Annotated in this window: 49 protein-coding genes and 1 riboswitch (1 of these 50 only partly in view); of the genes, 14 read left to right on the top strand and 35 right to left on the bottom strand. The window is 56.7% G+C overall.

The features are described 5' to 3' along the window. Positions 1-335: 335 nt before the first annotated feature. The 5 genes from ACR0ID_RS15425 to ACR0ID_RS15405 all read right to left on the bottom strand — a co-directional run bounded on the left by ACR0ID_RS15425 (position 336) and on the right by ACR0ID_RS15405 (position 9931). Positions 336-1277 carry a GIY-YIG nuclease family protein gene (locus ACR0ID_RS15425; RefSeq protein WP_480606746.1) on the bottom strand — a complete coding sequence of 314 codons (942 nt, stop codon included), beginning with the start codon at positions 1275-1277 and terminating at the stop codon, positions 336-338. A 92-nt stretch (positions 1278-1369) separates the two neighbouring features. Continuing rightward, positions 1370-3448 (bottom strand): 3'-5' exonuclease, encoded by a 2079-nt coding sequence (locus ACR0ID_RS15420; protein WP_480606743.1) that lies wholly within the window; start codon positions 3446-3448, stop codon positions 1370-1372. Beyond that, positions 3445-3843: a hypothetical protein gene (locus tag ACR0ID_RS15415; protein WP_480606740.1), complete on the bottom strand. Its 399-nt coding sequence runs from the start codon at positions 3841-3843 to the stop codon at positions 3445-3447. Before ACR0ID_RS15415 ends, ACR0ID_RS15420 begins: the two co-directional genes overlap by 4 nt. 44 nt (positions 3844-3887) lie before the next feature. Continuing rightward, complete coding sequence (locus ACR0ID_RS15410; protein WP_480606738.1) at positions 3888-6941, bottom strand: site-specific DNA-methyltransferase; 3054 nt, start codon at positions 6939-6941, stop codon at positions 3888-3890. Next, positions 6938-9931, bottom strand: a complete 2994-nt coding sequence (locus ACR0ID_RS15405; RefSeq protein ID WP_480606736.1) for a BPTD_3080 family restriction endonuclease — start codon at positions 9929-9931, stop codon at positions 6938-6940. Before ACR0ID_RS15405 ends, ACR0ID_RS15410 begins: the two co-directional genes overlap by 4 nt. Positions 9932-10142: 211 nt before the next feature. Here ACR0ID_RS15405 and ACR0ID_RS15400 point away from each other — a divergent pair, with 211 nt between their 5' ends. Continuing rightward, positions 10143-11651 carry a TniQ family protein gene (locus tag ACR0ID_RS15400; protein WP_480606733.1) on the top strand — a complete coding sequence of 503 codons (1509 nt, stop codon included), beginning with the start codon at positions 10143-10145 and terminating at the stop codon, positions 11649-11651. 253 nt (positions 11652-11904) lie between these two features. Further along, positions 11905-12486: a hypothetical protein gene (locus ACR0ID_RS15395; RefSeq protein ID WP_480606730.1), complete on the top strand. Its 582-nt coding sequence runs from the start codon at positions 11905-11907 to the stop codon at positions 12484-12486. A 148-nt stretch (positions 12487-12634) separates the two neighbouring features. On the opposite strand, the gene ACR0ID_RS15390 is transcribed toward ACR0ID_RS15395, so the two are convergent. Together ACR0ID_RS15390 and ACR0ID_RS15385 are read right to left on the bottom strand one after the other, a co-directional pair. Continuing rightward, positions 12635-13105, bottom strand: coding sequence for an SRPBCC family protein (locus ACR0ID_RS15390; protein ID WP_480606728.1), 471 nt, complete (start codon positions 13103-13105; stop codon positions 12635-12637). A gap of 97 nt (positions 13106-13202) precedes the next feature. Next, positions 13203-13853, bottom strand: a complete 651-nt coding sequence (locus ACR0ID_RS15385) for a carbonic anhydrase (RefSeq protein WP_480474329.1) — start codon at positions 13851-13853, stop codon at positions 13203-13205. A 144-nt stretch (positions 13854-13997) separates the two neighbouring features. Here ACR0ID_RS15385 and ACR0ID_RS15380 point away from each other — a divergent pair, with 144 nt between their 5' ends. From ACR0ID_RS15380 to ACR0ID_RS15370, 3 genes are all read left to right on the top strand, one after another. Beyond that, positions 13998-14387 carry a hypothetical protein gene (locus tag ACR0ID_RS15380; protein ID WP_480606727.1) on the top strand — a complete coding sequence of 130 codons (390 nt, stop codon included), beginning with the start codon at positions 13998-14000 and terminating at the stop codon, positions 14385-14387. 63 nt (positions 14388-14450) lie between these two features. Next, a complete protein-coding gene (locus ACR0ID_RS15375) occupies positions 14451-15833 on the top strand; it encodes a leucyl aminopeptidase family protein (RefSeq protein WP_480518152.1) in 1383 nt (460 codons plus the stop codon). Further along, positions 15830-16567: a C40 family peptidase gene (locus tag ACR0ID_RS15370; RefSeq protein WP_480606723.1), complete on the top strand. Its 738-nt coding sequence runs from the start codon at positions 15830-15832 to the stop codon at positions 16565-16567. The genes ACR0ID_RS15375 and ACR0ID_RS15370 overlap by 4 nt, the downstream gene beginning before the upstream one ends. Here the strand turns inward: ACR0ID_RS15370 and ACR0ID_RS15365 are convergent. The 14 genes from ACR0ID_RS15365 to ACR0ID_RS15300 form a co-directional block, all read right to left on the bottom strand. Continuing rightward, positions 16564-16914, bottom strand: coding sequence for a DUF2794 domain-containing protein (locus ACR0ID_RS15365; protein ID WP_480474332.1), 351 nt, complete (start codon positions 16912-16914; stop codon positions 16564-16566). The genes ACR0ID_RS15370 and ACR0ID_RS15365 overlap by 4 nt on opposite strands. A 73-nt stretch (positions 16915-16987) precedes the next feature. Then, on the bottom strand, positions 16988-18652 hold the full coding sequence (locus tag ACR0ID_RS15360) for an ABC transporter permease (protein WP_480606720.1): 1665 nt from the start codon (positions 18650-18652) through the stop codon (positions 16988-16990). A 122-nt stretch (positions 18653-18774) separates the two neighbouring features. Beyond that, on the bottom strand, positions 18775-19992 hold the full coding sequence (locus ACR0ID_RS15355; RefSeq protein ID WP_480606718.1) for a phenylacetate--CoA ligase family protein: 1218 nt from the start codon (positions 19990-19992) through the stop codon (positions 18775-18777). A gap of 19 nt (positions 19993-20011) precedes the next feature. Further along, the gene (locus ACR0ID_RS15350; RefSeq protein WP_480474334.1) at positions 20012-20845 is read right to left on the bottom strand and encodes an ABC transporter ATP-binding protein; all 834 of its coding nucleotides are present in this window, start codon (positions 20843-20845) and stop codon (positions 20012-20014) included. A gap of 111 nt (positions 20846-20956) precedes the next feature. Next, positions 20957-22240 carry an ABC transporter substrate-binding protein gene (locus ACR0ID_RS15345; RefSeq protein WP_480474335.1) on the bottom strand — a complete coding sequence of 428 codons (1284 nt, stop codon included), beginning with the start codon at positions 22238-22240 and terminating at the stop codon, positions 20957-20959. 74 nt (positions 22241-22314) lie between these two features. Next, positions 22315-23391, bottom strand: a complete 1077-nt coding sequence (locus ACR0ID_RS15340) for a branched-chain amino acid ABC transporter permease (RefSeq protein ID WP_480482437.1) — start codon at positions 23389-23391, stop codon at positions 22315-22317. A 3-nt stretch (positions 23392-23394) separates the two neighbouring features. Beyond that, positions 23395-23652, bottom strand: a complete 258-nt coding sequence (locus tag ACR0ID_RS15335) for a hypothetical protein (RefSeq protein ID WP_209506939.1) — start codon at positions 23650-23652, stop codon at positions 23395-23397. Positions 23653-23655: 3 nt separating this feature from the next. Next, a complete protein-coding gene (locus ACR0ID_RS15330; protein WP_480474339.1) occupies positions 23656-24642 on the bottom strand; it encodes a branched-chain amino acid ABC transporter permease in 987 nt (328 codons plus the stop codon). A gap of 29 nt (positions 24643-24671) precedes the next feature. Beyond that, positions 24672-25490 carry an ABC transporter ATP-binding protein gene (locus ACR0ID_RS15325; protein ID WP_480474340.1) on the bottom strand — a complete coding sequence of 273 codons (819 nt, stop codon included), beginning with the start codon at positions 25488-25490 and terminating at the stop codon, positions 24672-24674. A gap of 79 nt (positions 25491-25569) precedes the next feature. Beyond that, positions 25570-27561: an AMP-binding protein gene (locus ACR0ID_RS15320; RefSeq protein WP_480606714.1), complete on the bottom strand. Its 1992-nt coding sequence runs from the start codon at positions 27559-27561 to the stop codon at positions 25570-25572. 288 nt (positions 27562-27849) lie between these two features. Then, positions 27850-28440 (bottom strand): hypothetical protein, encoded by a 591-nt coding sequence (locus ACR0ID_RS15315; RefSeq protein WP_480493996.1) that lies wholly within the window; start codon positions 28438-28440, stop codon positions 27850-27852. Between the two features lie 110 nt (positions 28441-28550). Beyond that, the gene (gene mutT / locus ACR0ID_RS15310) at positions 28551-28949 is read right to left on the bottom strand and encodes an 8-oxo-dGTP diphosphatase MutT (RefSeq protein ID WP_480606710.1); all 399 of its coding nucleotides are present in this window, start codon (positions 28947-28949) and stop codon (positions 28551-28553) included. Beyond that, on the bottom strand, positions 28946-30172 hold the full coding sequence (argJ, locus tag ACR0ID_RS15305; protein WP_480606708.1) for a bifunctional glutamate N-acetyltransferase/amino-acid acetyltransferase ArgJ: 1227 nt from the start codon (positions 30170-30172) through the stop codon (positions 28946-28948). Before argJ ends, mutT begins: the two co-directional genes overlap by 4 nt. Before the next feature lie 5 nt (positions 30173-30177). Further along, complete coding sequence (locus ACR0ID_RS15300; protein WP_480606707.1) at positions 30178-31026, bottom strand: peptidylprolyl isomerase; 849 nt, start codon at positions 31024-31026, stop codon at positions 30178-30180. Positions 31027-31203: 177 nt separating this feature from the next. Between ACR0ID_RS15300 and secA the strand changes: the two genes are divergently transcribed. The 3 genes from secA (at position 31204) to ACR0ID_RS15285 (ending at position 36520) form a co-directional block, all read left to right on the top strand. Beyond that, a complete protein-coding gene (gene secA, locus ACR0ID_RS15295; RefSeq protein WP_480554334.1) occupies positions 31204-33921 on the top strand; it encodes a preprotein translocase subunit SecA in 2718 nt (905 codons plus the stop codon). 100 nt (positions 33922-34021) lie between these two features. After that, positions 34022-34939 (top strand): hypothetical protein, encoded by a 918-nt coding sequence (locus ACR0ID_RS15290; RefSeq protein WP_480606704.1) that lies wholly within the window; start codon positions 34022-34024, stop codon positions 34937-34939. Between the two features lie 24 nt (positions 34940-34963). After that, entirely contained in the window at positions 34964-36520 is a 1557-nt protein-coding gene (locus ACR0ID_RS15285; protein WP_480554332.1) for a phosphate ABC transporter substrate-binding/OmpA family protein, read from the top strand. Positions 36521-36523: 3 nt separating this feature from the next. Here ACR0ID_RS15285 and radC read toward each other — a convergent pair whose 3' ends face one another. From radC to dnaK, 13 genes are all read right to left on the bottom strand, one after another. Continuing rightward, on the bottom strand, positions 36524-37279 hold the full coding sequence (radC, locus tag ACR0ID_RS15280) for a RadC family protein (protein WP_480606701.1): 756 nt from the start codon (positions 37277-37279) through the stop codon (positions 36524-36526). A 35-nt stretch (positions 37280-37314) separates the two neighbouring features. Beyond that, positions 37315-38049 carry an ABC transporter permease gene (locus tag ACR0ID_RS15275; RefSeq protein ID WP_480606700.1) on the bottom strand — a complete coding sequence of 245 codons (735 nt, stop codon included), beginning with the start codon at positions 38047-38049 and terminating at the stop codon, positions 37315-37317. Further along, on the bottom strand, positions 38046-38774 hold the full coding sequence (locus ACR0ID_RS15270; RefSeq protein WP_480606697.1) for an ABC transporter ATP-binding protein: 729 nt from the start codon (positions 38772-38774) through the stop codon (positions 38046-38048). Before ACR0ID_RS15270 ends, ACR0ID_RS15275 begins: the two co-directional genes overlap by 4 nt. Continuing rightward, positions 38771-39445, bottom strand: coding sequence for a thiaminase II (tenA, locus tag ACR0ID_RS15265; protein ID WP_480606696.1), 675 nt, complete (start codon positions 39443-39445; stop codon positions 38771-38773). Before tenA ends, ACR0ID_RS15270 begins: the two co-directional genes overlap by 4 nt. Beyond that, a complete protein-coding gene (locus ACR0ID_RS15260; protein WP_480474352.1) occupies positions 39442-40377 on the bottom strand; it encodes an ABC transporter substrate-binding protein in 936 nt (311 codons plus the stop codon). Before ACR0ID_RS15260 ends, tenA begins: the two co-directional genes overlap by 4 nt. An 18-nt stretch (positions 40378-40395) precedes the next feature. Continuing rightward, positions 40396-41361: a ThiF family adenylyltransferase gene (locus ACR0ID_RS15255; RefSeq protein WP_480606694.1), complete on the bottom strand. Its 966-nt coding sequence runs from the start codon at positions 41359-41361 to the stop codon at positions 40396-40398. Next, complete coding sequence (locus ACR0ID_RS15250) at positions 41358-41954, bottom strand: thiamine phosphate synthase (protein ID WP_480606692.1); 597 nt, start codon at positions 41952-41954, stop codon at positions 41358-41360. The genes ACR0ID_RS15255 and ACR0ID_RS15250 overlap by 4 nt, the downstream gene beginning before the upstream one ends. Beyond that, entirely contained in the window at positions 41951-42715 is a 765-nt protein-coding gene (locus ACR0ID_RS15245) for a thiazole synthase (RefSeq protein ID WP_480606690.1), read from the bottom strand. The genes ACR0ID_RS15250 and ACR0ID_RS15245 overlap by 4 nt, the downstream gene beginning before the upstream one ends. A gap of 2 nt (positions 42716-42717) precedes the next feature. Next, positions 42718-42912 carry a sulfur carrier protein ThiS gene (thiS, locus tag ACR0ID_RS15240; RefSeq protein ID WP_480474356.1) on the bottom strand — a complete coding sequence of 65 codons (195 nt, stop codon included), beginning with the start codon at positions 42910-42912 and terminating at the stop codon, positions 42718-42720. Next, the gene (thiO, locus tag ACR0ID_RS15235; RefSeq protein WP_480518180.1) at positions 42896-43873 is read right to left on the bottom strand and encodes a glycine oxidase ThiO; all 978 of its coding nucleotides are present in this window, start codon (positions 43871-43873) and stop codon (positions 42896-42898) included. The genes thiS and thiO overlap by 17 nt, the downstream gene beginning before the upstream one ends. Beyond that, positions 43870-44673, bottom strand: a complete 804-nt coding sequence (thiD, locus tag ACR0ID_RS15230) for a bifunctional hydroxymethylpyrimidine kinase/phosphomethylpyrimidine kinase (protein ID WP_480606688.1) — start codon at positions 44671-44673, stop codon at positions 43870-43872. The genes thiO and thiD overlap by 4 nt, the downstream gene beginning before the upstream one ends. 44 nt (positions 44674-44717) lie before the next feature. Further along, a riboswitch (TPP riboswitch) is annotated at positions 44718-44822 on the bottom strand. A gap of 241 nt (positions 44823-45063) precedes the next feature. Further along, positions 45064-46209 carry a molecular chaperone DnaJ gene (gene dnaJ / locus ACR0ID_RS15225; RefSeq protein WP_480606685.1) on the bottom strand — a complete coding sequence of 382 codons (1146 nt, stop codon included), beginning with the start codon at positions 46207-46209 and terminating at the stop codon, positions 45064-45066. Between the two features lie 74 nt (positions 46210-46283). Next, a complete protein-coding gene (dnaK, locus tag ACR0ID_RS15220) occupies positions 46284-48191 on the bottom strand; it encodes a molecular chaperone DnaK (RefSeq protein ID WP_480518184.1) in 1908 nt (635 codons plus the stop codon). Positions 48192-48403: 212 nt separating this feature from the next. On the opposite strand from dnaK, the gene ACR0ID_RS15215 reads away from it, so the two are divergent. After that, positions 48404-49006, top strand: coding sequence for an alpha-ketoglutarate-dependent dioxygenase AlkB family protein (locus tag ACR0ID_RS15215; protein ID WP_480606683.1), 603 nt, complete (start codon positions 48404-48406; stop codon positions 49004-49006). Here ACR0ID_RS15215 and ACR0ID_RS15210 read toward each other — a convergent pair. After that, complete coding sequence (locus ACR0ID_RS15210; protein WP_480606680.1) at positions 49003-49827, bottom strand: ABC transporter permease; 825 nt, start codon at positions 49825-49827, stop codon at positions 49003-49005. The genes ACR0ID_RS15215 and ACR0ID_RS15210 overlap by 4 nt on opposite strands. A gap of 122 nt (positions 49828-49949) precedes the next feature. On the opposite strand from ACR0ID_RS15210, the gene cysQ reads away from it, so the two are divergent. The 5 genes from cysQ to ACR0ID_RS15185 form a co-directional block, all read left to right on the top strand. Beyond that, positions 49950-50747 carry a 3'(2'),5'-bisphosphate nucleotidase CysQ gene (gene cysQ, locus ACR0ID_RS15205; RefSeq protein WP_480486959.1) on the top strand — a complete coding sequence of 266 codons (798 nt, stop codon included), beginning with the start codon at positions 49950-49952 and terminating at the stop codon, positions 50745-50747. Further along, a complete protein-coding gene (locus ACR0ID_RS15200; protein ID WP_267364430.1) occupies positions 50747-51547 on the top strand; it encodes a 3-deoxy-manno-octulosonate cytidylyltransferase family protein in 801 nt (266 codons plus the stop codon). Before cysQ ends, ACR0ID_RS15200 begins: the two co-directional genes overlap by 1 nt. Before the next feature lie 71 nt (positions 51548-51618). Beyond that, the gene (galE, locus tag ACR0ID_RS15195; RefSeq protein ID WP_480518192.1) at positions 51619-52602 is read left to right on the top strand and encodes a UDP-glucose 4-epimerase GalE; all 984 of its coding nucleotides are present in this window, start codon (positions 51619-51621) and stop codon (positions 52600-52602) included. A 7-nt stretch (positions 52603-52609) separates the two neighbouring features. Beyond that, entirely contained in the window at positions 52610-53653 is a 1044-nt protein-coding gene (locus ACR0ID_RS15190; protein WP_480606677.1) for a glycosyltransferase family 2 protein, read from the top strand. Positions 53654-53837: 184 nt separating this feature from the next. Continuing rightward, positions 53838-54035: the start of a glycosyltransferase family 2 protein gene (locus ACR0ID_RS15185; RefSeq protein WP_480482893.1), read on the top strand. 789 nt of this gene lie beyond the right edge of the window; only the first 198 of its 987 coding nucleotides appear in the window; it begins with the start codon at positions 53838-53840; the stop codon falls past the right edge of the window.

The raw sequence follows: 54035 nt of genomic DNA, 5'->3' as shown, positions 1-54035 counted from the left end.
CATTGACCACAACATAAACGCTGAGACATAAACAAAGGTGGGTCAAATCTCGGTGAAAATACCGGGTCACTTCTCAGCGGAAATCAACAGTCGATCTTTCAGTCGAGCATTCGCGAGTTGGATGAGCGCATCGCCAAAGAAGAGAATGACAATGACGAGAACAATTGAGCCAATCTTCAGCGGGACTAAGTACGCACGGTTACTGAAGCTACCGCACTATGTTCACAACACGAAAACAACATCGTGTTAGCGTTGGAAATCAAATCCTGTGTATCGATAGGTGCTCGGAGAGAGACGCACCACGTCGAATGGCCAGCCGGAGGCTTTCCGGCTGCTTAAAACCGAGACATACCGGGGAGTGACCAACAGAGCATTTCTGCCTCTTCCTGAAGACCCCAGAAGAACTCCCCGCCTAAGCTTTCTAACTTTCCAATGGACCGATCCTTGAACATAGCTTCCATCTCTTCAGCTGCTTTCTTGTTTGGAAATGCTTGAGAGGTAGCTTTGATCTCCCATTTTCCTGGAGCTGCTGGAGGAAATCCGGAATTTAGCTCCTCTCGCCGCCGTTTTGGTGAATTGGAGACACCAACCTTCATGGCCACTGACTTGTCTCCAAATGCCTTTTTACGACCTAACAGACTATGCCCATCGCCTTCAAAGACGGCGAGATACAAGTAGGTGTCGCCGTCTTCGTAATTCGAAACACGCTCTCCTAGGCTGCCGGGAAACGCTCGCGTGGGTTTAAAAACCTCGGCAAACGGCTCAATCTTGCTATCCTCTTCTTGGATCGGTTGTTCGCCAAAAACGCTTACTTCACGAACTCTAATTTTCAGAGCCTGAGCGATTTCTTCTGAATCCAAGTCTGTACCATAAACGGCCAGAGCTTGGCCTGCTTCTGGTCTGTAGGAATTGAAAGCAATAGTCCGGATCATAACCTTTTCTTCAGCACGCCAGGCGCGTCGAACTGGGATGCCATAGGTCCATTTTTCCTCCCAACCACGTTCCCTTTTCCAGGCCAATCCTTGGTCGGAGGATTTATTAAAATCTCGGATGGGCCTCGCATCGATCTGAACGAATCCAAGTACATATGAGCGGAGCGACTTCTCTGTCTCCGTGCTACTTGCACCATAAATTAGCAGGAGATCGCCATCGTTGAGCCTTTCCAAGAATCTGTCTCGTACGCTTTCCTGCGTCCAGCCAACGTATCCATCATCTTCAGGGCCGAAGCCGAAAAAGGCTCTGATCCAAATCTGCTTTCCCTGAGGCAGGCCATTCATGCCAATTTTTCCAGTCTCTGATTACCAATTCTTCGAAATTGAACTGTGCGAAAGTTCTGATCTCGGCGAGTGTCGCGTTCTGAAGTGCAGCCCTATTGTTCCGCCAAATCTTCCAAAAACTCTGAGTATGGCTCTACACCTGAAACCATGATCGCTTCGCGAGCGCGGGTGCAAGCAACGTACAGGAGATGCCTCTCGGTTTCATAAACCTCCTTGAGTTCAGCTTCCGTCGCGGCTGCTTCCAAACGCGCCGACAGAGGGACCACATCCTCGTCACAGGCCAGGACACCAACAGCTCTAAACTCCAAGCCTTTCGCTATGTGCATTGTGCAAATGTTCACGTGGGATTTTGCAGGCTCTGAGCTGGATGTCAGCAACTGGTGCTTCAGTGCGAGATGCTTGGCTACGGCTTCTGCTCGCCAAAGCTGCTCCCGAGTGCGCACAACTAAACCTACTTCTTCAGGTTCTACACCGTCATCCAACACCTCGGTCAGCCAATCGCTCAAACCTTCTATCTCGTCCTCGGCGCTTTGGAACTCCCGGACTATGGGCGCAACGCCAGAAAATACGGAAACAACGCCGTTTCGGCTTTCTTCGTTGCCGTCGACGTCGGAAATCTTGCTCGGTAGAAGTCTGTCCGCTGCGGCGCGGATCTGGTGTGAAGTTCGGTAGTTTACCTTGAGTACCTTGGAGCGACCCCGAATATCGACCCCTAAGGACTTCCAAGAGAAAGGTTGGCGAAAAATCCGTTGGCCTATGTCCCCGGCGAAAAACAGGCCATCATCCTTTTCGGCTATGGATGCCAAGAATTTCAATTCAGCCACACTCAGGTCTTGAGCTTCATCTACAACTATGTGGTCATACAACCCTTTCACCTCGCCGCTGCGCGCAAGATCATGGAAAGCAGCACTCCACGTTGTGATGTTTTCATTTACCAAAGCATCTCGAGCTGCCTGCATAACATCCCAAAGAACTTCCCTTTGCTTACCGCCGACACGCGTTTTTCGACCTAAGCGCGGCACTTCAAGATATGCTTGCCGATCTGTCACGTTCCACGCATCGACAACGTTCGTCCATTCATCGAGAAGAAACTCATCGGAGAACTTCGCATCATAGTCCGATTTGGCTGCCGCCAGTTTTGAGGCGATGCGAGCTTCTGGAGCTATCTCCAAATTCTCATTGCGTGCAGCAAACAGCTCTTCCGCTACTCCTGTCATGTGCCTTACGGAAATGCGTGACAATACCTCGGGCTCATGCCCAATCAACCTTTTGAGCTTAAACTGGAGAGCGGTCGCCAGTGCTTCCGTAAAGGTCGTAAGTAAGACATGAGAGCTAGGTGATCTTCGAGCTAGGTACACGGCGCGATGCAATGCGACTACAGTTTTACCGGTGCCAGCTGAACCAGTAACTCTAGCCGGACCCGCAAAGGTTTTCTCTACGAACTCGCGCTGCGAAGGATGAAGGAAAACTGTCCACTTCTCCCAAGGCGCATCCATAGCTGCGGCCAGTTCTTCATGGCTTTCTAGAAGGTGGAACCGGCGTTGAGCATCCGGGTGGTGGAATGCGACAGCAAGATCGGTATGGGCATCTTCGACCGGCAGGCTTGGCATTTGCAATGCAGTTGGCTGGATACCAACAGCGAGGTTCAAGACCGCTTCAGCAGCTTCACCTGGAAGGTATTCAGCGATGTCGAGTATTGTGTCTTCGGTCGCTGTCTTTACGTCTTCCAACCAGTCGCTAGGCACCCCGACTGACAGAAGTGTATCCTCATCTACATCGGATAGGACCGCTGGTTTTCGCGCGGTCTCTTCAATGAACCTTTTTACGACAATGTCTTCAATGCGTTCGCGGATCTCAACAAGCTGAGCCGCGCCAGTTCTCGGATGAACCTCCAGCCTGCGTCGTTCGGCCCAAGAATAAGCGTCGTCGTGATGACCTACGTATGCAAGGAGCATATTTGCGCCCTGCTTATGAACGACCATTCGGATATCTCTGTTCACCCGCACGGTCCAAAAATTCTTGTCGCGCGCTCGGTCAACCCTGTGAAAAGAGTGCCCAGGGTTGGACGGATTCATTTGGAGATCAAATGCAGTTTGCTTGACCGCTGACTGCTCTTGGTTTGTCAGCTTCGCAAGGCTAGTGGAAAAGGTATCAGCAATCCGAAAGTTCATGCCTTGCCTTCCTGCTTCGGTCTTTTGCCTGCCTTTGATTTAATTTCGACTTTCACGCCTTGCATCGCACGGTTAGCAGCCTTTTGAACCCGCTCAACTTTTTCCGTGTAGTCAGGATCGTTCTCGTGCTTCGCAAGTCGTTTTTTGAGCACCCGTTCCCGGCGTTCCAGCAAGTCCTCTTTTTTCTTCTTGTTTTTTGCTTTTTTGGTTTTCTTCTTTTTAATCTTGGCTTCTTCAGCCTTAACCACAAACGATCTACCTTCGAATTGGCTCGGATCTTTTGGAACTTGTTCGTGCCAAATGCCTACATATCGTTTCTTGGATTTTCCTCCTTGTAGGTGGCGATTGGTGCGTATGATTGTGCTGCCACCGGCATAGTGACCCTTCCTACTCATTTCGGCACCCACAACTTAAAGAACCTGGAGGATAATCGAGACATCTAAACCTCGAACACTTTCATCACTTCGTCACCTAGGTGATTGATCGCCTTCACTGCGATCTTACCACTCTCAGGACGCTTGAATGAGCGGGATACATCCGAGTTCAGACTTGCCCACGCCTCTTCATCGATTTCGTCTTTTAACGTCGTTTTGAGCGATTTGTATGGATCATTTGCTCCAAGGAAATAGGCCTGCCTGACGAAGAAACTTTCACCAGAGTAGTCTGTGTCCACAAACCAACAAGCAATGCCTTCTGGGCCCGTGCTTTCGACTTCGCCAGTCTGCGGTTTAAACACGTCTACTCCGTTGATCTTCACCTTCAATCGATCTCCGGGCGCATCTAGCAACTCTATGTCCGGTTCACCGAAAACTACAAAAAGGTTACCTCCGCCTTCTTTTAGTTCGCCCGCCATATGAAGGTCTGGGTTCATCCTAGCGCGAAGGATCGGTAGAGGGCCAAGACGATCAACATCTGAGTGGGTGTCAAAGTTGAAAGCGCAGATGATCAGAATGTCGAAACCCGCTTCTGTGGCTTCCCTCCCTGCGGCGATCAAGTCGGCTCTACGAACCGAGCCGTACTCTGGGCCGATCACAATCGCAGCTCTGCGCTCGGCTTCCGTGCCTTCTTCCTCACTTCCCTCGATATATCGACCTTCAGCACCGATATAGTGGCCTGCCCAGGGTTCTATGGAGGTAAAACTGATCCGGTCGCCTTTGTCCTGCTGGTGAACACCCGACGCCTTCAAGTTCTCAATCATGGCCTTGTAGTAGGCTTCTGACTCACCTTCTGGTGCATCTCGGTCGCCCCGAGACGCGTCCAGTAGATCTATAAGTTCGTCGTTGGGGCCGACGATAGGTGTACGGTGTGGCGATAGGCTCTCGACAGTGAAAGGCCCCGCGACTCGGACACGTTTTGGGTCGTCATAAGGCTTATCGTAGAGAAACTCGCTCTCAGCTTTTACTGCGATGGAAGAATCAATCTCATTTTGACGTGAAATCCGTACTCTCCAAAACGCCTCGAGCGCCTCCGCGGCTTCCGCTGGCCAAGATGTAGCACCAGTTTTTGGAAGCGTTTCGTAGGTCCAATTCGAGTTTCGGATGAGGTTCAGTTCGTTCAATGCGCGTTTCGCAGCCGCCGTCGGATTGCCTGACTTAGATAGCTTTTTAGCTTTGTCTAAGAGCTTTAACTCATCCTGTGGCCAAGGTGTGTTTGGCTCCCTAGGCACTTCCCATTCCATGAAACCATTCTTTGGAGCTAGCTCCCCAGATTCCATGGCGAATGTTTCTCCCTCCTTTGCGGCGAAATCAATAAACTGTCCAGAACGCCCGCCATGCTTGATTTCAAACGGTGTTTTCTGCCCCAAAAGAGATCTATTGAGATCAGATAGAGTGTTTTTTGCATCTTCAGAGTATCGAGCAAAAATCACCTCTATTTCAGCATTTTTTGCTATTGATTTCAGCGTGATATGTGGAGCTCGGTCATAAACAAAGCCCCGACGAATATCGTATTGGGGTCGGTCAAGGGATTCTGGTAATTGCGTGAGCTCCGCTTCCTTTAGTTGCCCTTCTTCGCTATCTGAAAGTATGAAATACGGGAATTTTGCTCCCATCAATCGTGACTTAGCCAATGCTAGCGCTACGCGCGACGTGTCAATCGCCACCCAGCGTCGCCCCCATTGCTCAGCGACAAATGCGGTTGTTCCTGCGCCACAGGTCGGATCTAACACCAAGTCCCCCGGGTCAGTCGTCATCAACAAGCAACGTTCAATCACACTCGTTGATGTTTGCACCACGTAGATTTTTGGATCCGACCGTGACTTGATCCCACCGCTTATATCGTCCCAGATATTGTCACGAGACGTGTAGGGAAAATCACCAAATCGACGGCGATAAGTTAACCGACGCCCTTCAATAGTAATCCGATTGGCCATTTGGACTCGTTCAAGTCCGCTCACATTTGACCGCCATCCACCAACAGTCGGCACATACTTTTGTCCATTATGGAGTACTTCAAACTGAATCGTTTCGCTTCCAGTTCGAGATGTCAGACCTTGTTTGAAGTAGGGGTCGTACTGGCTCGTCCGGAAGTAGTCCGCCGCTTCTTGCGGAGTGCAACGTCTCTCTACACCGTCGACCTCGTCCACTATGAGATATCGAAGCGCACCAGGCTCACCTATCTTTAACTCCTTGAAGGCAGGGCGATATTTTAACTTCTCACGATCTTTTGCATACCAAAGAATGAAAGTACCAACATTGTCGAGATACTTTTCCCCCATACCAACGGAGCTTTTGTACGTGATCTGCGAAACAAAGTTTTCCGCACCAAAAACCTCATCAAGCAATGATCGAATTCGGTGAACATTTTCGTCCCCAATTTGCACAAAAAGGGATCCAGATTCCGACAACAACTCCCTCGAAAGAAGTAACCGATCTCTCAAGTAGCTGAGATAAGAGTGTATCCCTTGTCTCCAAGTATCTCGAAAAGCCTTAACTTGCTCCGGCTCACGCGTTAGGTGATCTAACTTACCATCTTGGACCGATGTTTCGGATGTAGACCACTGAAAGTTGGAATTGAATTTGATACCATATGGCGGGTCAATGTAGATGCACTGAACCTGCCCACGAAGACCTTCCCGCTCACCCAATGAAGACATTACTTGGAGACTGTCGCCCAAGATCATCCGGTTCGACCATTTCTTGGAGTGTTGATAGAATTCGAGCTCTTTCTCCAAGTCCTCTTCTTCAACACCAAAGTGACTGAATAGGTCGCCGAAGAGTTCGTTGTCCTGCACCCGGCCAGACCGCAAGTCTTCGATCAGCGCTTTTGGATGTACTTGCTCTTGAAGGTACAAAGGCGGCGCCGGCACTGTGAAGGTATTGTCGGTTATGCTTTTCCCCCGCCAAATCAATTGCGGGTCAAGATCTTTATTCCGTCGGTCGAACTCGACCAGGATTGGTTTGCGATGCTCTTCGTCCATAAAGAGTTCAAGCTCTGGCGTCGGGATGTTGGTGCGTTCGTCCTGATGCGTATGGGTTTCTATCGGTTTGCTCATTTCGAAAACTCCGTCAGGGCGTCGGCGATTGCCTCGTCCAATTTGTTCTTTAATCCGTGTATCTCGCGCAGCTCGGAGAATGCCCAACGACCAAACCGGCCGAGCCGATTTACGCCTGGGATCCATTGTTGATGCATCGTCGTCGCCTTCAGCATCGCGTCGTGTCCGCGATATCCTTTGATCTCAACTATCAAGTTGAAGGTGTCACCTTCACCATCATCACACGTGATGATGAAATCCGGTCGATACTCCTTCGTCTGTCCGTTCATCGTGTAGGGAACGTTGAATCCGAGGCCATGGTTTTTTACATAGGAGACTACGTTTGGGTGCACGTCGAGCAGCTTTGCGAAATCATGCTCCCAAGGACTGTCCCACACGACATAGTTGATGTGTGAGCGGTCTTCTTTCGACTCATGCAAGTTCTCACTGACCGAGTTCATCCCAACATCCATCGTTGATCCAACGGGTTGGTACGGGGATAGGAGGGCGCGAATTGGCTGCTCCTCTGCATGTGCCAAGTTAATGACACCCAACAAGAGCTCGCTCACCTCTTCTGCCAATTGCAAGTGCATCAGTTGGGCTGGAACGGTCCCCCCTTTGCAGATAAGATACTCATCCAGAAACTTGCGAACGATAGGCTTCACTTGCGTGATCAAGTGGATCTTGGGTTCTCCGTCCTCATCTCTGAGCTTATGCATAATCATGTGAGATGACAGTTTGAGGATGATCTCGTTTTTCCTGACGCCCCTTAGATATTCGAGGTTGAGAACCTCCGGTGCCCCGACGATTCCGCGCATTTCTACTTCGCACGCACCGGTAATTTCTTGCGTCAAAACATAAGGTTCCAGCTTGGACCAATCTGCGCGAATTTTGGTTGGCGGTAGTTCAATCCTGTAGCCTTCAACCCTTGGAAAGATGATTTCCAAATGATCTCGGTCTGGGCTGACGGCCTCAATTCTTGTTGTCTTCCTGGGCTTCCTTGGTTTTGTGTCGACAGCATCTTGAGGAGCCAGATTAAGACCATCGATGCCCATGATGTCTGCATATTCGACTTCGAATAGGCCATCATCATTGAGTACATATGACATCCTTCGTAGGGCGCGGCCCATGACCTGCTCGCAAAGCAACCGGGACCCAAACGCTCTCAGACCGAGAACATGGGTTACGTTGTTTGCGTCCCAGCCTTCTGTGAGCATTCCTACAGATACAACACAGCGTATCTGTTCTCCTAGTCGCCCTTTCTGGCCGACAGTATTCATAACCTCACGTAGTATGTCACCTTCTGACAAAACTCGTGCTGCCTCGGCTCCCTGCCGGGCTGCTACTTCACGTTTGAAGATCTCGAGCTCAGGTCCTGCCGCAGCCAGAAAGTCTTTGCTGATAGCTTCGCCGCTGTCGACCTGACGACTATCGATCAAGAGCGTTCGAGGTTTGTTTAATCTATCGCCATGTTGCGAAAAATTTCTTAGGAGTTCGAACTTTCCTGCAAAATAGTCAGTTTGTTCATTTTCGTCCGTCCGCTCGTAGCCAGAAATGTACTCCGCGACCAACTCGGACGCGACGGTATTCGCACAAACCACAATAAAGACGGGTGGAACACCCATCTGGTTTTGTTCCCATAATTCGAACGTTCGCTCGTAATGGCCATAAAGCGCATCCAAAGCGGTCTTCACTTCTATAGGGAGGCTTTGGGGATCTAGGCGATTGGTTGTTCTAGTGCCGGTTGGCATCCCTTTTCGAATTGCTGGCCACAGGTTGCGATATAGTGGTGCTTCGCCGGTCGGTAAGTTGTCAGACACAGGGACCCGCGGCAGTTTAACAATGCCGCATTCAATAGCATCAACCAAAGAGAAGTCGCTCACCACCCAAGGGAAAAGAGAGCCAGCTGGGTAGCCAGAGCCATGCAGAAAAAACGGAGTTGCGGATAGGTCATATACCGTTCGAACTCCAAGAATTCTGTTTACTGCTTCAAGACCTGATATCCAGAGTTTGGCATTCTCTGCGTTTTCCTTCGCTTCCTTTTTTTCGTCCTTGTCCAGATCTTCATCTTCGGCATCCGGTCGGACGCGATAACAATGGTGCGCCTCATCGTTGATGACGACGATGTTTTTTAGAGCCATCAAGTCGCCAAGTACCCGCTGAACCATCTGCCCCTCAGTTTCGAGAGTCTTCAGTTCTTCACCATGCCCGGTCAGAGCACTTCGACCACCTTTCGACAGTTCAATTTTCTCTCGTAGTTTGAAAGCATGATAATTCGTAATGACAACTTTTGCCTGACCAAGATCCGGCAGCATATCAGTGGGCACCAAACCACGATGTCGATAATAATTTTCAGGATCATTGGGCATTAGAACCCGCAGGCGGTCACGAATTGTGATACCCGGTGCGACAAGCAGAAAGCCCTTTGAGTAATTCTTACTGTTTGGGCGACGCGCGGCGTTGATAGCCTGCCATGCAATGAGCATCGCCATCACAGTGGTTTTGCCCGCACCAGTGGCAAGCTTTAATGCAATACGAAATAGATCTGGGTTCGCCGTCTCGCTCTCGTCTCTCAAACGCTGAAGGAAGCGTTTCGATTTAGCCGTTTTTGGCGCTACTTCGGAGAGGTAGATTGCGACTTCCGCGGCTTCCACTTGGCAAAAAAACGGCCTGAGGCCTTCAAATTCCGGATTCCGCCAATGCAAAAGTAGCCGTTGGGTTTCAGGCGTAACTTTCCAGTCGTTTGGGTTTGGAATTTGGCGCCAACGGTCCACTTCCGTGCGCAGCTCGTTGATCGCTGTTTGAAGATCTAGCCCTTCAGCTTCCCGTTCATCTCTGAACAAGTCATCAGAGTTGCCAGCCGAATCGCCCGGTAAAGCCATGAGAAATTCCGCACGGCGTCTGCGATTGACGATTTCGTTTGTTGGGTTGCCTTCGTGATCCAACTCCCAGTGTTTCGAGGGTACTTCGTAAGGGGAATTGAGTATTGGTTCTTCGAAAAAATTAGTCACGCTTTAGTCCTGCAATCGGCCTCCATAAGTTGATAGCAAGAGACTTCGTCTATCAAAAGGAGATTAAACGATTGCTACCTCAAACTTTGCTGTAGCCTGCGAGATTTTGAAGTGGTCCTCGAGTCATCTGGGCTTCCAGCAATGGACTGAACCGAACGCATCAATCATATTAACGCAGTCATTGTACGCCCTTGAACACAAGCGAAGTCTTATGCTGACCCGTCTCCCTCTTGCTCCTGCACCAACAAAAAAAGAAACAGTGCCTTCCTTCCTGTCGAGGATGGCGGCGATGAATGGGGTTTCCGCTACCGATCTTGCATTGGACATGGGCTTTTCACTTAAGAGAGCGGTACACCTCGATGAGTCTGCTTTGCAAAGGATTGCGGCCTGCGGTGGGCTAACTCCTTCACAGCTCGATGAATTGGTTTCTTGGACTGGTAGAGCGATTGGAGAAGTGCGAATGGTCTTTCGCGATGAGGTATTTGTCTCTCGCTCACTCAGAAACCCAGTTATTCGAGGTTGCCCAGTGTGTCTGCGCAAGGATTTTGAGGTGGCGCCTGACCGACCGCTTACTCAAATGGCGCTACGCGGTGACTGGCAACTGAAAGACGTAAGTCTTTGCATAGAGCATCAACACCCACTGGTCCGGCTTTGGGATGTTGGCCGCCCTGTCGACAGGTACGATCTGACCTCGCGTTTCACAGAAATCATGGACGACATTGCAGAAGGTAAGCTGGAGCAACAGCGCTTGGAACCTTCACCTTATGATAGTTGGCTCAACACTCGTCTATCAAACGGAACTGACGATACATGGCTAAAGGACCACTCTCTTTATGCCTCGACAACTTTCTGCACACTACTTGGAACCGAGTTGCTTCGGTTACAAAGTTCAGCGAATGCAGATGCGATACCGAGACGCCGACTTGCTCAATCCTTAGGCTTCAATGTGGCACGATCCGGAGATATCGCGATCCGAGGGGCGCTAGATAAACTCGCAAACTTGGCAGACGGTTGCAACGATGAGCCGCTAAAGGCATTTGGGCAACTCTACTCGGATCTGGCAAGAGCTCATTTAACTAAGAAAGACTTCGCAATCTTTCGCAAAATATTGTCGGAGTGTATTGTCGAAACTTGGCCGATTGCGGAAGGAGAAAGCGTTCTCGGGTTCATTCAATCCAAAAGACGGCTTCACTCGGTCAATTCTGCTGCACAAGAAGCAAATATCGGACCCGCAGCAATGGAAAAGATTCTGATACACGTAGGAGCGATTTCCGCTCAAGATAAACGGCAGAATTCTCGCAAAACCTTCAACGCTGCACCGTACGCAGATATTCTAACAGAAATACCAAAACTTGTTGGACCAACAGAAATGCGGATGGCTATGGATGCCACCCGCAGACAATTCTCTTCGCTTGCAGAAGATGGTGTTTTGCGTCCTAGGTTCAGCATTCCTTCGATGAAATCCCCTTGGCGAATTTCAGATGGGCTTGCACTTGTTGAAGAGCTTAAAAAGCTGGCTAAGCCACTAGATGGCCCTGACGATGGGTGGGAACAGATTCAACAAGCCAAAAAGCGTTCGGGAATAAAGGTCGGATCAATTCTGTCTGCAATCCGCTTGGGCAAACTGAAGCTGGCTCGAAAATTGGATCAAGAAGGGTACAAGTCATTCTTGGTGCTGAAATCAGAAATCGACACAATGAGGGTTCGCGAAAAAAGCTGATCTGCCGACGACGCTAAAATGAAGCGCGTCTGCCTGATCTGACCTCAGTTTCTTTCACTCTCAAGTTCCAAAAAACTGTAGAAAATACGGGTGTATAAGGATTCTCTCCAAACCGGACTGTAGGCTGGTTCTCCGGCACAACACGCTCTCCGATATATTGCCAAGTGTTGGGTCAATGGGCATCCTTACCAATAGGCTTGTACATTCTGAGATAGCCACTTGGAACCGAACAAACTTTGGCGAAGGAAGGTCGATGGGTAAAAAAAACTATTCTGGTGGCGGCACTGTGTTGAATAGCGAGATTGGCTTCACAACTCACGACCCGGCTGAAAAACAAAAACGCATATACTTGCGCTCAGAGCCTGTATACACGCCAGTTCGGCCATCAAATACATATAGTTTGCAAGTCCAAGAACAGCTGAGAATCCTGTTGAGAAGGATTGCAAACGGCAAGAAGAAGCCACACATCCCATTGATGTTTAGAGAAGAAGTCAGTGAATATGGGTCACTACTTAAGTGGGCGCAGTCAAAGCCAGAGTTCGAACAACTACTAAGTGAGCGGCACAGAGCTTCCGAAACAGGAACATCTGTTGAGGGAAAGCGGTTAGACAAAACTAAGCAGCCAAAGAAAAGGGCTAAAAAAGCCAAAAAAAACAAGGCTGGAAAACACGTCAGCGATCCTTCGGTCTCCCTCCGTGATGCGAAAGATGAACTATTGCGGCCAGGTCAGTCAAAGAAAGTTTCCAAGCAAGCAGCCGCCGCGAAGAGACTCGGTGTATCCGAAGCGGAATTGATTAAGCGCATAAACGCATTGCGAGCTGCATCCAAAGCCTAGCTGCGTAGGCACGATGGCGCACATGGTCAGTTCGGCCTTCTTCGAGTTGACCCATTGGCGAAGATACATGCGTAACTGGTTGTGTAGAGCAGACAGTTGCAAAAACTCATTGACACACATTTGCATTAAATCTGCCGGATTTGCATGCTTATGCCCAATTGGCACCCATCCAGCGGGACATGGGATTGAGCCCCAGATCGGATTCGAACCCCCAAGTCACGATGGTTGCGTCACCATCGGGTTTCAGTGTGAACGAAGCCGAGGCCGTGCCCATCTGCCCAAAGTCCAGATCTGTTTTGACCAGTTGATTTTCCACGCTTTCGACGATTTCCTGCGTACCGCTGCCAACCTGTGCGTGATCCGAGCTCCAGTTCAACTTGTTGCCGACACCTTCATCGGGGCCACTGTAGCTTAGTTTCGTCTCCGGATCGCGTGACAGCCAGGGGGACCATTTCTCGGTCGCTTGCATGGAATTCACAAACGGAAAGATCACTGCGGCCGGGGCGTCGATGGTGATGCTGCGGGACACTTCCGCCTTGCCGGGCAATACGTAAGAGACTGCGACGAACAGTACAACAAGAAGGCACAACCCTGCGAGAATTCGTTTAAGCATCTTCATAGCAAGCTCCAAATTCAAACGTCATGAGTGGAGAATACGAAATAACGGCTCTGAATCAGAGCCGTATTCCGCATCATTTATTCACTTTGAACTGTCGTCAGACCGGAACGAATTTCTTCTGTATGGGATCGTAACTCTCTAACCCGCCAGCGCCGATATCGGTCCACAACCCGTGCAGGCTCAGGGTGCCCTGTTCGACCGCTGACGAGATAAACGGGAACGTCATCAGGTTTTCAAGCGACGCGACAACCGATTGACGTTCCAGCTGTCGGGCTTGTTCGAGGCTGTCTTCGATATCAGCGACAAGTTCGAATTTTGGTTTCAGAATGTCCATCCAGCGACCGACAAAGCTTTCTTTTGCATCCAGTTGCGGCGCCTGACCCTTGCACATGTCGATACAGCCCTGAACGCCACCGCATTGCGAATGGCCAAGAACCATCAGATGCGCAACCTTGAGAGAAGTGACGGCATACTCGATTGCTGCGCTGGTACCGTGATGATCGCCGTCCGGCGCATAGGGAGGCACCAGATTGGCGATATTGCGGTGGATAAAGAAATCGCCCTGATCCGCACCGAACATCGAAGTCACATGGACCCGGCTGTCGCAGCAGGAGATCACCATCGCCCGGGGCCGCTGCCCTTCATCTGCCAGCCGCTTGAACCAGACCTGGTTTTCCGAATACGTGGTCGCTTTCCAGCCGTGATACCGCGTGACCAGATAGCTCGGCAAAGGTTTGGCAAATTCCATTACGGTGTCCCCGTTCTTGTCGCTGATCGATCCTCTAAACCGAATTCTAGGAAAATTCGAGCAATTATCCGGTTTCTCTGCAAGGTTTTGCAAAGGAATTTGCCACCAGTATCAAACCTGCGCCGTGGGGGCGTCAGAATTAGGGTGAATGTGGTGGAAAAAATAATCACGCTTGAACACAAGGAATCCGTCCGTCTGGATTCGGATCAATTAAGTGGCCTTTACCGTCAACTGGGCGACAAGAACGCGCTGGATGTGCTGTGCCGCACCATCGAAGAACTGGCAGTGCGCCTGTCGAACTGCGAACGCTTTTGGCGTCAGCGCGAGTGGGCCGACCTGCGCAAATGCGCAAGGTCGCTGGTCGCGATTTCCGAACAGGTCGGGATGACGGTTCTGGCCAGGGTTGCAGGGGACGTGACGCAGGCTGTCGATGCCGGTGACGCGGTAGCAGCGGGCGCGACCCTGGGACGTCTGATCCGCGTTGGTGAGCGGTCGTTGACAGCCGTCTGGGACCAACAGGACCTTTCCGTCTGACAGGGGTTGCGGGCAGATTATGCGCGGCTAGTCTGTGCACAGAAACAATCTGCCGAGGCGCCCATGACTCTGTCCTTCGCCCCATCCTCTGACCCTTCCGTACCGCTTCATGTGATCGCGCAGCCGGATTTGGACGGCTGGCTTCTGGATCAGCCTGAGCGCGTGCAGTCCTGGGTCGCAGCAAACGGGTTTTCCGGCGCTCTGGGGCAGGCCCTGCTTGTGCCGGCAACGAACGGCTCAATTGAATTCGCGCTGGCTGGTTACGGAACCGAAGAAAAACGTGCGCGCAAACGGTTCCCCCTTGCCGCAGCGGCCATGGCGCTGCCGGAAGGCACCTACGGCATTGCTTCGGGCATTCCTGCGGATCTTTTGGAGATGGAGTGTCTTGGCTGGCTGATGACTGGCTATGTCTTCGATCGATACGCGTCCCAGACCGGAGGGTCAGCGGCATTGATTGCACCTGATGGCATCAACGCCGCCCGTATCGAGGCCATGGCAAATGCCGAAGCTCTGACGCGCGATCTGGTCAACACGCCCACTTCGGACATGGGACCGGATCAGTTGCAGCAAGCGGTCGAGGTTCTGGCGAATGAGTTCGGCGCGTCTTGCAAGGTGATCACTGGCCATGCGCTGCTGGATCAGAATTTTCCCATGATTCACACGGTGGGACGGGCCGCGGCGCAGGCCCCCCGGCTGATCGAGCTGACCTGGGGCACCAGTGGCCCCAGACTGACACTAGTGGGCAAAGGTGTTTGTTTCGATACCGGCGGGCTGAATTTGAAACCGGGCGCTTCCATGGGCCTGATGAAAAAAGACATGGGCGGCGCGGCCAATGTGCTGGGACTGGCCCGGATGATCATGGCGCTGGACCTTCCCCTGCAATTGCGGGTTCTGATCCCGGCCGTTGAAAACGCAGTATCAGGCAATGCCTTCCGCCCCGGTGATATCCTGACCTCACGCAAGGGCCTGACCGTTGAAATCAACAACACCGACGCGGAAGGGCGTCTGGTTCTGGCTGATGTGCTGACTTTGGCGGATGAGGGGAATCCCGATCTGGTGATCTCGATGGCGACGCTGACCGGTGCGGCGCGCGTGGCCGTGGGCCCTGATCTGGCACCGTTTTACACCGACGACGAAAGCTGCGCGATGGCCTTGGCACAAGCGGCCAAAACGTCTGCCGATCCGGTCTGGAGAATGCCGTTTCACACACCCTACGAGGCGATGATCGAACCCGGCATTGCCGATCTGGACAATGCCCCTTCGGGCGGGTTTGCCGGGTCTATCACCGCCGCGCTGTTTTTGCGCCGGTTCGTAGGGTCCAGCCGCTATATCCATTTTGACATCTACGCATGGCAACCCAGCAATGAACCCGGCCGCACAAAAGGCGGTCTGGGTCAGGGATCACGCGCTGTGCTGGCGGCATTACCGGAGGTATTGGGATTATGACCAAGCGCCGCGTATCCAAACCGGTCGTCGACCTGTTGCGTGCTCCTGACGGGCCGCGTGATCGTCAATTGCTGCTGGGAGACACAGTTCACGTCAAAGAAAACCACGGCGGGTGGAGCAGGATCGTCGCAGAAAAAGACGGATATGCTGGTTGGCTGGAAACAGACCACCTGTCCGAGGATATACCTGCAACGCATTGGATCAATGCGCCCGCAACACATGCATACTTGACCCCTGATATCAAAAGCTGCGATCTCGTGTCTCTGAGTTTCGGAAGTAAAATCCACGCGACTGCCGAAACGGATCGGTTTGTGCAGACCGAATTGGGTTTTGTCCCAAAGGTTCACATGGCCCCTATTGCAGAAAAACCGCACGATCCGGTTGCCGTGGCCGAGTTGTTCCTGGGTACGCCCTATCTGTGGGGCGGCAACAGCCGGTTCGGCATCGATTGTTCAGGGCTTGTTCAGGCCGCGTTGTTGGCCTGCGGTATTCCCTGCCCCGGCGACAGCGGCGATCAGGAACAAGCCTTGGGCGCTGCCCTGTCTGCTGGAACACCTGCGCAGCGCGGGGATTTGCTGTTCTGGAAAGGGCACGTGGCCTGGGTTTTGGGCGACAACATGATTTTGCATGCGAACGCCAGCCATATGGCGGTTGTGTACGAGCCGATGGACCGGGCGATTCAACGCATTCAGGATCAGGGCGACGGGCCTGTTACAGCGCAAAAAAGGCTCTAATCCGGGTTTACGGCCCGGATGAGTTTGCGCTCCAGCACCCGCAGGACGGCTCGCAGATCGTGGCCGCGTTTCAGGATGCGGCCATCCATACCGATGACAGAGTACATCCCCTGCCGGGATTTCAGGCGCGGGTGCTTTTCGACGCGGTAGATCGGGTGCTCAGCAGTGCGCCGGAAGATCGAGAACACCGCCATGTCGCGCAGGTTTGAGATACCATAGTCCCGCCACTCTCCGGCGGCGACCATCCGTCCATAAACGGACAGGATTTGCGACATCTCGTGCCGGTCAAAGGCCACGGGCATCTGCGCTGCGCTTGCCGAAAACCGGTTGGGAGGCTGCATGTTCATACCGCCAGCCTTGCCGGAAATTATGTTTGAATCAAGCCTGATGCGCGGTTGTCCGGCATTTACAACACAAGTGTTACCGCCGACCAACCTGACGGCAGATCAGGATTACCGGCAGCAGGCCGACTGCCAGAATGACCAGTGAGGGCACGGCGGCACCCTCAAGCCTCTCATCCGAGGCAAGCCTGTATGCCTGTACGGCCAGTGTGTCGAAGTTGAACGGGCGCATGATCAGGGTGGCAGGCAATTCCTTCATTACGTCCACAAAGACGATCAACAGCGCAGTCAGCAGCGACGGTGTCAGAATGGGCAGGTGAACGCGCCGCAATGTTCCCAGCGGTGTTTGCCCCAACGACCGGGCCGCGGCATCCATATTGGCATGAACCGTGCTTTGCCCCCCTTCATATGCGCTGAGCGCGGCAGCAAGGAATCGCACCATGTAAGCGGCAACCAGCAACCAAATCGAGCCTGTAACCAACAACCCAGTCGATACATCGAAGGTCTGCCGCATCCAGGCATCCAGCGCGTTGTCAAAGCTGGCGAAAGGTACAATCAAGCCGACTGCGATGACGCCACCGGGCACGGCATATCCCAGCCGCGCCATGTAGGCCGTCGCAGACGACGCGCGCCCGGGTCTCAGACGTTGAAAGAACCCGACACAGATCGCCGCAAAGACAGTGACGACCGCGGCCGTGCCGGCAAGGGTCAGCGAGTTCTGGATGAAACCGATATAGCGCCGCGACAGCAGGTTCTGTTCCGATTCCAAACCCATCTCGACCAGTATGATAACGGGCAGCAGAAACCCGAAGATAACGGGTATCGTACATAACAAGAATGCCGCGACGGCGCGAAGACCGGTCAGATCTTCCGCCGGTTGGGCAGCATGTTTCTTTCCTGCCTGATAGTATTTTGCCTTACCGCGTTGGGTGCGCTCGGCCACAGCCATGATCAGTGCAAAGACAAGCAGGCACCACGCCAGCTGCGCCGCCGCCGCTCGGTCGGCCATGGAAAACCAGCTGGTGTAGATCCCGGTCGCAAAGGTCTGCACACCGAAATACGACACGGTTCCGAAATCGGCGATGGTTTCCATGATGGCCAGAAGCACGCCACCGGCGATTGCCGGGCGCGCCATCGGCAGCGAGACGCGCCGAAACGCCAGCCATGGGTTGTTGCCCAGCGCCCGCGCCGCCAGAAACGCCGTAGCACTTTGTTGCAGGAACGCAGCCCGTGCCAGCAGGTAGACATAGGGGTAAAGCACCAGAATCAGCATCACCGCCGCGCCCCCGGTCGAGCGGATTTCAGGGAACCAGTAGTCGCGCGGCCCCCAGCCCGTTACATCTCGCAAGGTGCTTTGAACGATACCCGGATGATCCAGAATAAAAGTGTACGCATAGGCAAGCACATACGCCGGAAAGGCCAAGGGCAAGACCAGCGCGATCTCAAGGATCCTGACGCCGGGAAAGCGGGTCATCGTCACCAACCAGGCAGCGCCCGTGCCGATACTGAACGTACCTGCCGCAACCAGCACCACAAGGATCAGGGTCGTCACGGTATAGCCGGGCAACACCGTGTCCATCAGGTGCGAGATCGTATCTGTCCCGCCGGTCACCGCTGCCAGGACCACAGCCACCATGGGCAACAGGCACGCCGCAGCCACAAGATAGGCGACAGCGGCCAACAGCCGTGTGCCGCGTACACCGCGATTGCGTGATCCGTTTTCTGAATAGTCGATCTGGGCCATCATCCCGGCTTTTGATTGGCAAAGGCTTAGGGTCTGCCTTTAATCGACCAAAATGCTCGGAAACACCAGTGCGTCGGTCAACAAATCTGCGACACAAACTGCCGCAGACCTGATTTTCACTGCTATTCGTAGACGCGCTGATCCTCAATCACCAGCCCGTCTTTGGGCAGCGAGCCGGGAGCGACGACTTCGATTGCGCCTTTCAGTTTCAGCACTTCGGCCACCGATCTAGCATATGCCGTATCATCCCCGCCTGTGCTTTCGATCTGGACAGTCATCGAATCCATCTCGCCCTGACGGGTGGCAATGACTCGAGCCTTGACGATCTCTTCATGCTTGTCGACCAAAGCGGCAACCTGTTCCGGACGCACGAACATACCTTTGATCTTGGTTGTCTGATCTGCACGCCCCATCCAACCCTTGATCCGGGTGTTCGTGCGACCGCAAGGAGAAATTCCCGGCATCACGGCGGACAGGTCGCCCGTCGCAAAGCGGATCAGCGGGTAATCGGGGTTGAGTGAGGTTACCACGACCTCACCCACCTCACCCGGCGCCACCGGAGTTCCGGTTCCCGGTGTAACAATCTCGACAATCACGTGCTCGTCGATGATCATCCCGTCGATCGCGGCGCTTTCATAAGCAATATTGCCCAGATCCGCTGTCGCGTAACATTGCAGGCACGAGATACCCCGATCGGCATATTCCTGTCGCAAAGACGGGAACAAAGCGCCTCCGCCAACGGCGGCTTTCGAGAAATGCAGTGAAACGCCCATCTCGTCGGCTTTGTCCAGAATGACTTTCAGGTAATCCGGCGTGCCTGCATAGGCCGTACAGCCAACGTCGCGGGCGGCAGTCACCTGCAACTCGGTTTGTCCGGTTCCTGCGGGCAGAACAGCCGCGCCAACAGCGCGTGCGCCGTTTTCAAAAATCATACCGGCCGGGGTCAGGTGATACCCAAAACAGTTCTGGACGATGTCCCCTGCGCCAACACCCGCAGCATTCAGGAAACGGCCCATGCGCCACCAGTCGTGATCAGTGCTGCCCGGCTCATAGATCGGTCCGGGTGACTGGAACACATGATGGAAATGCCGCGCCGGTTTTACCGTAAATCCGCCAAACGGGGGGCGTTTGGCTTGTGCTCGGGTCAGATCCGATTTCCGCAGAACGGGCAATGTTGGCAAATCATCTGCTGACATTACATTATTAGTGTCTGATTCTGACAAATGCGACGCAAATCCAGGGGCTGACATCGCGCGTTTAATCTGCTCCACTAGTGCCCTGGCCTGATCCGAGGCGCGTTCGTCTGTCGAGCGTGTTTCGAGTGCGTCGAAATAGGTCATCGCCATATCCTCCATCCGCTCACAGCCACCTTTTGCGACGACGATAGGACCGCACATCGCGAAAGCTTTTGCGGCCCTCATCGGACATACCCAGGTAGAACTCTTTCACATCCGGGTTTTCGCGCAGGTCGGCTGCCGGGCCATCCATCACGACACGCCCGGATTCAAGAATGTAACCATAATGTGCAAAGCGCAGGGCGACGTTGGTGTTCTGCTCTGCCAGCAGAAAGGACACGCCCTCTTTTTCGTTGAGGTCCTTCACGATACTGAAAATCTCTTCGACCAGCTGCGGAGCAAGCCCCATTGAGGGTTCGTCCAGCAAAATCGTCTCGGGCCGCGACATCAACGCCCGCCCCATGGCAACCATCTGCTGTTCCCCACCCGATGTATAGCCTGCCTGCGACCGGCGGCGTTCCTTGAGCCGGGGAAAATATGCGTAAACCATCTCAAGATCCCGCTGGACCGCAGCAGCCCCGTCTTTTCGAGTATATGCGCCGGTCAGCAAGTTTTCCTCGACGGTCAAGTGCTCGAAACAGTGGCGGCCTTCCATCACCTGAATGACACCCTTTTCAACCAGATCGGCCGGATCGCTTTCATGCACGTTCTGGCCGCGATACTTGATCGAACCTTTGGTGACTTCTCCGCGTTCGGAATGCAGCAGGTTCGAAACGGCCTTGAGCGTGGTTGTCTTGCCCGCGCCATTGCCGCCCAGCAGTGCTGTGATGCCGCCCTTTGGAACGTTCAGGCTGACGCCTTTCAACACGAGGATCACGTGGTTGTAGATCACCTCGATATTATTGACCTCAAGCAGGGTTTCCGCCTGCACGTCAGTGGTTTGTGCCGCATCCAGCATCAGCGCGTTTCCTCATGCCTGCCCGTTCCGGGGCTGTTCGTGAGGAGCGGCAGGCGACCCGCCGCTCCGGTTGTCTGAACGCCCCGGATCACATCCGTGGCGCAACATGCCTTACTCGCAACGTGGCGAGATGCTGTTTTCGGTTGCGTAGGCACCGGAATCTTCATCGATCAACGCGCCGATAACTTCGGCATCTGTCGGTTTGAAGTCCTGTACCGGGTTCCAGGCACCAGTCGCCGCATCCCACTGAACAACACCGACAAGGCCGGGGCCGCCGTGGTTTTCGCAGGAAACCGAGAATTCAGGGCCGAACCCGGACATGCCAAGCGCTTCCATCTTGGCGTTGGTCATTTCCAGTGCTTCCATGCCGTCGCGCATCATCGACGCGTCGATATCAGCGGTTCCGTGCATTGCCTGCGCCGTTTTCACAGCCTCGGCTGCCAGCATGGCGGCATAAAGACCACGGTTGTACTGAACTGTACCCAGCTGATCGCCGGCACCTGCAGCCTTGCCCGAGTCAACGACGTACTTTTTCAGGTCGTCATAGACAGGATAGTCCATGCCAAGGCCAGTAAAGGTCAGCGCCTTGTAACCGGTCGCTTTTTCCCCAGCAGGCTGAACGTCGAATTCCGCGCCAGACCACCAGACACCGATGAAGTTTTCCATCGGGAAACGGATGTTGGCCGCTTCCTGAACCGCAACCTGGTTCATGACGCCCCAGCCCCACATGATGACATAGTCAGGCTTTTCGCGGCGAATTTGCAGCCATTGCGACTTCTGCTCCTGGCCCGGGTGATCAACCGGCAGCAAGGACAGCTCATACCCATGCTTTTCAGCCAGAGTTTCCAGCGTCCGGATCGGTTCCTTGCCATAGGCCGAGTTGTGATAGACCAGCGCAATCTTCTTGCCGCTCAGGTCACCGCCATTTTCATCCAGCAGATAGTTGATCGCACCGGACGCACCGTTCCAGTAGTTGGCCGGATAGTTGAACACATGGCTGAACACTTTGCCGTTCGCAGCCGAGGTCCGGCCATACCCCATCGTGTGCAGAGGAATGCCGTCGGCGGTCACTTTGGGGATCAGCTGATAGGTGATACCGGTCGACAGCGGCTGATACACCAGCGCGCCTTCACCTTTGGTGGATTCATAGCATTCCACGCCTTTTTCGGTGTTATACCCGGTTTCGCATTCGATCACGTTTGCTGGTACACCGCCAATGCCACCGTCCCGCTCGTTCAGAAGCGTGAAATAGTCGGCGTAACCGTCCGCGAATGGAATACCACCAGCCGCATAGGGCCCGGTTCGATAGCTGAGCGACGGGAACACAAGATCCGCCATCGCAGGTCCTGCCGCCATCAGGGCGCTCAGCGCCACAGTTGCCAGTTTCTTGTTCATCGGGTGTCTCCTCCCTTGATTGATCCGATATTGAGTTCGGGCTTGATCACCCGTCTTTATGATTGGGCCAGCCCTCAGTGCGGGAACGGCCAGAGTCTGAGTTTCTCTTTCGCCACGCGCCACAACTGTGCAAGACCGTGGGGTTCCAGGATAAGGAACATGATGATCAGCGCGCCCACGATCACCAGCTGAAGATGGGCAACGATATCGGTCGGCCAACCCAGAAGATCGACGCCAACCAGTTTGAGCAGAACCGGCAGCAGCACCAGGAAGGCCGCCCCGGCAAAAGACCCGAAAATCGAGCCTAATCCGCCGATAATCACCATGAACAGCACCAGGAATGACTTCTGAATGCCGAATGCTTCGCCCACCTCGACCGCGCCGAGATAAACGGCAAAGAACAAGGCGCCTGCGATGCCCACAAAGAACGAGCTGACAGCGAAAGCGCTGATCTTGGCTTTCAGCGGGTTCACCCCGATGATTTCGGCGGCGATATCCATGTCGCGGATCGCCATCCATGTCCGCCCGGTCGTGCCACGGGTCAGGTTGCGCGCAATGATGGCGCTGAAGGTCAGGAAGATCAGGCAGAACAGGTATGTCGCCCAGGCCGGGGCGTTCGGACCCGAGATGATAATGCCGAACACATCACGTTCCGGCGCGTTGATCTGGCCCGAGGCCGAGTAGTTGTAGAACCACGGCACCCGGTTGAAGAGCCAGACCAGAAAGAACTGTGCCGCAAGCGTGGCCACCGCCAGATAGAACCCCTTGATCCGCAGGGAAGGCAGGCCAAACAAAACGCCTACAATCGCGGTAATGCCACCAGCCAGCAGGACATGAATGAACATGCTGACGTCTGGAAATGCGGTCATCAACTTGTAGCAGGCATAAGCACCCACCGCCATGAAACCGCCTGTACCAAGGCTGACCTGCCCGCAATAGCCCACGAGTATGTTCAACCCAATCGCCGCGATGGCATAGATCAGAAAGGGCAGCAGCAGGGCGTTTGCCCAATAGTCGTTGATGATGAACGGAATGATCCCGAATGCCACCGCCAGAACGACATAGTACCGGTACCGGTCGAACTTGATCGGGAAAGTCTGGCTGTCATCCACGTAGGAGGTTTTGAAATCTCCGGCCTCACGATAGAACATCTGTTACTTTCCCCATTCTTCCTGCGCCCGGTTCCGGGTCGCGGCGTCCAGCTGGCTGGACCCTTTGGCATATCCGCTCGCCTCAGAGGCGCGCACCAGTTTCAGGTAGGCCAGAACACCCATGATCAGACCGGCAAAGGCCAGGATCGCGGCAATCGTCAGCTGACTGTCTGTCAGGTCATTCGAGGTCAGCGCGATATATCCAAAGGCCCAGAACCCCGCCCATGCGATCACGTTGATGATGGCGATGAGTTTGGTCATGCGTTACACCCTCTCGATGATCTTCTCGCCGAACAGACCCTGTGGTCTAAACACCAGAAAGATCAGCGCCAGCACATAGGCGAACCAGTTCTCGGTCGCGCCGCCGACCAGCGGGCCAATCGAGAATTCGAACAGCTTCTCGCCCACACCGATGATCAGACCGCCGACGATCGCACCGGGGATCGAGGTGAACCCGCCCAGCATCAACACAGGCAGCGCCTTGAGCGCGATCAGCGACAGCGAGAACTGCACGCCCGATTTGGTGCCCCACATGATCCCCGCGACCAGCGCCACGAACCCGGCCACCGACCAAACCATGACCCAGATAAAGTTGAGCGAGATCCCGACCGAAAGTGCCGCCTGATGGTCATCCGCCACAGCGCGCATGGCCCGCCCCTGCTTTGTGTACTGGCTGAAGGCCACCAGCGCCGCCACCAGAAGCGCCGCGATCACGGTTGCCACGATGTCGAGGTTGTCGATGAAGAAACCATAGCCGAAGATGTTAAAGGTGACCTCGTCAATCCACAGGTTGATGCCCTGCGGCAGACCCACATCCAGCGTCTTGATCTCAGAGCCCCACATCAGGTCGGCCACGCCTTCTAGGAAATAGGCCAGACCGATCGTGGCCATGAACAGAATGATCGGCTCCTGCCCAACCAGATGCCGCATGACAAAGCGCTGCACACACCAAGCCAGCAGAACCATCACGCCCATTGTCAGGATGATTGCCAGCAGGGCGGGGATGGTCCAGCCGAAGTTATAGACATGTGTGCCGAAGGTCGCGTTGATCAAATGCGCGAAAGGCACTTGCCCGTTCATGATCCCGACCAGTGTCATCGCCGCAAACAGGGCCATAACCCCTTGCGCGTAATTGAAAATTCCGGATGCCTTGTAGATCAGCACAAAGCCCAGCGCGACCAGCGCATAAAGCACCCCGGCCATCAGACCGTTAAGGATGACCTCCGTGGCAAAGATTAACTGCTCAGGCATATGTGCCTCCCCGGATATCTGCTTTGGTCTCAGTCATGGCTGACTCCCAGATAGGCGTCGATGACTTCCTGATTGTTGCGCACCTCGTCGGGCGTGCCGTCACCAATCTTCTTGCCGTAATCCATCACGACCACGCGGTCGCTCAGGTCCATCACCACGCCCATATCGTGTTCGATCAGGGCGATGGTGGTGCCGAATTCGTCATTCACGTCGAGGATAAAGCGGCTCATGTCCTCTTTCTCTTCAACGTTCATGCCCGCCATCGGTTCATCCAGTAGCAAGAGCTTTGGTTCTGCCGCCAGAGCACGCGCAAGTTCCACCCGCTTTTTCAACCCGTATGGAAGGCGCGACACGGGCGTTTTTCGGATGTGCTGGATTTCAAGGAAATCGATGATCTTCTCGACCGCCTCACGGTTTTCAACCTCTTCCGCCTCGGCCTTTCCCTTCCACCAGGCCTGCTGGAGGATGTTGGTCTGCATGAAATTCAAACGCCCTGTCATGACGTTGTCCAAAACGCTCATCCCCTCGAACAGGGCGATGTTCTGGAACGTCCGCGCGATCCCCTGCTGCGCCACCTCAAAGGGCCGCATCGCTGGGCGTTTTGATCCGTGGAACCAGACCTCTCCCTCCTGCGGGACATAGAACCCCGAGATGACGTTCAGCATCGATGATTTTCCGGCCCCGTTCGGCCCGATGATGGCGCGAATCTCACCCTCGCGAATATCGAACGAGATATCCTTGATCGCCACGACGCCGCCAAAGCGCAGAGTGATGTTCTTCATCTCCATCACCACGCCGCCGATCTTGCGACCGTCTTCGGTGACATATCCTTCGGCGTTATCCAGCATCAGTCACTCCCTGACTTGCGCAAAAAACGGGATGGCGGACAGGGCGATGGCCGCAGGTCGCGCGGTGCTGTGGCGGCCCTCATTCCGCTGCCACCTTGTGCTGCGCAACCGGTACAACCGGCGCGTCCACGATTTTCAGCGTCGCGCTAATCGATCCCTTGCGCCCATCCTCATAGGTCACTTCGGTCGTGGTCGAGACGCTTTCGGACCCGTCGTAAAGCGCCGCAATGATGTCGTGGAACTTCTCTTCGACAAACCCGCGCCGAACTTTCCGGGTGCGGGTCATCTCACCATCATCAGCATCCAGTTCCTTGTGCAGCACCACAAAGCGATGCACCTGGCAACCGGACAGCATTTCATCAGCCGCTACCGATTTGTTGACCTCTTCCACATGCGCCTTGATCGTCTCTAACACACGCGGATGGCCCGCCAGTTCCTGATAGGACGCATAGGCCACGTTGTTGCGTTCCGCCCAGTTGCCGACCGCTGTCAGGTCAATATTGATGAAGGCCACACAGCGATCCTTGCCGTTTCCGAACAGAACGACCTCGAGAATATCGGGGTAGAACTTCAGCTTGTTCTCGACATATTTCGGCGCGAACATGGACCCGTCGGCCATTTTGCCCACGTCCTTGGCCCGGTCGATGATCCGCAGATGGCCCGAGCTTTCCTCGATGAACCCGGCATCACCCGTTGCCACCCAGCCTTCGGCATCTTTGGTTGATGCCGTGGAATCCGGGTTGTTGTAATATTCGACAAACACGCCGGGCGAGCGGTAGTGGATCTCGCCCTTGTCGTCGATCTTGATCTCAACATCCGGCGCGGGCACGCCAACCGTATCGGCCCGAACCTCACCATCCGGCTGTACGGTGATGAACACGGTTGCTTCGGTCTGACCGTAAAGTTGTTTCAGGTTAATGCCCAAAGATCGATAGAAATCAAAGATTTCCGGTCCGATCGCTTCACCCGCTGTATAGCCAACCCGGAACCGGCCATAGCCCAGCGTATCCTTGAGCGGCCCATAGACCAACAGGTTACCCAGCGCGTATTTCATCCGGTCGCCAAAGCCGACGGGTTTGCCATCCAGCAACTTGCCGCCCACCTTTTTGGCATGCGCCATGAAGTGATGGAACATGCGCTGTTTCAGCTTGCTCGCATCCTCCATCCGGATCATTACATTGGTCAGCTGGCTTTCAAACACGCGCGGCGGGGCGAAGAAATAGGTCGGCCCGATTTCGCGCAGATCGGTCATCATCGTGTCGGCGCTTTCCGGGCAGTTCACGCAGAACCCGCACCAATAGGCCTGACCGATGGAAAAGATGAAATCCCCAACCCATGCCATTGGTAGGTAGGAGAGGATATCTTCATCGCGGGTCAGATGGTCGAAGATCGCTGAATTCTTGGCGCTTTCGATCACGTTGCGGTTCGACAGAACCACCCCCTTGGGCTTGCCCGTTGTGCCCGAGGTATAAAGCATGACGCAGGTGTCGTTATAGGTGATCTCAGAGATGCGCTTGTCCAGCTCTGCATCAAACCGCTGATGTCCTGCCTGACCTTCGGCCATGAGGTCTTCCAGCGCGTTCATCTGGCTGTGGTCGTATTTCCGCATCCCTCGCTTGTCGGTATAGAGGATGTGCTTGATCTGGTGCACTTTTTCCTGAATTTCGATGACCTTGTCGACCTGTTCCTGATCACCGCAGACGACGTATTTCGCGCCGCAATGCTCCATCACATAGGTCATCTCTTCGGCGACTGCGTCCTGATACAGAGGCACCGGAATTGCACCGACCATCTGTGCCGCGACCATGGTCCAGTAATGCGCTGGCCGGTTGCGTCCGACCACGGCAATGTGGTCACCGCGCTCAACGCCAATTTCAAGAAATCCAAGAGCGAGCGCGCGAATTTCCTTGGCCGCTTCAGCCCAGGTCCAGCATTGCCAGATCCCAAATTCTTTTTCCCGATAGGCCGGGGCATCCCCGAACTGGGTCGCGTTGCGGTGTAGAAGCGCCGGAAGGGAGTGCAACCCTTCGGCGCCCGACTGCGTCTGAGCCAATCTTTTTCTCCTCCCCATCCGGCCTCCTCTAAGCCGGAAATGGCGGATCCGGGAAAGCCCCCGGATGCCAGTGCCCCGATTTGGGACACCCGCACGATCAGCGTCAAGTTTTGCCTGATGTTTTCTCAATTCTTACGAATTGTAACAGGTGCAGAAGGGTGATGTTACGTTTTGTACAATATGTACAAATGCAGACTGTTACGAGGAACCCGTTCGTCCCACGCAATTACCGTACCAAACAGGTCCTGTGTGCAGCAGGGACGCCGGACCGGCAAACAGAATTCGACCTTCGGCAGGTTGGCGCGGTTACTGATACTTAGCTTTTAATGCTGCTTTTTTAAAACGACCAACAGATGTTGAGCGCAACGTGTACAGCAACCCCAAAAGTTTCGTGTTCAAGGGCATTGTCTTATCGCGGTAAACGAGACTTGCCTCATAGGGCTTGTTGGCGTCGCAAAGTTCAATGATTTCACCTGCGGCCAAAACCATCTCTTCCATCAGGGTTTCTGCGGCTACTGCCTTGCTTGCCTCATCCTCGGAAATTGTTTTGTCTCTTTGGGACTTTCGCCGGAAATCCACAATGGCAGCGGGCACGTATTCAGTGACCCGATTTCTGAATCGCGTCATGTCAGAGCCATTGGCCTGAGTGCCGTCCGATTTGGTGTAGGAGTTGTAATCACCGTATAGGGCCAGGATCGTGCTCGTCTGGTGAAACAAAAGATCTTGCCGTGCAAAATCGAGTTCGACATAGCGATCAATTCGGGCCTGCTCTTCGATCATGACCGATACTGCAGTCTTCGCATCATCTGCTTTGGCACTATGAACCGCCAAAACAAATAAGGCCAAAATCAAAACAATCCTGGACACCCAAAGCTTTCCAACTCGACTTGCAATCATAACGAGGTACTCCTTCACCATTGAGAAAGCACTCGAACACTACCACAAATCGGCAAATAAATCCGCCAAGCCGAAATTCGGGCCGTTAGCGCCTGACGCCTTTTGAGCCCCTACAACCAATCCCGCAGGATCGGGATCAGGGGCACATCCGCGGCCGGCATGGGGTAATTGCGCAGGTCATTTGCGCGGACCCATTTCAGCGCCTGCCCCTCTTTCGACTGTGGGATGCCCTGCCATTTGCGGCAGGCGAACAGAGGCATCAGCAGGTGGAAATCATCATAGCTGTAGCTGGCGAAGGTCAGGGGGGCAAGGCACGAGGCCCAGGTGTCGATGCCCAGTTCCTCGTGCAATTCGCGGATCAGGGCGGCCTCGGGGGTTTCGCCGGGCTCGATCTTGCCGCCGGGAAACTCCCAAAGACCGGCCATGGATTTGCCCTCGGGGCGTTGGGCCAACAGCACCCGGCCCTCGATGTCGATCAAGGCGACAGCAGAGACCAACACGGTTTTCACGAGCGGTAATCCGCGTTGATCTCGATATATCCGTGCGTCAGATCGCAGGTCCAGACGGTGGAATTGCCTTCGCCCAGGCCCAGATCAACGGCGATGACCAGATCCTGACCTTTCATATAAGCGGCAGCTGCGTCTTCGCTGTAATCGGGGCTGACCCAGCCTTTTTCGGCCACAAGGATGTCGCCGAAGGAAATGCTCAGCAGGTCGCGGTCCGCCGCGGCACCGGATTTACCGATGGCCATGACGATACGACCCCAGTTCGGGTCTTCGCCCGCGATGGCGGTTTTGACCAGCGGAGAGTTGGCGATGGCAAGGCCGTGGATCTTGGCGTCAGCGTCTGTTGCGGCCCCTTTTACGCGGATTTCGACGAATTTCGTGGCACCTTCGCCATCGCGCACCACTTGCTGGGCCAGATCCAGCATCACGGCTTCCAACGCCTCGGCGAAAGCCGCGTTGCCGGTGGCGTCCACACCCGAAGCGCCGGTGGCGCACAGCAGCAGGCTGTCCGAGGTGGATGTATCGCTGTCCACGGTGATGCAGTTGAACGTCCGGTCTGTCTGCGCGCTCAGCATCGCCTGCAACGCTGATTGTTCGACCTGCGCGTCGGTGAAGATATAGACCAGCATCGTCGCCATATCTGGCGCAATCATGCCCGAACCCTTTGCAATCCCCGCAATAGAGACTGTTTTGCCATCAATTTCGACCTGCGCCACGGCCCCTTTCGGGAAGGTGTCCGTGGTCATGATCGCGCGTGCGGCGTCTTCGATCGCGTGACGGCTGAGACCCGCCTTCAGCGTTTCAAGCTTGGCAATGATGCGGTCATGAGCCAGCGGCTCACCAATCACGCCGGTGGAGGAGGTAAAGACCCGCTCGACCGGAACACCAGTCGCCTTCGAGACGGCCTGCGTCACCTCGGCCACCGAGGTCTGACCATAATGCCCGGTAAAGGCATTGGCATTGCCCGAGTTCACCAGGATCGCCGCCGGGCCATCACTGGGCCCGCCGGTCTTGTCCTGACAATCCAGAACCGGTGCCGCCCGTGTGGCCGAACGGGTAAAGACCCCGGCCACAGATGTGCCCGGGTCCAGCACGGCCAGCATGACATCGGTGCGGCCCTGATATCGCACGCCCGCCGCGACGGTGGCGAACCGCACACCGTCAATTGCAGGCAAATCAGGGAAGAACGCTGGCGCTAGCGGCGAAACCTTGGTGATCTTGGCCACGGGGGTTACTCCTGAATCAGGTCCAGCTGGCGCAGGACTTCGGGTCCGGCACCTTCCAGAGCGGGGCGGTCGATCTGGGCCTGCTGTGTCAGTTCATCGATGCGTGCCTGAATGGCGTCCTGCTGAACGGTTTGTGCAAGCTCTTCGCGCACGGCGTCCAGCGCGGGCGCTTCGGTTTTGCGCTTGTCGTTCAGCTTGACCACATGCCAGCCGAACTGCGTCTGAACCGGGTCGGACACCTGCCCTTTTTCGAGCGCGACCACGGCTGTTTCGAATTCCGGTACCATCTGGCCCTTGCCGAACCAGCCCAGCGCGCCGCCATTGGGGCCGGACGGACCGGTGGAGTGCTCGCGCGCGAGTTCGGCGAAATCGGCGCCGTCATCGAGCTGCGCCTTGAGGTCCTTGGCCTGTTCTTCGGTCTCGACCAGAATGTGGCTGGCATCGAATTCGTCTTCGCCCGCGAAATCGTTGTACTGCGCGTCGTAGGCTGCCTGAATGGCCTCGTCCGTGACAACCGTATCGGTCAGGGCTGTGACGGTCTGAACCGCCAGAAGGGAGCGTTCTTCATTTTTCAGCCGCAGCGTGTTCAGTTTGTTCAGCCCATCCTGCTGTTGCCCCAGCAGTTGCTGCTGGATCAGCTGTTCTAGTACGAAGTCGAACAATACATCATCTTCGGCCTGCTGGTATTGCGGCGGCAGGGCGGCAACGGTTGCGATCACGTGACCCAAAGTGATCTCATCCCCGTTCACACGCGCCACCACGGTTGATGCATCCGGCTGGGTTTCGGCGGCCAGCGGCAAGGCCATCATGGCGGTCAGAGCCAGCGATGGCAGAAAAGTGAGGCCTTTGGGCATTGAATCATCCTATTTCCTTGCCGCGGCAGGGCGCAGCGTTGACACTCTGGAACCTGCCGCTTACATCGCTTTGAAGCCTTGGACAGGGCCGCCTTTCACCCCCCGTATCTATGGGTTGCGCGCAAGGTGGGCAAGCCTGTCAAAAACCAAGACAAGAACAGATCCGCTGGAGTGAACATGCTGGGACTCGGAACGCTCGCCAAAAAGGTGTTCGGAACACCGAACGACCGCAAGATCAAGGCGACCCGCCCCCTGATCGAAAAGATCAACGCGCTGGAACCCGAGTTCGAGAAGCTGTCCGATCAGGACCTGATCGACAAGACAGAAGACCTGCGCAAACGCGCGCTGGATGGCGAAAGCCTTGACGATCTGCTGCCCGAAGCCTTTGCCAACGTGCGCGAAGGTGCCCGCCGCGCGCTGGGGCTGCGCGCCTTTGACGTACAGCTGATGGGCGGTGTGTTCCTGCATCAGGGCAACATCTCGGAAATGAAGACGGGTGAGGGCAAGACACTGGTCGCGACCTTCCCGGCGTATCTGAACGCGCTGACCGGCAAGGGCGTGCATGTGGTCACGGTGAACGAATACCTGGCCAAGCGCGACGCGGAATGGATGGGCAAGGTGTTTGCTGCCGTGGGCATGACCACCGGCGTGATCTGGTCGGGCCAGCCCGATGCAGAGAAACTGGCCGCCTATAAATGCGACATCACCTATGCCACCAACAACGAGCTGGGTTTTGACTATCTGCGCGACAATATGAAGGCCGATCTGGAGCAGGTTTACCAGAAGCACCACAATTTCGCGATTGTGGACGAGGTCGATTCGATCCTGATCGACGAGGCGCGGACGCCGCTGATCATCTCGGGCCCGGCACAGGACCGCTCGAACCTGTATACCGCCATCGATGCGCTGATCCCGAGCCTGACCGACGAACACTACACGTTGGACGAAAAGGCCCGCAACGTGACCTTCACGGATGAGGGCAACGAGTTTCTGGAGCAACAACTGTTGGCTGCCGGTCTGATTCCCGAAGGCCATTCACTGTATGACCCGGAAAGCACGACCGTGGTGCATCACGTGAATCAGGGTCTGCGCGCGCACAAGCTGTTCCAGCGCGACAAGGATTACATCGTGCGCGACGGCAATGTCGTTCTGATCGACGAATTCACGGGCCGCATGATGCCGGGCCGCCGCCTGTCCGAGGGTCTGCACCAGGCCATCGAAGCCAAGGAAAACGTGCAGATTCAGCCCGAGAACGTGACGCTGGCCAGCGTGACCTTCCAGAACTATTTCCGCCTATACGAAAAGCTGGGCGGCATGACCGGGACCGCCCTGACCGAGGCCGAGGAATTTGCCGAGATTTACGGCCTTGGCGTGGTCGAGGTTCCGACCAACAAGCCGATTGCCCGTGTGGACGAGGACGATCAGGTCTATCGCACCGCCATGGAAAAATACGGCGCGATGATCGAAGAAACCAAGAAGGCGCAGGAAACGGGCCAGCCGGTCCTGCTGGGCACGACCTCGATCGAGAAATCGGAACTGCTGAGCCAGATGCTAACCAAGGAAGGCATCGCGCATAATGTTCTGAACGCCCGCCAGCACGAGCAGGAGGCGCAGATTGTCGCCGATGCGGGCCGTCTGGGCGCGGTGACCATCGCCACCAACATGGCCGGTCGCGGTACAGACATTCAGCTGGGCGGCAATGTCGAAATGAAGGTGCTGCAAGCGATGGCGGACAACCCCGAGGCTGATCCGTCAGACCTGCGTGCCGCAGAAGAAGCACGCCACGCGGAAGAAAAAGAAAAGGTTCTAGCTGCGGGAGGCCTTTATGTGATGGCGTCCGAACGCCACGAAAGTCGCCGCATCGACAACCAGCTGCGCGGCCGTTCGGGCCGTCAGGGCGATCCGGGCCGTACCGTGTTCTACCTGAGCCTTGAAGACGACCTGATGCGCATCTTTGGCTCGGAACGGCTGGACAAGGTGCTGACCACGCTGGGCATGAAAGAAGGCGAGGCAATCATTCACCCCTGGGTGAACAAGTCGCTGGAACGCGCGCAGTCCAAGGTCGAGGGCCGCAACTTCGACATGCGCAAGAACGTTCTTAAATTCGACGACGTGATGAACGATCAGCGCAAGGTGATCTTTAGCCAGCGCCGCGAGATCATGTCGGCCAATGACCTGTCCGAGATCGTCTCGGATATGCGCGAGCAGGTGATTGACGATCTGATTGACGAATACATGCCGCCGAAATCCTATGCAGATCAGTGGGATACCGACGGTCTGCATGCGGCGATCAAGGACAAGCTGACCATCGACGCCCCGGTTCAGGACTGGGCTGCCGAAGAAGGCGTGGATGACGAGCAAGTGCGGGAGCGCTTGGTTAAGGCCGCAGATGAGATGATGGCCCAGAAGGCGGTTGCCTTTGGTCCCGAAAACATGCGCAACATCGAAAAGCAGGTGCTGTTGCAGACCATCGATGCCAAATGGCGCGAGCATCTGCTGACGCTGGAACACTTGCGCTCGGTCGTGGGTTTCCGCGGCTATGCCCAGCGCGATCCGCTGAACGAATACAAAAACGAAAGCTTCCAGCTGTTCGAAACCATGCTGGACGGTTTGCGGGAAACCGTGACACAGCAATTGTCGCGCGTGCGTCCACTGACCGAAGAAGAGCAAAAGGAAATGCTGGCGCAGATGGCGGCGCAACAAGCACAGGCACAGCAGGCCGTGGACAAAGCCGCAAGCCAGGCCGAGGCCAAGGCCGAAGCGGCGGCGTCAGGCGATGCGCTGCCGGGGTTTGACGAGGGCGATCCGTCAACCTGGGGTAACCCGTCGCGAAACGACCTGTGCCCCTGCGGATCCGGAAAGAAGTTCAAACACTGCCACGGCAGATTGACCTGACGTTAACACCCTTTCATCACAATGAGTCCGTCTCGCGGCCACAAATTGGCCGCGATTGGTGGCGAGAGTGCAAGCTGCTCCTTCAACTGGGGAGGGTGTCTTGTTTGTAGTTCGCAACTACGTAACCATGTGCGGAACGGTCGCTTGTGCCTTGGGCATAGGCTATCTGATGCAGAACGGACCGGCTGCGCAGCAGAACCGCGCGCAGGGCGGTGTTGATGTGGCCTCCGTTGCCGATCAGTCTTCGATTCTGTCGGGGCTGGACAGTATCGTGCTGACGTCGGCTACCGTATCAGATGCCGATCCGGTCAATGTCACACCGGCACCCCGCGTTGTACCCGCTGTCCCCAGAACATCGAGTTGCAGGATCAGCGCGCACGCGACCGCAGCGCCCGGTGCCTTGGCGCACCTGTCGCTGAAAGCGCCGTGCCACAAGAATGAGCGGATTGAAATCCACCATAGCGGCCTCACTGTTAGCCAGATGACTGACGCCAGCGGCGCGCTGGATATGGCGATCCCGGCCCTTTCGGAATATGCGATTTTCCTGTTTTCCTTCGAAGATGAAACAGGCACCGTCGCCACCACTCACGTCCCCGAAATCGCCGGTTTTGATCGTGTTGTCCTGCAATGGCAGGGTGATACCGAGTTGCAGATTCACGCGCTGGAATTTGGCGCCAGCTATGGCGCGGATGGCCATGTCTGGGATGACGCATCTGCCGAAGGCGCCGGTAAGGTTATGCGCTTGGGTCAATCCGATTCCGGGATTACTCAGAATATCGAAGTGTATTCTTTCCCGGCCAGCACTTCGGATCAGTCGGGCACGATTGACCTGACCGTCGAGGCCGAAGTGACCGATGCAAACTGCGGCCACACGCTGAACGTGCAGTCGCTGGAGCTGTTGTCGGACCGCCGCCTGCGGTCGCGCGACATGTCCGTGACCTTGCCGGATTGTTCGCGCTCGGGCGAGTTTCTGGTGTTGAATAATCTGCTCTCAGACCTGACAATCGCGGCAAAGTAATCCGCAGGCAGGCTTGAACCTCTTATGACATTTTTCCGTGTGGCGGTGGCTGCGCTGTTTTCCGTGACGGTGGCGACCGGTGCTTTTGGGCAGGACATCACGTTGACCTCGCATGATGGCAAGGTCGAAGTGACAGGCAATCTGCTGAGCTTTGACGGTGAGTTTTATCGCGTCGATACGCAATTCGGGACGTTGACCGTGGATGGTTCCGGCGTCACATGCGAGGGACCCGCCTGCCCCAACCTGATCGATTTCGTCGCCGAAGTGCAGTTTTCCGGATCATCGGTGATGGCCGAAACGGTGCTGCCCGCCCTGATCATCGGCTTTGCCCGTCAGGAAGACCTGACCGCGACCCCCGCCCGCGTGGATGAGGACACCTTTGTTTACGAGTTGCATCAGGCAGGCCGGTCGGCGCCGCTTGCGCGGTTTTTCTTTGACGTGGGCACCACGGATCGCGGGTTCAGCGACCTGATCGCAGACCGGGCGGATATCGTGATGGCCCTGCGCGAGATGCGCGAGGCCGAGCGGGAGGCTGCCGAAGCTGCGGGGTTGGGTGATCTGAAACGCTCGCGGCGATCACGGGTCATTGCACTGGATGCCATGGTCCCGGTCGTGGCCCCCGACAGCGTGATGCGACAGGTTTCGCTGGCGGATCTGGCCCGCATTCTGTCCGGCGAGGTCAGCAACTGGGCGCAGCTGGGTGGGCCGGATGCCCCTATTGCACTGCATGTGCCAGAGGCCGGGTCGGGTCTGGCGCAGGCGGTCGAGGATCAGGTTCTGAAAACCGCCGGTGTGGTGCTGACCGATACGGCGATCCGCCACAATCGCATACATGACCTGACCGCGGCTGTGGCTAAGGATCCGTTTTCCATCGGTATCGCCAGCAAGGCATCGGCCCATGGCACCCGCGCTGTGCCTTTGACTGGCGGGTGCGGGCATCCTCTGGCCGCGACCCGCCAGTCAATCAAGACCGAAGATTACCCGCTGAATATGCCCATGTTCCTGTATCTGCCGGAACGCCGCCTGCCCCGGATTGCGCGACAGTTTCTGGCCTATAGCCAAAGCCCCGAGGCACAGGTGGCGATACGTGACGCAGGATATGTGGATCAATCTGCTGAAACCCTGCCGGTTGGCGTGCAGGGGGACCGGCTTGCCAATGCGGTCGTCACCGGCGGAACTGAGGTCGGACTGGAGGAATTGCAGCGCATGATCGAGACCTTGCGCCCGCTGTCGCGCCTGTCCCTGTCGGTCCGGTTCGAGCCCGGATCGTCCCGTCCGGACGCGCAGTCACGCGCCAATATTCAGCAACTGGCGCAAATGCTGGACGCGGGTACGTTGCAGGCACGCAAGGTGGTGTTTGCAGGCTTCAGCGATGGGGACGGGGGTGCCGTTTCAAATGCCCGCATCGCCCTGCGGCGCGCGCAAACCGTGCGAAACGCGGTTATCGCCGCGCTTGAAGCCCCGATCCCTGATAGTATCACGGTCACCGCCGAAGGATTTGGTGAAGCGATGCCCATGGCCTGCGATGACACCGAATGGGGCCGCAAGGTCAACCGCCGGGTCGAGATTTGGGTGCAGTAGCCGCTAGAGATACCCTTCGGAACGAAAGCTGAGCTCGGTCGATTTGCCGATGATCAGGTGGTCATGCAGAATCAGCCCCAGGGCGGAACAGGCATCCTGAATGCGGTTGGTCATATCGATGTCTGACTGTGACGGCGTTGGGTCGCCCGAAGGATGGTTGTGCACCAATATCAGGGCCGAGGCATTCAGTTCCAACGCCCGTTTCGCCACTTCGCGCGGATAGACCGGCACGTGATCCACGGTGCCTTTGGCCTGTTCCTCATCCGCGATCAGGACGTTCTTGCGATCCAGATAGAAAACGCGAAATTGCTCGGTCTCGCGATGCGCCATTGTCGTGTGGCAATAATCCAGCAGCGCGTCCCAGCTGGATATTACGTGTCGTTGCATCACCCGCGCCCGTGCCATCCGATGCGCGCAGGCTTCGAGGATTTTCAGATCGGTGATGACCGTATCACCAACGCCCTTGATCTGCCGCAGCCGTTCTTCGGGTGCTGTCAACACACGGTTGAAATCGCCAAAGGCATTCATCAATGCCCGCGCCAATGGTTTCACATCCTGCCGAGGGATGGACCGGAACAAAACCAGCTCCAGCAACTCATAATCCGGGATCGCTGCGGATCCGCCCGCCATGAACCGTTCGCGCAGCCGCTTGCGATGGTCTTTGATGTAGGAGGGTAACCGACCATTCGGCAGCGGCTGCGCTGGCGCTTCGTCCGTATCAAACAGCATGGGGGCTTCGGCAAAGGCGTCCTGTGTCATGCGTTTACCCTGTCGCAGAATCACTTTCCGAAAGGTTAATGAGCCTCTCCTGCCATACGCGCGGTGGCGCGGCGGACAATCATGTGCAGAAGGATCGAAAATACGCCCAGAGTCAGCATCGCCGCAAACATCAGGTCCGTCTTGGCACGGCCATTGGCCAGCAGCATCAGATATCCCAGACCTTGCGATGAACCGACCCATTCACCGATCACGGCACCGATCGGCGCATACACCGCCGCCAGCCGCATCCCCGAGGCCAGAGACGGCAACGCCGCAGGGATACGGATGTGCCACAACACAGTGCGCTTGCTGGCCTGCATCGTGCGTGCAAGGTCCAGATACCCCTGCGGTGTCCGCATCAAACCGTCAAAAAAGGACGACGTGATCGGGAAATAGATGATCAGGACCGCCATCGCGACCTTGGACAACAGGCCATAACCCAGCCACAGGGTCAGCAACGGGGCCAGTGCAAAGACCGGCAGGGCCTGCGTGAACACCAGCATTGGCTGCACCAAAACTCGTGCGACGCGGGAATTGGCCAGCTGCAATGCAGTGACAACGCCAAGCAGCGTGCCGCAGGCAAGGCCGATAATGACCTCAATGGCTGTGATCCAGGTGTGTTCGGCAATCAGCCAGCGGTTCTGCCACCAGGTTTCGGCAACCACCACGGGGCCGGGCAGGATGAACTTTGGCAATCCGGTCAGGGTCACGATCCCCTGCCAGATGGCAAGGGCAAACAGGGTTGCTGCCGGAACAGAGAGGGACTTCATACCCCGCCCTCCCGCAGCAGCCGCAAAAGCGCGCCTTGTGTTTCCAGCGTCTGCAAATCATCGACGCTGCGCGGGGCTGGAGCAACCGGCGGATCGCACGGTGTCAGCCCGTGCTGTGTCATGACGACGATGGATTGCCCCAGACGCGCGGCCTCGCCCGGATCGTGGGTTACCAGAAGGACAGTACGGCCTTTCAGCGCCTCGGCGGCCAGATCCTGCATATCGGCACGGGTTCGGGCATCAAGGGCTGAAAAGGGTTCATCCAGCAACACGATCGGCCGGTCTTCCATCAGGGTGCGGGCCAGTGCCACACGTTGCCGCTGCCCGCCCGAAAGCTCGGGCGGTTTCTTGGTCATATGGTCCTGCAAGCGCATCCGTTCGATCAGGCGGTCGCGCCGGTCAAGGTCAACTTTCTCGCCCCGCAGCCGCGCGCCCAGTGAGACGTTTTGCGCAACACTCGCCCAAGGCAGCAACAGGTCGTCCTGCGCCATATAAGCAACCCGGTCTGAAACCGGCTGGCCATCGCTGGCGGTGATCCGGCCCGTGAATTCAGCCCCGGTTTCCAGCCCGGCAATCAGCCGCAAAACCGTGGTTTTGCCAACACCCGATCCACCCAGCAGACAGGTCCACGCCCCTGCGTCAAGCGTCAGGGTCAGCGGTGCGAACAGAGTCGCGCCATCGATCGCGGCTGTGCCGCTGATAGTCAGAACGGGCGCCGGGGTCATGGGGTCAGACCCATCTGCCAGAAATTGACCTCCAATTCCGTCGCTGTACGGAACGTCCGGCACAGACGATCCCAGCGGGGCGAAGATTGGAAATCCGCCCCAATCCTTCGTATTAGAGCCGAATCAAGCAATTCGCCCACGGCCGCGCAGGCGTTCTGATAGCCTTCATCCGCGTAGGTATCGATCCAGCCACGATAGGATGTGGATGTTGCTTCCGCAGACAGGCGGGTGCCAATCTCACCATATCCCATGACGCACGGTACAAGTGCTGCCAGAAGATCCAGCAGATCACCGCTATAGCCCGCCTCGAGAACAAAGCGGGTATAGGCCAGATTCTCGGGCCGTTCAGGCGTTGCAAACAGATCGGACTGCGAAATGCCTTCTGCTTCGCAAATGCCGATATGCAGCTTCATCTCTTCGCTGATCAGGCCGTTCACGGTACGCGACGCTGCCAGCATTTCAGCATGTGTTTCCGATTTCACCACGGCCAGCGCCCAGGCGCGCGCAAAATGGATCAGGAACACGTAATCCTGACGCAGATAGTGCAGGAACGCCGGGCGTGGCAGGGTGCCGTCTTTCAGTGCTTCGACAAAAGCGTGGCGGGTGTAATCCCGCCACGGCCCCTGCGCTGCATCGCGCATCAGCGCAAAGGCTTTGCCATAATCGCTCATTGCGCGGTTACGTCGATGGCTATGTCGCTGACGGGCAGGACGGTGTCGATCATGCCGCTGTCGTTCAGGAATGCCTCGAACCGGGCATAACGGCCAGCGTCAAACCCGGCGGGACGCAGGGCAAAGCGCGGCAGCGTGTCGACCCATGCGCGCGCATTCAGCTCGTCCTGCAGTTCGGGTGAAGTGGCTGAGAAGACCTCCCAGCTTTTTTCGGGGTTGTTGACGATGTACTGAGTCGCTTTTTCGGTCGCGGCCAGGAAACGGGCGATCTTGTCTTTGTCCATCGTATCGGGGTTGGCGACATAGATCAGTTCGTCATAAGACGGCACGCCCTCTTCCTCGATATAGAAACAGGTGCCGGGGCGGCCTTCGATATCCATCTGGTTCAGCTCGAAGTTGCGATAGGCGCCGATCACCGCATCCACCTGACCGGTCATCAGCGAGGGTGAGAGCGAGAAATTCACGTTGATCATCTCAACATCATCCAGCGCGACGTCGTATTTGCCAAGCACGGTGCTGAGGATGGCCTCTTCCACACCGGCGACGGAAAAGCCGATTTTCTTGCCTTTGAGGTCAGCGGGCGATTTGATCGGCCCGTCTTTCAGAACCAGCAGGCAGTTCAGGGGCGTCGCGACGAGCGTGCCGACCCGTTTCAGTGGCAGCCCTTCGTGGATCTGCAAATGCAGTTGCGGCTGATAGGATACCGCCAGATCCGCCTGACCGGCAGCCACCAGACGCGGCGGCGCGGACGGGTCGGCGGGGGCAACGACTTCGACCTGCAACCCCTGTTCGGCGAAATAGCCGTTTTCCTGCGCCACGATGATGGGCCCGTGGTCAGGGTTGATAAACCAGTCCAGAAGGACGGTCATTTTGTCTTCGGCCCAGGCTGGCGCGGCGGCCAGAAGGGCAAGGGCTGTCATCAGCTTTTTCATATCTCACGTTTCCTTTTCTCAAGAGGCTGAGGCCGCGACGAGCACAATCTCGCCCGGCCAAATCGGTTGGATTTTCTCGGCAGCGCGCCATGCGCGCAGCCCAGTGGCACAGCAAAGGGCGAGGCGTTGCCCCTTGTTTGGGTCTATTTTTTGTATTTCTTCGGGTGAAATGCGCGTCGCGTTCGGGTGGGCCGAAACTGGCGCTTCGTCCGGGTCACGCAGTTCGATAATCTGGTCTGTCTCCCTCAACTGACTGGCAGCGAGAAAGCGGAAACAGCTTGACGGTTCCGGCGCGTCATCAAAACGAAACCCGGTGCTGCGCAGGGTTCGCGCATCATATTGCACCATCTGCCCTAGGGGTGATGGGTCAAGCCGCAAGATCAGGCTCAGCGCCATCTGCGCCTGCATGGACCCGATCACAGCGACAACGGGACCCAGAACGCCCGCCGTGGCACAACTTGCGCCGCTATCCGGCGCATCGGGGAATACAGCACGCAGAGAAGGCGCGCCGCCACAGAAGCCGCCTGCATAACCTGAAAGCCCCAGCACCGAGGCGCTGATCAGCGGCTTGCCTTGTGCCAGACAGGTATCCGACAGCATATAACTGACCGCATAGCTGTCGGCACAATCCAGGATAATATCCGCCTGCGACACCAGATCGGGTGCATTTTCCCCTGTTAGAGCCTTCTTTTGGCCCACAATGTCAATCTCGGCATTCAGCGCACGGCAACGGGTTGCCGCAACGTCTGCTTTGGGTTGCCCGCAATCTGTTTCGGAAAACATTGTCTGGCGATGCAGGTTCGACAGATCGACGATGTCACCATCGATAATTGTGATATGCCCCACCCCGGCCCCGGCCAATAGTGGCAGCAGCGGCGCGGCCAGACCACCTGCGCCGACCACCAGAACACGGGCCGCAATCAGGTGGGCCTGTCCTTCGATCCCAACCTCGGGCAGCAGCGTCTGGCGGGCATAGCGGCTCATCTCGTGACCTCGATCCAGGCACGCACCCGCGCTTCGGGGTCGGCGTTCAGCGTGATGTCCGTGACGGCCGAGACAATGTCGGCCCCTGCTGCCAGCACCCCTGCTGCGCGCTCGACGCTCATGCCGCCAATACCGACCAGAGGAATGTCCCCAACCCGCGCCTTCCATTCGGTCACGCGGGGCAGGCCCTGCTGATGCCATTTCATCTTTTTCAGGATGGTCGGATAGACCGGGCCCAGCGCCACGTAATCAGGATCCATGGCCAGAACCCGCTCAAGCTCATCATCGTCATGAGTGGAAACACCCAGCTTTAGACCCGCTTTTCGGATGGCTTTCAAGTCGGCATCATCCAGATCCTCTTGCCCCAGATGAACCCAGTCACAACCCAGATCGATGGCGTGTTGCCAGTAATCGTTGATCACCAGAACCGCCCCGTAGTCGCGGCACAGATCGCGCGAGGTGGCAATCTGATCGCGCACCAGCTCAACCGGCTGATCCTTGATACGCAACTGCACCAGCTTGACACCCAAGGGCATCATTCGCCGCAACCAGTCCGCGTGATCAAAGATCGGATAGAAACGGTCCAGCGTCATGACAGGAAGGCCTTTCCAACAACGGGGGTCGAAGGTTCGGCCATATCACGCGCCTCGATTGGGTCTGCCTGATGGGCCAGTTGCCCGGCATGGATTGCCTGCGCCATCGCCTTGGCCATCAGAACGGGATCACCGGCTCGGGCCACAGCGGTGTTCAGCAGAACGGCGTCATAGCCCAGTTCCATCGCGTGGGCCGCGTGGCTGGGCAGGCCGATCCCGGCATCCACCACCAGCGGCGTGTCGGGGAACTCGGCCCGCATCGACCGCAGGGCGTATTCGTTGTTCAGCCCACGCCCAGACCCGATAGGCGCCCCCCACGGCATCAGCACTTCACACCCCGCGTCCAGCAGGCGTTCGCCCACGATCAGATCATCGGTGGTGTAGGGAAACACCTTGAACCCGTCTTCGGTCAGGATTCGCGCAGCCTCGACCAGCTGGAACACATCCGGCTGCAAACTGTCGGTGTGGCCGATCAGTTCCAGCTTGATCCATTTGGTGTCAAACACTTCGCGCGCCATATGGGCTGTGGTCACCGCCTCTTTCACCGTATGACAGCCAGCCGTATTTGGCAGGATCAGAACGCCCAGCTCGCGGATCATCTGCCAGAATGTCTGCCCCGCGCCGGATTCCCGCCGCAGCGATACCGTTGCAACCGCCACACCGCTTTCACGAAAGGCCTGTTCCAGAATGGCGGGGCTGGGATATTGGGCGGTGCCCAGCATCAGCGGGTTCGGCAACTCGATGCCGTAGAACGTTCTCATCCTCAGCCCCCCTGCATCGGCGCGACAACTTCGATCCGGTCGCCATCGGTCAGTTTGTGCGCAATGCGCAGGCTTGACGGCACGAAATCTTCGTTCACGGCGGTGGCCACACGGCCCGAGAAGCCGCATTCCAGCAACAGATCCGACAGGGTTTCAGCGCGCACGTCCCGCGTCTCGCCGTTAAGCACGATCTTCATCGACCATCTCCGAATGTGTGTTGTCCAATGCCAGATCAGCGACACCCCGCGCCAATGCAGGGGCCAGCAGATAGCCATGGCGATAAAGCCCGTTGGCATAGATTGTCCGACCCAAGCGCCGGATACGCGGCAGGTTGTCCGGGAAAGCGGGGCGCAGGTCGACACCGATCTCCAGCACCTCGGCCTCGCCAAAGGCCGGGTTCACGGCATAGGCCGCGCTGAGCAGTTCCAGCATCGAGCGGGCGGTGATGCGGCTGCTGTCCTCGGATTCGATCATGGTTGCACCCAGCATGTAGACGCCGTCCCCGCGCGGAACGATGTAGAGCGGCATCCGCGGATGCAACAGCCGCACCGGGCGCGAAAGGTTCACATCGGGGCAGCGGAGAACCAGCATTTCACCCTTCACGCCGCGTAGGTCATGCAGATATTCGCGCGCGTGCAGGCCTCGGCAGTCAATGGCGTTGTCCAGTTGCGCCGGAGCTAGCTTTCGGTGGAATTCCACGCCTGCGCCTTGCAGGTGACGATGCAGATCGCGCAATGCCTGGCGAGGATCAAGGTGCGCTTCGTTTTCAAAATACAGAGCTTTGCTAAACTTGCTCAGATCAGGCTCTAATTCGATTATTTTCGCGCGATCAAACTCGCTGAACCCTTCGGTCCTGCGTGCAAACCGACGCAGGTCGGGCAGGTCACGTGCGTTGGCAACAACAAGGGTTCCACTTCTGTTTACCTGCGTTCGCTGCACCCACCATTCGATGGCTTCCTGCCCCAGCCGCAGAACCGGTTCTTCCGCATTTTCATATTCACACCACGGCGCCAGCATCCCACCGGCCCACCAGGAACACCCATGCGGGCCGGGCGGGCCGCCCGGATCAAAAACCTGCACCCTTGCGCCGCGTGACACAAGCTCACTGGCCACGGCCAGACCCGCAACGCCTGCACCTATGACCGACCAGAGCGTCACGCGGGCCAGATCCGATGGAAGTGGTGCACAGGGCCGTGCCCGGCACCAATCTTCAGCTCATCCGCCCGCGCGATGGCCCCTTGGAGATAATCATGCGCCTGCGCGACCGCATCCCTCAGCGGCAGGCCCCTGGCCAGTCCGGCGGCGATCGATGACGACAGGGTGCATCCGGTTCCGTGGGTGTTCTTCGTGTTCTGACGCGGGGCCTGAAACGCGGCCACGATACCTGAGGGGTCGACCAGCAGATCGTGGCAGACATCGCCGGACCCATGCCCGCCCTTCATCAAAACCGCACCTGCGCCCAGATCACACAGGGCCTGGCCTTGTGCGGCCATCTCGTCCGGTGATTGCGCCGGTGTCGCATCCAGCAAACACGCCGCTTCGGGCAGATTGGGTGTCAGCACAGTCGCTGCTGGCACCATCACTTGGCGCAGCGTCCGGACTGCTTCCTGCGCCAGCAAGGCATCTCCGGATTTTGCGATCATGACGGGATCAAGAATTATGGGGCCCTTGAACGTTTCCAGACCTCGAGCCACTGTGTGAATGATCTCTGGCGTGGCAAGCATACCGATCTTAATGGCCTTCACGTCCAGATCGCTCAGCACCGCGTCGATTTGAGCAGCAATGACATCCAGAGGAACCCCATGCACCGCAGTGACGGCTTGCGTGTTCTGCGCTGTAATGGCGGTAATGACGCTTGCGCCGAATACACCCAACGCGGACATCGCTTTCAGATCGGCCTGAATCCCGGCGCCTCCGCCACTGTCAGACCCAGCAATGGTCAGGGCAATTGCCGCCATTTCGTTGCTCCATCTTTTTTGGGCAACGAGGTAAGGAAAACGTCTGTGTTCATAAGACCGTTCCCTACGCCGGAATTGCCCGGATCAGGTTCGATGGGTTAGCGCGGCTGCGCCTCTCAGCCCTGATACGGGCACCCCAACGGTTGTCGTGGACAATTTCAGGGTCGACGGTCGGAATCAAGACCCAATTTGGCAAATGCATTGCCACTTTTGGTCATCTGATAAGGCCAATTGAGTGTTTTTAGGGAGTGTTTTGCGAGGCTCTGCCTCGCGCTCCGGGATATTTAGAGCCAGATGAATAACGGATCCCTGCTTCATCTGGCTGGAAATATCCCGGGGGAGGCGCCCGAAACGGGCGGCGGGGGCAGAGCCCCCGGGTAACCCTGGTTGTCAGCTTTTCATACCGTCCCAGAAGGATTTGACGGATGAGAAAAAGCTTTTTGATTCCGGGTGGTTGTCTTCGCCCAGGTCATCAAACTCGCGCAGAAGTTCTTTCTGGCGGGTGGTCAAGTTGACCGGGGTTTCAACCGCCAGTTCGATGAACATGTCGCCAACACCGCCGCCGCGCAATGCGGGCATGCCTTTGCCGCGAAGACGCATTTGCCGACCCGACTGGCTGCCAGCCGGGATCTGCACCCGCCCACGCCCGCCATCGATTGTCGGAACCTCGATCGATCCACCCAGCGCGGCCTTGGCCATGCTGACCGGTACACGGCAATAAAGGTTTACGCTGTCGCGTTCGAACAACTTGTGATCAGACACTTCCACAAAGATGTAGAGGTCGCCCGGAGGGCCACCACGCATTCCGGCCTCGCCTTCACCCGCCAGTCGAATACGCGTTCCGGTTTCGACACCAGCGGGGATGTTGACCGACAAAGCGCGATCTTTTTCGACGCGGCCTGCACCCTTACAGGATTTGCAGGGGTTCTTGATGATCTGACCCAGACCCGAACAGGTGGGGCAGGTTCGTTCGACCGTAAAGAAGCCCTGTTGCGCCCGCACCTTACCCATGCCGGAACAGGTGGGGCAGGTTGTCGGCTCGACCCCGCCTTCTGCACCGGTTCCTTCGCAGGAGGAACAAGCCACGGCTGTAGGTACATTGATGGTTTTCTGCTGGCCCGAGAACGCCTCTTCCAGCGATACACGCAGGTTATAGCGCAGGTCAGAGCCGCGCGCGGCGCGTCGGCCGCCACCACCACGTTGCCCGCCCATGAAATCGCCGAACAGGTCGTCGAATACATCCGAGAACGCGCTGGAGAAATCGCCCTGCCCAAAGCCGCCGCCATGCCGACCACCGCCGCCCATGCCGTTTTCAAACGCGGCGTGGCCAAAGCGGTCATAGGCCGCCTTTTTGTCGGCATCGCGCAGCACGTCATAAGCCTCGTTGGCTTCCTTGAACTGCGCCTCGGCATCCGGGTTGTCCTTGTTGCGGTCCGGATGCAACTCTTTGGCTTTCGTGCGAAAACCTTTCTTGATCTCATCCGCCGAAGCGCCCTTGGACACACCGAGCACTTCGTAATAGTCGCGTTTTGACATCAGTATTTCCTTCTGCCTCAACGTAAATAGGCCGGCCCGGCATCCGGACCGGCCCACATTGGCCCGGTTACCCGTTAGTTACGCTTTTCGTCGTCCAGATCTTCAAACTCGGCATCGACGATATCGTCATCACCATGTGCGGCATCCGCTGCGACAGGCTCGTCCTCGGCCTCTTCGGACTGCGCCTTGTAGATGGCCTCACCCAGCTTCATCGCTGCTTCGGTGACATTCTGGATGCCAGACTTGATCTTGTCGGCATTGTTGGTTTCCAGCTCGTCCTTGAGTGCGGCGATGGCCAGTTCGATGGCTTCGATCGTGGTCGGGTCGACTTTGTCGGCATGCTCTTCCATCGACTTTTCGGTCGAGTGGATGAGGCTTTCCGCCTGGTTCTTGGCGTCGACTAGCTCGCGGCGTTCCTTGTCGGCTTCCGCGTTCTCTTCGGCGTCCTTGACCATCTTTTCGATGTCTTCGTCGGACAGACCGCCCGATGCCTGGATGGTGATCTTCTGTTCTTTGCCGGTGCCTTTGTCCTTGGCCGAAACCGAGACAATGCCGTTGGCGTCGATGTCGAAGGTCACCTCGATCTGGGGCATGCCGCGCGGTGCGGGCGGGATGTCTTCGAGGTTGAACTGACCCAGGATCTTGTTGTCCGCAGCCATTTCACGTTCGCCCTGGAACACGCGGATGGTCACGGCGTTCTGGTTGTCCTCGGCAGTCGAGAAGACCTGAGACTTTTTCGTCGGGATCGTGGTGTTGCGGTCGATCAGGCGAGTGAACACGCCACCCAGCGTCTCGATGCCCAGCGACAGCGGGGTCACGTCCAGCAGAACCACGTCCTTGACGTCGCCCTGAAGAACACCGGCCTGAATGGCGGCGCCCATGGCAACCACTTCGTCCGGGTTCACACCCTTGTGCGGCTCTTTGCCGAAGAACTTGGTGACTTCTTCGATCACTTTCGGCATCCGGGTCATACCACCGACCAGAACAACTTCGTCCACGTCAGCAGCCGACAGACCGGCGTCTTTCAGAGCAGCCTGGCACGGTTTCATCGACTTCTTGATCAGGTCGCCGACCAGAGATTCCAGCTTGGCACGGGTCAGTTTCATGACCATGTGCAGCGGCTGACCGTTCGAACCCATCGAGATGAACGGCTGGTTGATTTCGGTCTGCGAGGTCGAGCTGAGTTCGATCTTGGCTTTTTCCGCGGCTTCTTTCAGACGCTGAAGGGCCATCTTGTCAGCAGACAGATCGACACCGTGTTCCTTTTTGAACTCATCCGCCAGGTAGTTGACGATGCGCATGTCAAAGTCTTCACCACCCAGGAAGGTGTCACCGTTGGTCGATTTGACCTCGAACAGGCCGTCGTCGATTTCCAGAATGGTCACGTCAAAGGTACCGCCACCAAGGTCATAAACCGCGATGGTTTGGGTTTCCTGCTTGTCCAGACCGTAGGCCAGCGCGGCAGCTGTCGGTTCGTTGATGATCCGCAGCACTTCCAGACCGGCGATTTTACCGGCGTCTTTGGTGGCCTGACGCTGTGCGTCGTTGAAGTATGCCGGAACGGTGATGACCGCCTGCGTGACTTCCTCACCCAGATAGCTTTCCGCGGTTTCCTTCATCTTGCCCAGAGTGAAGGCCGAGATCTGGCTTGGGGAGTATTTTTCACCGCGGGCCTGAACCCACGCGTCGCCGTTGCCACCATCGACGATGGTATAAGGCACCATTTTCTTGTCTTTTTCGACTTCGGCATCATCCACACGACGACCGATCAGACGCTTGACGCCAAAGATCGTGTTGTCGGGGTTGGTGACCGCCTGACGTTTTGCAGGCTGACCGACCAGCCGCTCTTCTTCGGTGAAGGCGACGATCGAGGGCGTGGTCCGCGCCCCTTCGGCGTTTTCGATAACCTTCGGTTGCGAACCGTCCATGATGGCCACGCACGAGTTTGTGGTCCCGAGGTCAATCCCGATTACTTTTCCCATTTTTGCAATCCCTTTCTCTTCAAGGCGATGTCTCGACGGCAGGACCCGTTAAGGCATCCCGTCCCCGATCTGATGTACGCGACAGCACTACCATCGCGCGTCCCGGCGTATATAAGGGCGAGACCAGAGGCCTGCAAGCACCGTAGAACGCAGGTTTTAGGGATTCTGATGCCTTTTTTGGCAAGGAATTGGAAAGGATTGGGGTTTCCGGAATGGCGCGATTGGTTTTGCGGGGGTTCGATATCAGGAAAGGCTATCTTGATCCTGCGGCCCAGTCGCGGGTGATCGCGGATTTGCGCCCGATTCTGAAAGCCGCGCCCCTGTTCCGGCCTGTTACCCCCTCGGGCAAGGAGATGTCGGTTCGGATGACCTCGGCTGGCGATCTGGGTTGGGTAACCGACAAGGCCGGGTACCGGTATCAGGATCAGCACCCCAAAGGTGGTGACTGGCCGGAAATCCCCGCCGCCATTCTGGATATCTGGCGCGATCTGGTCAGCACCGAGCGAGCGCCCGATTGCTGTTTGATCAACTACTACGGGGAAGGCGCAAAAATGGGCCTGCACCAGGACAAGGACGAGGCAGATTTTTCATGGCCCGTCCTGTCGGTTTCGCTGGGCGACGATGCCTTGTTTCGGATTGGCAGCACGACGAGCGGCGGCAAGACCGAGTCGATCTGGCTGAGCTCGGGGGATGTGGTCGTCATGGGCGGTCCGGCGCGGCTGGCATATCACGGCGTGGATCGGATCAGGTTCGGATCCTCGCGCCTGTTGCCAAAAGGCGGGCGCATAAATCTTACGCTGCGGGTGGCGCGTTAGCGGCGTGCATTCCAGCTTTTTGAGACGTGCTGACGGGTGAAGAATTCGCCCATAAGACCGATCATCAACAGGGCGATTCCGACCCAAGCCGGGTATTCCCAGCTTGTGTTTCTTGGATAATAGTTGCGGAACACGAACCCGCGGGTCTGGTCGATGATGTGAAACAGCGGGTTCCAGGCAAACATCATCAACAGCCCGCCACCCAATGCGTTCGCAATGAACATCTTACCGGAAAACACCATGTTCAGACGGCGATATATATTGGTTAGCATCGAAACGGTCGTCGGGGCCCACGGTTTCAACGCCATAAACACAAGCCCCACCGCGCAGCCGGTAAACCAGGCCAGCACCAGCATTGCGAAGGCGCCGCCGGGGTTCTGCACCTCAAGCGGAGCAACCGCGACACTGTAGACGAACAGGATGATGAACATGGCCAGCAGGAACTTATAGAAAGTGCTGAAGGCCGCCGCGAGAATCGTGACCATCACGTTCATCGGCGAATGCAGCATCATCGGGTTATTGGAGGATCCAACCCCGGAAATCGCGCCGATCGATTGTATGTGCAACATGAACGGGAACACACCCGACAGGACATACAGCAGAAATTCGCCCCTGATCCTGGCGACCCCGCCCCGGCCCATCAGCGACATCAGTAGATAGAAGGTGACCATCATCACCAGCAATTGCACAACGTTGAGCATAATCGCGATCACCGCATTCGGATGCTGCGCGCGCACGTTCCGGACCACCGCGTGGAACACCAGTTCCGCAGTCGTCAGTGCACCGCCCAGCAGCGTTTGATTGCGCTTGTAATAGAACACTTAAAGGGTCTTTCCTGCCTCGTCGTCCCTAACCTGGCATGAATATCTTGCCGTTCGGTAACCGTCGCATCATAAGTCGGTCACGAGTTTGGATCAACAAACCACAGGAACGGAGCATTTTTGTGACCTACGACGCGCTTATTCCCGTCATCCGGCGTCTGGCCCTTGAGGCCGGCGACAGGATCATGGAAATCTATGAGGCAGACGATTTCGACGTCAAAGTCAAATCAGACTCCAGCCCTGTGACCGAAGCGGATGAGGCAGCCGATGCGCTGATTTCAGCCGGGTTGCGTCAGGCATTCCCCGATATCCTGCTGATCACCGAAGAACAGGCCGCCTCGCATTCCGAAAAAGGGGATACCTTTCTGATTGTCGATCCGCTGGATGGCACCAAGGAATTCATCAACCGCCGTGGCGATTTCACCGTCAACATCGCGCTGGTCGAGAACGGAACGCCGACACGGGGTGTGGTTTACGCCCCGGCGCGGGGCCGCATGTTCTACACGCAGGCCGATGGTCAGGCGGTCGAGGAAACAGGCGCGTTTGACAAGGATGCGCCCGGCACCCTGACGCCAATATCAGTCTCTAACCCGGACAATTCCGCGCTTTTGGTCGTGGCTTCAAAGTCGCACCGGGATCAAGCCACCGAGGATTACATCAACAAGTATCAGGTCAAGGACAGCAAAAGCGCGGGATCGTCTCTCAAGTTCTGTCTGGTTGCGACAGGCGAGGCGGATCTTTATCCGCGGGTCGGGCGCACGATGGAATGGGACACGGCGGCAGGGCACGCGGTACTGGCCGGGGCCGGAGGCCGGGTTGTGCGGTTTGACGATCACTCGCCGCTTCTCTATGGCAAAGAGGGCTATGCGAACCCGTTTTTTATCGCGTACGCTCCGGGTGTTAAGCTGAAGGAGGCCTGATGTCAGTTCTGATCGCCATCCCCGCCCGCTATGCCTCGACCCGCTATCCGGGCAAGCCATTGGTGCCGCTGACCGGCGCGACCGGCGTTTCGATGACACTGATCGAACGGTCCTGGCGAGCAGCCACTTCTGTCGCGGGCGTGGACCGGGTTGTGGTCGCAACCGATGACGACCGCATCCGCGAGCTGTCCGAAGGCTTTGGCGCCGAGGTGGTAATGACCTCGGAAAATTGCCAGAACGGCACGGAACGCTGCGCCGAGGCGCACAAGGTTCTGGGCAGCGGCTATGACATCGTGGTCAACCTTCAGGGCGATGCACCCCTGACACCGCATTGGTTTGTCGAGGACCTGATCACAGGGCTGCGCGCGGCACCCGATGCTGGCGTGGCCACACCGGTCCTGCGTTGCGACGGGGATGCTTTGAACAGCCTGCTGAACGACCGCAAACATGGCCGCGTTGGCGGAACAACCGCCGTGTTCGGGCGCGACAACAGCGCGATGTATTTCTCGAAAGAGGTCGTGCCTTTTACTTCGGAGACCTATGGCGGGGATGAACCCACACCGGTGTTTCACCATGTTGGCGTCTATGCCTATCGACCTGATGCGTTGGCGGCCTATCCGGGCTGGCCAACGGGCCCTCTGGAAAAGCTGGAAGGTCTTGAACAGCTTAGGTTCATGGAAAATGGTCGCAAGGTTCTGTGCGTCGAGGTTGACGCCAAGGGCCGTCAGTTCTGGGAGCTGAACAACCCGCAGGACGTGCCCAAGATCGAAGAGATGATGGCTGCGATGGGGCTGGAGTAGCCGGTTTTGCCCATGACGCCCCGCGGTTCCCATATCTCGATGACAGGCAATCTGGATCCAAAGGACGTTTCATGAAACCAATCCTCGTGACCGGTGGTGCCGGATATATCGGGTCGCATGCCTGCAAGGCGCTTGCGCAGGCGGGCTATGTTCCCGTGGCCTATGACAATCTGGTCACCGGCTGGCAGGATGCAGTGAAATACGGTCCGTTTGAACAGGGCGACCTGTTGGACCGGGCACGCCTGGACGAGGTATTTGCCAAGCATAAGCCGGTTGCGGTGATGCATTTTGCGGCGCTCAGCCAGGTGGGCGACGCGATGCGGCAGCCCGGGTTGTACTGGTCGAACAACGTCACCGGATCGCTGACACTGATCGAGGCTGCGGTTGCGGCGGGCTGTCTGGATTTCGTGTTCTCGTCCACATGCGCCACTTACGGCGAGCATGACAATGTGGTGCTGGACGAGGCAACCGCCCAACACCCGCTGAACGCCTATGGTGCATCGAAGCGCGCAATCGAGGATATCCTGAGGGACTTCGAAGCGGCCCATGGGCTGCGCCATGTCATTTTCCGGTATTTCAACGTTGCTGGCGCCGATCCCGAGGGCGAAGTGGGCGAGTTTCACCGGCCTGAAACCCATCTAATCCCCCTGATGCTGGACGCGATTGATGGCAAGCGCGAGGGTTTGACCGTTTTTGGCACCGATTACGATACGCCCGACGGCACATGTATCCGCGACTACGTCCATGTCTGTGATCTGGTCGACGCGCATGTTCTGGGGCTGGGTTGGCTGGAGCAGGGTAAAGAAAGCCGTGTTTTCAATCTGGGCACCGGCTCGGGGTTTTCCGTGCTTGAGGTGATCGAGCATTCCAAGTCCGTCACCAACCGCCCGGTGCCGTATTCGGTCGGTGCCCGACGAGCGGGCGATTGCACCAAGCTGGTTTCCGGCTCTGTCCGGGCCCAAACCGAACTGGGATGGAAGCCGAAAAGGTCAACGTTAGAGACGATGATTGCGGATGCCTGGCGCTGGCATCAGAACGGCCACTACGAGAAATGAGGCCCCGGTGACGTCCAATACGGTTCAGACACTCCCTGATATCGGTTGGCGACAGGAATACCGGTTGCGATGGAAACGGCGACGCCTTCTTTGGCGCTCGATGCGCAGCCGACATCAACTGACCTGCCTGAAAGATCAGACAAGCAGGATACGGGGCAACGATATTCTGGCCTTTACCACATTGCGGAATGAAATCACCCGCCTGCCCTGGTTCTTCCGTCACTATCGCCAGCTGGGCGTGAACCATTTTCTGATCGTCGACAACGGCAGCGATGACGGCTCGGCTGAATACCAGCAAGGGCAACCGGATGTTTCCCTTTGGCAGACCCGGTCCAGCTATCGCGGATCACGCTTTGGGCTGGACTGGCTGAGCTGGCTACAGATGCGATATGGCCATGGCCACTGGTGCCTGATGGTCGACGCGGATGAGCTGCTGGTTTATGCCCGGCACGACCGCCAATCTCTGCATGAGCTCACAGAATGGCTGGACCGGCAGGAACGGGCCGGGTTTGGCGCTTTGATGCTGGATCTGTATCCAAAGGGGTCGTTGGGCGACCAAACCTATGACCCGGAAACGGACCCGATCAAGGTGCTGAACTGGTTTGACGCAGGCCCGTATCGTGCGCAGCGGCAAAGCCCGATGGGAAACCTGTGGGTTCAGGGCGGCGCACGCGAGCGGGTGTTTTTTGCCCAGACGCAGCAGCGATCCCCGACGCTGAACAAGATCCCGCTCATGCACTGGTCGCGGCGCTATGCCTATGTAAACTCGTGCCATTCCGCCCTGCCCCGCCGCCTGAACGCAGAGTATGACGGGCCGGGCGGCGACACCCCGTCCGGCGTGCTGCTGCACACGAAATTTCTGCCGGACATTATTGAAAAATCCAAAACTGAAAAGCTGCGCCGCCAGCATTTTCATGACCCGAACCAGTTCGGCGCGTATTACGATCAGATACTCAATCAACCAGACATGTGGACCCCGCAATCGGTGCGCTATACCGGCTGGTCGCAGTTGCTGGAAATGGGGCTGATGCGCGACGGCGGCTGGCGTTGAAACAAATCGAGGGGGATCAACGGCACCTTTACCATTTCCGGGGTTTAAAAAAGTTGCCTCAGAAGAGGTAGAAGTGGCATAAACCCACAATGTCCTGTCGCACCAGCGGTCACGGCAGGTTCGGGGAAAGCTCGCGTCATAATAAAGGTTGGGCAGTCGCGTGAGCCTGTTTGATTCATACAAGATGAGATTGCGGCGCAAGCGCCGTATTCTGCGCTGCCTCAGACGTCGGCGCGAACTTAAGCCCGCCAGCACCAACACGTCTGCCATCCGCCGTGACGATATCCTGTTGATGAGCGTTGTGCGAAACGAGAAAATTCGCCTGCCCTACTTTCTGGAATATTACCGCAAACTGGGCATCGACCATTTTCTGTTCATCGAC

The organism is Ruegeria sp. AL2 (assembly GCF_056540845.1).
This window is presented reverse-complemented; position numbering and strand designations above follow the sequence as displayed.

Coding starts and splice junctions, on each gene's coding strand:
- ACR0ID_RS15245 (WP_480606690.1), bottom strand. CDS start 42,715: ATGAGAACGTTCTACGGCATCGAGTTGCCGAACCCGCTGATGCTGGGC.
- dnaJ (WP_480606685.1), bottom strand. CDS start 46,209: ATGTCAAAACGCGACTATTACGAAGTGCTCGGTGTGTCCAAGGGCGCT.
- secA (WP_480554334.1), top strand. CDS start 31,204: ATGCTGGGACTCGGAACGCTCGCCAAAAAGGTGTTCGGAACACCGAAC.
- ACR0ID_RS15410 (WP_480606738.1), bottom strand. CDS start 6,941: ATGAGCAAACCGATAGAAACCCATACGCATCAGGACGAACGCACCAAC.
- radC (WP_480606701.1), bottom strand. CDS start 37,279: ATGACACAGGACGCCTTTGCCGAAGCCCCCATGCTGTTTGATACGGAC.
- ACR0ID_RS15420 (WP_480606743.1), bottom strand. CDS start 3,448: ATGAACTTTCGGATTGCTGATACCTTTTCCACTAGCCTTGCGAAGCTG.
- ACR0ID_RS15400 (WP_480606733.1), top strand. CDS start 10,143: ATGCTGACCCGTCTCCCTCTTGCTCCTGCACCAACAAAAAAAGAAACA.
- ACR0ID_RS15375 (WP_480518152.1), top strand. CDS start 14,451: ATGACTCTGTCCTTCGCCCCATCCTCTGACCCTTCCGTACCGCTTCAT.
- ACR0ID_RS15200 (WP_267364430.1), top strand. CDS start 50,747: ATGTCAGTTCTGATCGCCATCCCCGCCCGCTATGCCTCGACCCGCTAT.
- ACR0ID_RS15285 (WP_480554332.1), top strand. CDS start 34,964: ATGACATTTTTCCGTGTGGCGGTGGCTGCGCTGTTTTCCGTGACGGTG.
- ACR0ID_RS15370 (WP_480606723.1), top strand. CDS start 15,830: ATGACCAAGCGCCGCGTATCCAAACCGGTCGTCGACCTGTTGCGTGCT.
- galE (WP_480518192.1), top strand. CDS start 51,619: ATGAAACCAATCCTCGTGACCGGTGGTGCCGGATATATCGGGTCGCAT.
- ACR0ID_RS15320 (WP_480606714.1), bottom strand. CDS start 27,561: ATGGGGAGGAGAAAAAGATTGGCTCAGACGCAGTCGGGCGCCGAAGGG.
- ACR0ID_RS15330 (WP_480474339.1), bottom strand. CDS start 24,642: ATGCCTGAGCAGTTAATCTTTGCCACGGAGGTCATCCTTAACGGTCTG.
- ACR0ID_RS15255 (WP_480606694.1), bottom strand. CDS start 41,361: ATGAGCCGCTATGCCCGCCAGACGCTGCTGCCCGAGGTTGGGATCGAA.
- ACR0ID_RS15250 (WP_480606692.1), bottom strand. CDS start 41,954: ATGACGCTGGACCGTTTCTATCCGATCTTTGATCACGCGGACTGGTTG.
- ACR0ID_RS15335 (WP_209506939.1), bottom strand. CDS start 23,652: ATGACCAAACTCATCGCCATCATCAACGTGATCGCATGGGCGGGGTTC.
- thiS (WP_480474356.1), bottom strand. CDS start 42,912: ATGAAGATCGTGCTTAACGGCGAGACGCGGGACGTGCGCGCTGAAACC.
- ACR0ID_RS15355 (WP_480606718.1), bottom strand. CDS start 19,992: ATGACCTATTTCGACGCACTCGAAACACGCTCGACAGACGAACGCGCC.
- ACR0ID_RS15345 (WP_480474335.1), bottom strand. CDS start 22,240: ATGAACAAGAAACTGGCAACTGTGGCGCTGAGCGCCCTGATGGCGGCA.
- ACR0ID_RS15275 (WP_480606700.1), bottom strand. CDS start 38,049: ATGAAGTCCCTCTCTGTTCCGGCAGCAACCCTGTTTGCCCTTGCCATC.
- ACR0ID_RS15340 (WP_480482437.1), bottom strand. CDS start 23,391: ATGTTCTATCGTGAGGCCGGAGATTTCAAAACCTCCTACGTGGATGAC.
- ACR0ID_RS15270 (WP_480606697.1), bottom strand. CDS start 38,774: ATGACCCCGGCGCCCGTTCTGACTATCAGCGGCACAGCCGCGATCGAT.
- thiD (WP_480606688.1), bottom strand. CDS start 44,673: ATGGCGGCAATTGCCCTGACCATTGCTGGGTCTGACAGTGGCGGAGGC.
- ACR0ID_RS15415 (WP_480606740.1), bottom strand. CDS start 3,843: ATGAGTAGGAAGGGTCACTATGCCGGTGGCAGCACAATCATACGCACC.
- ACR0ID_RS15260 (WP_480474352.1), bottom strand. CDS start 40,377: ATGAAAAAGCTGATGACAGCCCTTGCCCTTCTGGCCGCCGCGCCAGCC.
- ACR0ID_RS15325 (WP_480474340.1), bottom strand. CDS start 25,490: ATGCTGGATAACGCCGAAGGATATGTCACCGAAGACGGTCGCAAGATC.
- ACR0ID_RS15300 (WP_480606707.1), bottom strand. CDS start 31,026: ATGCCCAAAGGCCTCACTTTTCTGCCATCGCTGGCTCTGACCGCCATG.
- ACR0ID_RS15385 (WP_480474329.1), bottom strand. CDS start 13,853: ATGGAATTTGCCAAACCTTTGCCGAGCTATCTGGTCACGCGGTATCAC.
- ACR0ID_RS15395 (WP_480606730.1), top strand. CDS start 11,905: ATGGGTAAAAAAAACTATTCTGGTGGCGGCACTGTGTTGAATAGCGAG.
- ACR0ID_RS15390 (WP_480606728.1), bottom strand. CDS start 13,105: ATGAAGATGCTTAAACGAATTCTCGCAGGGTTGTGCCTTCTTGTTGTA.
- dnaK (WP_480518184.1), bottom strand. CDS start 48,191: ATGGGAAAAGTAATCGGGATTGACCTCGGGACCACAAACTCGTGCGTG.
- ACR0ID_RS15360 (WP_480606720.1), bottom strand. CDS start 18,652: ATGGCCCAGATCGACTATTCAGAAAACGGATCACGCAATCGCGGTGTA.
- ACR0ID_RS15425 (WP_480606746.1), bottom strand. CDS start 1,277: ATGAATGGCCTGCCTCAGGGAAAGCAGATTTGGATCAGAGCCTTTTTC.
- ACR0ID_RS15215 (WP_480606683.1), top strand. CDS start 48,404: ATGGCGCGATTGGTTTTGCGGGGGTTCGATATCAGGAAAGGCTATCTT.
- ACR0ID_RS15315 (WP_480493996.1), bottom strand. CDS start 28,440: ATGATTGCAAGTCGAGTTGGAAAGCTTTGGGTGTCCAGGATTGTTTTG.
- ACR0ID_RS15365 (WP_480474332.1), bottom strand. CDS start 16,914: ATGAACATGCAGCCTCCCAACCGGTTTTCGGCAAGCGCAGCGCAGATG.
- tenA (WP_480606696.1), bottom strand. CDS start 39,445: ATGAGCGATTATGGCAAAGCCTTTGCGCTGATGCGCGATGCAGCGCAG.
- ACR0ID_RS15350 (WP_480474334.1), bottom strand. CDS start 20,845: ATGCTGGATGCGGCACAAACCACTGACGTGCAGGCGGAAACCCTGCTT.